The sequence below is a fragment of the Burkholderia sp. IMCC1007 genome (assembly GCF_027257875.1).
Lineage (GTDB): Bacteria > Pseudomonadota > Gammaproteobacteria > Burkholderiales > Burkholderiaceae > Burkholderia.
In genome coordinates this window covers 1-45,950 of sequence record NZ_JAPVQY010000062.1, presented here as the reverse complement: position 1 = coordinate 45,950, position 45,950 = coordinate 1, and the positions used below count along the sequence as shown (strand labels likewise).

Genomic DNA, 45,950 nt, shown 5'->3' with positions numbered 1-45,950 from the left:
CATGAGGCGGTCGTTGATCTCGGGCGGTCGCACGTGAATGCTGACCATGTCGGGAATCGCCCCCCGCCGATCGGTGCCGCGCGATCGCGGCAGGCGCTTGTTGCGGTGCTGGCGCAGGCAGGCAATCAGCTCGCGGCGCAGCTCGCCGCGGGGCTGGGCGTAGATGGCGTTGTAAATCGTTTCGTGGGACACGTGCAGGCTCGGATCGTCGGGGAAGGTGCGCTTCAGGGTAGCTGCAATCTCCTGCGGGGACCACTGTCGCTCGCGCAAGCGCTGGCAAACGACACCCCAGAGAATCGAGTCGGGAGCGAGCTTAAGCGCAGGGCGCGCGGCCTGCCGTCGAATGTTGCGGGACGCTTGGGCTACATGTGGGCAGTACAGGCCGTCGGTCTGCGTGTTGCGGGCCAGTTCGCGACTCAACGTCGAGGGTGCGCGATTGAGCTTGCGGGCGATCGCCCGCAAGCTCAATCCCTCATCCCGCCAGAAGTCGAATCTCATACGTTCTTCAGGTTGCAGTTGTTGGTACGTTCTCTTTGCCATTCACGGAATTTACCGGCTGGCGAGAGTGTTGCACTTCAGATTTGAGACCGCCTGGGCTTTGATGCGCCGCACCTAAAGTCGTCCGAAACGATATGAATTTACCGCAGCGCGAGGCTGCAATGACGCGATACAAGAAAAATGCCAGGTATAAGCATTCGCGTATTTACCCCGATTCCCCGCATGCGTCGCACCCGCGGCAGCGTGGCCGCGCGGTGAATTTCGCCGTGTGTCTCTACCCGGATATATTCAGCTCGTTTGCGTGCGCTCGAAATAATCGCGCTGGAAGATGCACATCCGATATGCATTGTGATACGCGCCGTTGCCGAAAAATTCTTCCTTCAATTCCGCCTCGTGCTGGAATCCGCATTTCTCGTACACGTGGATCGCCGCGGCATTCGACGTATCGACGATCAGGTACAGCTTGCGCATGTTCAGCACCTTGAATGCGTACTCGATCGCGAGACGCGTCGCCTGGCCCGCATAGCCGCGCCCCTGGCATTGCGGCGCGATGATGATCTGGAACTCGCCGCGACGGTGGATGTAGTCGAGTTCGATCAGTTCCACCAGGCCGACGAGTTCGTCTTGCGCATCGACGGCGACGAAGCGGCGCTCGCGCTGGTCGTGCACGTGACGGTCATACAGTTGCGACAGCTCCGAGAAGGTTTCGTACGGCTCCTCGAACCAGTAGCGCATGATTTTTGCGTCGTTGTTCAATTCGTGGACGAAGCGCAGATCTTGCCGCTCCAGCGGCCGCAATGCGAGCGTGTGGTTGTCGTTCTGGAGTTGCATGTTGTGTGTCCTTTTTGAGTCCGCGCGCGTGCGAAACGCGTCGGCGGCGCTGCCGAACGCTGCGTGTTCCGCGTTGTAAGAAGTTGACCGCGGGCCGAGTTCAGAGCCTAGAATGGGTTCAACGGTTCCCGCCACCGCAAGGAGGCTATCGTGATCGAGCAAGTGATACTCGGCGTTTTCCTCGTGCTCCCACTGATGATCGTGGCTGCGCTGTTCTCCGACGAGCTTTGGCAGGAACATCGGCGCCAGCATCCGCGCGACGAAAATGCACCGCACATCGACTGGAAGCATCCGTGGCGCCGCGCGCGGCGCGGGCACTGAACCGATTCGTCATTCCCATGCGGGGGCGCCCCGAATCGGGCCGCTCAGCATGGTGCAACGCAACGCCTTCCGTAACGAACGATGCCCGCCCAACCAGCGAGACGACGACGTGAACGACAAACCCTCAGCCCCGGCGCACGATATCCCTAACGAAACGATCGATCTGCAGATCGCCGATGTGCTCGCGGCGGTTCGCTATCCGGCAAACAAGGACGCGATCGTCGCCGCCGCGCGCGACGCCGGCGCGAGCAACGAAGTGCTGTCGATGCTCGATGGCCTGCCCGAACAGGATTACGCGGACGTCGATGCCGTCACGCACTGGGTCGCCGGCAACTTCGGGCCTGGCCTCGGTATTTGAGCGCGCGCCAATAACGCGATAGGATCGGGCCGCACCGGGTCGCGCTGCGACCGGCTGCATGCCGCCCGACGCCAAGACCGGGCGCGTTTCCGCACGAGCGCCCGGGGGAATCCATGGAAGGCATCCTGATCCAGCACACGACGCGTCAGCAGCTCTGGTTCGGCGCGTTGACGGCGCTCGCCATCGTGCTCGCGCTCGCGGTCACCGTGCCGCGCGCGAACGTCGCGCTGCCGGCCGTCGAGCCGTTCATGCCGATGTGTGCGCTGACCGTGTTCACCACCGCGAGCATCGCGGCGTTCTTCCTCGGCGCGCAGTTCACCGTGACGCGCCAGCCCGTGCTCGGTGCGCTCGGCGGCGCCTATGCGTTCACCGCACTCGCCGTCGCGCTGCAGCTGCTCACCTTTCCCGGCGTGTTCGCGCCGCATGGATTGCTCGGCGCGCGGCCGGAGAGCGCCGCATGGATGTGGGTGTTCTGGCATGCCGGCTTTCCGTGCTTCGTGATGGCGGCACTGTTCGCGCGCGAGCGGCTCGCGCATCTGCCGATCGACCCGAACCAGACCCGCTGGTGGACCTTCGCGCTGGTCGGCGGCCCGGCGCTCGCCGCCGCGCTGCTGTGCATGCTCGCGCTGAACGTGACGCTGCCGCCCGCGTTCCGTCCACCCCGCAACGGAGCCGTGCTGCCCGTCAACGGGATCGAATTCATCGTCTGGATACTCAATGCGCTCGCGCTCGTTGCCGTGCTGGCCGCGGGCCGGTTGCGCACGACCCTCGACATGTGGCTCGCGGTCGCGGTGCTCGCCTGCCTCACCGACACGACGCTGAACCTGCTGACCACGAACCGCTTCACCGTCGGCTGGTATGTCGCGCGCGTGTTCAGCATGTTTACGCCCGGCGTGCTCGTCTGCGTGCTCGCGTGGGAAGTGACGAAGCTGTATCAGCAGCTGTTCGAGGCGCACGCGACGCTGATTCGCTCTTCCGCGCGCGACGGACTGACGGGCGCATTCAACCGCAGCCACTTCAACGATCACTTCCATACGCTGTTCCTGCAGGCGCGGCGGCAGGGGGAGCCGTTGTCGCTGCTGATGGTCGACGTCGATCACTTCAAGGCATACAACGACGCGTTCGGTCACGTGAAGGGCGATGCCTGCCTGATCGCGGTCGCGAATGCGCTGGCCGGTGCGGTGAGACGGCCCACGGATATCGTCGCACGCTACGGCGGCGAGGAATTCGCGATCGTACTGCCGAATACCGGTGCGCGCGGCGCGCGGGTCGTTGCCGAGGAAGCGCGCGAAGCGGTGCTGCGGCTCGATCTCCCGATGCCTGGGTCGGCCGCGCGTTTGAGTGTGAGCGTCGGATGCGCGACCGTGTCGCAGGACGAGCTGTCGACGCCCGACGCATTGATCGAAGCCGCCGATGCCGCGTTGTATCGCGCGAAGGATGCGGGGCGAAACCGGGTCGTCGCGGGCTGAAACGTCTGCGGATTGGGATTTGTTACGGTCATTGTGACCGGAATAATCCGCCGTTACGGATTCCGGAGCAGGGATACGATCGCTTACAGCCCGTGTTGACCGCGCTCGCTATGCTGGGTCCATCTCGAATCCAAGCAGGTGAACGCGATGAAGAAGACCCTTTTGCTGATTGCCAGCGTCGCCGCGTTGTTGAGCGGCTGTATCGTGGTGCCTGACGGTGGCGGATATTACGGTGGCGGCGGGTATCACCACCATCATCATTGGGATTGATGCACGTAGGGATTCGGATGCGTCGGCGAGCCTTTCCCGATGCACGATCGACGATCCGGATCGCGATGCAGTCAAGCCGCCCTGGCCATGCCGGCGCGCACCAGAAACACCTGTAGCGCAGCGAGCGTTCGCGGGGGAGTGGCTCGCGCCGCGCATACTTTTTGCCCACTCTTGATCGGGTTCCCTCACGCATCCCGTCTGCACGGCTCGAGTTGGTGCTGTCGCCGTACGGCCGCTTGCAGTCGATATAGTTCCGCAGCCCAAACCGAAAGGTTGCCGACGCGGATCGGGCAACGATCCTTCGATTGCGTACCGAGGACAAAGGCGCGCGGCGATCCAGAATGACCTGTGACTGCACGAGCAGGGAGAGAGCGAATTCGGCAACACGCATGGTGCGTCGACGAAGCCCTCGCCGGCATCACCGGCGCATGCTAGTGATACAGAAATAGCAGCGGTCTTCCCAGACACGCCCTTACTTCGTCAACGGGTACACACTGCGGGCCTACCCGTTCGGAATATTTACTCGTCAATCGTGCAAAGCAAGACGCGTTCGCCATCGCTTGCTTGTAAATCTTCGAGTTTCGGGTTTTTGACAGATTCAGCTCTTCTACCAGCCCAAACCCTGTTTGAAATGGCGACTCCAGCTCCTCTTTCACATTCATTGCAAACAAATATTTATCCCAGCACGACTTGTATTCAGGTGTTGCGTGAGGGGAATCACTATGAATGGACAGTTTCATTCTTAAATTTATATCGCCCACTATAAAGTAGTACTCCGGCCTGGGAATCCAGTCAATAGCACTCCCATATCCACGGAAGTTGGCCTCCTCATAACGGCCATCTAGAAAGAATTTCCTCCCTTGCTCCTCCGCCCGAGCAGCACCTTCGACATTTTTCCGGATTTTGACATTGATACTATAGAGTTTAACCGTCTTCCTAAATTCCTCCCAATCAGTGATTATACCCCCATCAAGATCCGTCCAGAACGCATGAGAATACATAGGTATAGTTGAGAAGACTGCCCAGAGATAAAAATTTAAAAAAGATTTTCTGTGCATTACTTTACCCTCTCAGGTCTGCCTTTGACGATCAGCGTACCTACACTCCCTCCGTCAGGCCCTCGACGACTAACGAGCGCCTCATGAATCGCAGACCATTTTTTTAACTGCACAACAGTAACGCAGCCTTCGGATACATTTCCCACGTGAACATATCTGCTATTGTCGCCATGCGCAATCGGAAACCAAACTTGGTGATGAGAAAGCTCGGGATACTCGACCTTGTACTGATTGGTATACTCTTTAGCGTGCGGGTGGTCGGGCAGCAGTATGGTGTAGGTGCCTGGCGGGATCGGAAAGAAGTTACCGCCCCAACTTGTGTTCATCGTCGCCTCAAATCTGATGCCGCCAAGTGCCCCATTAGCTAATTGCTGCGGCAGCCTTCCCCCTCTGGCAACCGATTTCCAATCCTCATTATAAGCCCCATATGTCATGACGAGTTCGATTGCATTTTTTGCAGGGGCTATATTGCCAAGGTATTGGCTTGCGTTGGAATCTGATAGGAAAGCGATCTTCCCTTGAGACTCCCCCTCCATTACTCTAAAGTAAGTCCGCCCATCTCTATTTCCGATAAGCATGACTTTGCAGTACTTGAAAAGTGATTTCCATTGTGAGCGCGGAAGATCATCTCTTCCGACAAGTAGCCAACCGCTGTCGGCATCTACTTTATTGACGTAGCGAATAACGTCGGCTTGAACCCGTTGAGAACTATGCGGAGTAGTGTTGGTTGCAGCATTGCCAGACCAAGCGGGATTAGTCATCCGTTACACCCCTGGATTATTCTCAAAAAGTTGATCCACATCTGGCCCGATGCTTAGGCTCTTCGCCTCCACGGTAAATACGCGCTCTGTACGGCCATTTATGTCAGTTGTCCCACGATATACTGTGCCGTCTGCTGCCGTAATTTTGTAGGGCATATCGGGAATTGGATTGTCGTTCAAGTCATGCAAGATGAACTGTTCATCGCAACCGCAGCCATTCGCGAATGCCGTATGCGAGGAAACGGCATGCGCAGGAGCTGTCTGTGCTACGAGTACCGCTCCGCAGCCGGTTCTATGCCCCTCGGTTGCCATAGGCTGATCGTCACTTATCGACATCGCCAAGCCTTCCGCTATTCTGAAAATATGGGGTGGGCATTTCGGGCAGGTGACTAGATCACCCTGACGCGCAATTGGAATCCCGCGCCATGTATGAGATGGGTTGCCAGAAATGACTACCCCTCCGTGAGACGTCATGTCGCCCACTACACATTGTGCGCGACCGAACAAATTAGTCCTCATTCATTACCCCACTTTAATGACGGTTTTTAACATTTCCTCGGTTTGACTTTATGATTCGTAGCCTCTTAACAAATCTTCAACTAGCGAATAGGGAGAGAACTTCCACTGCCCGGCGTTGAGGTCATATAGAACCAGCTCGTCACACGCGCGCCCAGAACATGTCGCCGGAATTCTACGGATAGCGTTAATGGCGATTTCGTCCCTCTTGAGAGATGGAAGTGACTTGAACTCGTTAACAGATTTTTCCCAACCTTCTATACCTGAAATCTCAAGGAGACGTTTGTGTAGTTTTTGAGCAAGCCCTGGTGATGGAAAATAAATTGCACTCTCGTCGTCGTTTATTTGGCAGCATTTTGCAATGGAACATGCCGCGAGCTTTCCAGAGGGGCGCAGAAGAATCTGATTTGCGTGGGCTGCCCATGCCACTTGGAAACTCACGGCTAGTTGATTGTCGTGGTCGGCGATCAAATCGCTAAGGTCAAAGATTGCGCTTGGAATAGCTCGGTATCGACCTGTACTATTTGAGTGAAAAAAGGCGTCAATCATCGCGTCCAGTGGTGAAAAATATGCACGAACGGCTTTACCGAACTCATCGATCTCGCAGGACACCGTTGCCCACTTATCGTTATGGGGCTTCGGTTCATTCCTACACAGAAAATACAAGTCTCGATCTGAATGAAGGATTTTCGAATTCATGCCCTTCCCTTTTATATATGAGATAAATTATCTTGTCGCCTTCGCTTCTACCAATGCGTCCTATGGAAAAAGGCGTAACAGGGAAGAATTAGTCGGCCCCTCAACAATTCGGCACCGGCGTCTTCCGCCCCGTTCACACCTCGTCTGGATTTGCAGGATTCACGGGTCAATATGGCCGCTTCTTGCGGATCCAACAACACCGTCTCGGCTTCACAGCCGTACTGCATACGCCTCGTACGACTGCTCAGGTCGGACGGGTTAACCTCATTCAGGAAGATATGTAAATCAGACACATCCCAAAATTGATTGGGATAGTCCTCTTTTTTGTATTGATTGTTCTGATATTCAGCGTGATGTCCCCCACATAGACGGGACCGGCTGCCATGCTGCAAGCTACGTACTCGGGTTATTGGCCGCGGGTCCGATTGGCGGTAAATCGTGCCTAACTGTTAAATCTATCCGCTTGGCGCCCCGACTTTAGGGCTATCGTGACCGGCCGCGCGACGGCGGCCTTCATGATGAATAGCCAGAATCAGACCGGCGACATAATGAGATGTGATGCTGGAACAAGGCCGTCGATGGTGTCGGCCCACGCCTGCAGCATCTCTTTGCGTTGTCCTGCGTATTCGGCTCCGTTGTAGACGCCGCGCACGCCGCCGATGGTATCGTTGAGCGCCTTCTCAACTACAGCGGATGCCGCAGCCCTTTTCGTAGAGCAGCGTGGAAGCCGCCCGGCGTAGGTCGTGGAGTGTGAACGCCGCAATGTACTCGCCTTGGAGCGATACCTTCAGTGCTTGGTTGAGCCGTTATGAGTAAAGGCTTGGTCTGTGCGCCCTCTCCGGCAAGACCCATTCGCTAGAGCAGCGAGTACAAAAGAGTTGGCGGAACAGCGTTGCCGAGTGCTCCGATAGACTGACGATATGCGGTTTTCCGGTCTTCGAGTTCTCTTGAGGAATGTGCCACTCGGCCTCGAGTTGAAGAGGCAAGAAACGTAATATTCTCGCCGGCTTCAAGGGAGCTTATGGACCTTGATGGAATCCGATAGAAACGGGGTTATTTCCCAATACAGAACCTGCTGAAAATCACCCCCAGCAGATCATCCGACGTGAACTCCCCCGTAATCGCATTGAGTTGCTCCTGCGCGAGCCGAAGCTCCTCCGCAAACAGATCGAGCGACTGCGCGCGCTGCTCCGCATGATCGGCCGCCTGCGCCAGATGTTCCTGCGCGGCGCGCAGCGCAATGAGATGCCGCTCACGCGCCAGATAAACGCCTTCGGCGCCCGCCTGCCACCCGGCGATCCGCAGCAGTTCCGCGCGCAGCATGTCGATCCCGTCGCCGCGCTTCGCGGACAGATGCACTTCCGTCAGATCGCCTTCGGCCGCCGGATGCTCGACGCACGCCGGCACACCGGTGAGATCCGTCTTGTTCAGCACGCGCACCACCGGCACGCCGCCGGGGAACCGCGCGGCGATCGTCTCATCGTCCGCCGTCATCCCCGTGCGCGAATCCAGCAGATGCAGCACCACATCCGCGCGCTCGATCTCGCTCCACGTGCGCGCGATCCCGATCCGCTCGACCTCGTCCTCCGTCTCGCGCAGCCCGGCCGTATCGATGATGTGCAGCGGAATCCCTTCGACCTGGATCGTCTGCGCGACCTTGTCGCGCGTCGTGCCCGCGATCGGCGTGACGATCGCCAGCTCCGCGCCGGCCAGCGCATTCAGCAACGACGACTTGCCGACGTTCGGCTGCCCCGCGAGCACCACCGACAGCCCCTCGCGCAGCAGTGCGCCCTGCCGCGCATCGCCGAGCACGTGCGCGAGTTGCTCGCGAATCCTCGCGAGCTTGCCGCGCGCATCAGCCGCTTCCAGGAAGTCGATTTCCTCTTCCGGAAAATCCAGCGTCGCCTCGACCAGCATCCGCAGCGTGATCACGTCCTCGACGAGCGCATGGATCTGGCGCGAGAACACGCCGTCCAGCGAGCGCCCGGCCGAGCGCGCCGCCGCCTCGGTGCTCGCCTCGATCAGGTCGGCAACCGCCTCGGCCTGCGCAAGGTCGAGCTTGTCGTTCAGGAACGCGCGCCGCGTGAACTCGCCCGGCTCCGCAAGCCGCAGCCCGAAGCCGCGCCCCGCGTCGAGGCAGCGCTGCAGCAGCAGTTGCATCACGATCGGCCCGCCATGCCCCTGCAGTTCCAGCACATGCTCGCCGGTGTACGAATGCGGCGCGGGGAAATACAGCGCGATCCCGCGGTCGAGCGGCGCGCCGTGCTCATCGAGGAACGGCACGTAGCTCGCATGGCGCGGCGCAAGCGGCTGCCCGCACAGCGCGTCGATCAGCGGCAGCGCGGCCGCCTCGCCGCTGCGCCCGAACGACACGCGGACGACGCCGATGCCACCCCGGCCGGCAGCGGTGGCAATGGCAACGATCGGATCGGAATCGGTAGCGAGCATGGGAATCGGATGAATCGGGTAATCGGATGAATCGGGTAATCGGATGATGAACGGTGCGCCCGCGCAACAGTTCGCGCACCGGAACGCCGGCATTGTAGCGTGCCGGCCCGCGCGCCACCGGGCGCCACGTCGGTATAGGACTCGCCCGAATTTATCCCGCCGGGGCTAAGTCAAGTATCAATGGAGCGCCGTCACGAGCAGCCTGTTTCGGACGAGTATGCCGGTTGTAGGGGGCCGACGCTGGGGGCCCCAATTGCGCCGCCCGCTCCGGACTGGGTTGAGATTCGTCCGAATAAGATATGTTTATCTCATATGGTTGTCTGAGACGCGTCGGCGGAATTGCACAATCACCCCCATGCCGACACCCGAAGAAAAAGCGGCGTTCTCGGAACGCCTGAAATTTGCCTTGCGGCGCAGCCCCGACAAGGTCACCGGCGCGACGGAGCTCGCGAACCGGTTCAATCTGCGCCATCGCGGTGCGCAGCCGGTTTCGCCGCAAACCGCGCACAAATGGCTGACGGGCCGCACGATTCCGACACCCGACAAACTCGAAACGCTCGCCAGCTGGTTGCGCGTCGAACTGCACTGGCTGCATTACGGCCCGTCGCCGAGCGTGAACGAGCACGCGATGCCGCAACCGCTGCCGCGCGACGAGCGCTATCCGCCGACGCCCGAGACGATTGAACTCGCGTCGAAGATCGAGGCGCTACCGCCGCATCAGCGTTACCTCGTTCAGGAACTGATCGAGCAGTTCTACGGCGGCGAGCCGAAGCTGGACGCGAAGAAGGCCTGAACGGGCACGATCGGCGTACGCGCGCCGCCAGATACAAAAAAGCCGCATGGATCGAACCATGCGGCTTTTTTACGTGCGTCGCGGGCGGCTCGCCGCCCGCGTGTGCCACGAGCGTCAGGCCGGCTTCGCCTTGCTGCCGCCGAGCTTGCGCGTGATGTAGTACTGCTGTGCGATCGACAGCACGTTGTTCACGACGTAGTACAGCACCAGACCTGCCGGGAAGAAGAAGAACATCGCCGAGAATGCGATCGGCATGAACTTCATCATCTTTGCCTGGACCGGGTCCGGCGGCGTCGGGTTCAGGCTCGTCTGCACGAACATCGAGACGGCCATCAGCACCGGCAGGATGAAGAACGGATCGCGCTGCGACAGGTCGTGAATCCACAGAATCCACGGCGCGCCGCGCATTTCGACCGATGCGAGCAGCACCCAGTACAGCGAGATGAACACCGGGATCTGGATCACGACCGGCAGGCAGCCGCCGAACGGATTGACCTTCTCGGTCTTGTACAGCTCCATCAGCGCGGCGTTCATCTTCTGCGGATCGCCCTTGAAGCGTTCGCGCAGCGCCTGCATGCGCGGCGTGATTTCCTTCATGCGGGCCATCGACTTGTAGCTCGCCGCCGACAGCGGGAAAAACACGGCCTTGATCAACAGCGTGAGCAGCACGATCGCCCATCCCCAGTTGCCGACGAAGCCATGGATCTTCTCGAGCAGCCAGAACAGCGGCTTCGCGATGATCGTCACCCAGCCGTAGTCCTTCACGAGCTCGAGACCCGGCGCGATGCCTTCGAGCATGCGCTCTTCTTCCGGACCGGCGAACAGGCGCGCCTGCACGTCGGCCGACTGGCCCGGCGCGATCGCCGCGACCGGCTGCTTCACGCCGACGCGGTACAGCGTCGGATCGATCTTCTCAGCGTAGATGTCGCGCTTCGCGCCCTGCTGCGGAATCCAGGCCGACGCGAAGTAGTGCTGCACCATCGCGACCCAGCCGTTGTCGGCGGCCTTCTCGAAGTTCGCCTTGTTCTTGTCGAGGTCGCTGAAGTCGATCTTCTGGAAGTGCTTCGCGTCCGTGTAGACCGCCGGCCCTAGGAACGTGTGCGAGAACATCGGCGTTTCGACGGCCGTGTTGTCGCGCACCAGTTCCATGTAGACCGTCGGCGTGACAGGCGCCGTGCCGACGTTGTCGATCTTGGTGTCGACGCCGATCACGTAGCTGCCGCGCGTGAACGTGTAGGTCTTCACGACCTTCACGCCGCCCTTCACCGGCGATTCGAACGACAGCTTCAGCGTGTTCTGGTCGCCCGTCAGCGACGTCGAGCCAGGATTCAGCTGCGTATAGACGTCGTTGTGGTTCGGGAAATCGCCGCCGAGCAGGCCCGTGCGCGCGAGATACGTGTGGCCGGCCGTGTGGTCGAACAGCGTGATGTACAGGTCCGGCTGCTTGCCGTCGCCCTGCTTCTTCAGCGTGAGCTTCGCGAGCGTGCCGCCGCGCGTGTCGATTTCGCCGTCATACACGTCGGTCGAGAACTTCACGAGCTGCGCCTGCGCGGCCGGAGCCGTCGTCGACGGTGCGGTTCCGGCGGCAGCAGCCGGCACTTCACCTGCGGTCGTCGTCGTCGCGCCCGTGCCCGATGCGCCGCCGGCAGCGGCCGGGGTCGTGTGCGTGGCGCTCGGGAAGAACATCGACGGGCGTCCATGATCCCGCTGCCAGTTGTCGTACAGCATGACAGCTGACATGAAGAAGATCACCCATAGGACGGTGCGTTTGATATCCATGCGTTGTCTCAGAGTCGATGGGACCGCGCGTCGGCTTCGCCGCGAGCGCGAGTGTCGGAGTTGGGCGGCGGGACGAGGTCGATGCCGCCCGCGGAAAACGGGTGGCATCGGCACACGCGCCTGACGGCGAGATACGTGCCGCGCGCGGCGCCATGATACTGGATTGCCTCGCGCGCGTAATCCGAACAGGAAGGATAAAAACGGCAACGGTTGCCGAGCATCGGGCTCACGGCAACCTTGTAGAAGCGCAGCAAGGCGATCAATACCGTTTCCATACCTTGGGCGGCGCCGTACGACGCCGCGTCAAAACCGGCCGGGCGGGCGCGAACGCCGCACCGGGCACGGATGCGTCACTCGGACGCGGGCTTCGACGCCCTGCGCGCGATTTCCCGGGCTGCCCTGTCGAGCAGCTCGCGGATTTCGGCCGCGCACATCGCCGCGAGCGGGGCGGAAGCCGCGCTCGGCAGCGCTTTCTTGTCGAAGCGCGTGTGCTGCCGCAGCAGCAGGTCGTAACCGGCGAATTCGGCCCGGCGCAAGCGAAACGCATCGCGCGCAAGCCGCTTCACGAGGTTACGTGTGACTGCACGCGGCGCATACTTCTTGCCGACGACGAGCCCCAGACGGGCAGGCTGGCCGGTCGGCTTGCCATAGATCACGAAGTGCGCGGAACGCCGCCAGGGGCGCAAACGAAAAACGGATGAAAATTCATCCGTTTTCAGAAGTCGCGCAGCTTTCGGGAAGGCGGCTTTCGTCTGCGACGGATTCGCACCCGGCTCGACGGCACCTTCCGCAGCACTGCGGACGGCGGACACAGCGCGCAACCTGCCTTAGATGGCGAGGCGCTTGCGGCCCTTCGCGCGGCGAGCGTTGATGACCTTGCGGCCACCTGCCGTCTTCATGCGGACACGGAAGCCATGGGTGCGCTTGCGGCGCGTCACGGACGGTTGGTAAGTACGTTTCATGATGTTCTCACTTGTTCGAGAATGTCGAAATTCAGGGGACCGCGTGCCCTTAACCGGAGGCATTCGGGCGAACGCAATCGCCGGGAATACAGGATTGGTTTTCGCGGAACCCGCTATTTAAACCGTTTTTCTCTTGGCGGTCAATACTTTAGGAGTCGTCCGCCTGTGCCGGCCCGCTCCGATCCGGCCCCGCGCCCCACAACGACAGCCTGTGGATAAGTCGCGCTGTGGTCGCGTTTGGCGGTAGAATCTCGCCTTATCTCCAAGAATCCCGCACGCCGCTTCGGCGCCCGCCTGCCACGCTTCGACTGTGACGCAGGCGTCCGAAGCACGCTCGCACGACCGCTTCGGGCCTTGTTGCGCAACCGCCACAAGGGCGCCGGCGAGCCGCGCTGTGCATGCAAAAAACGACAGTTACTTGATGAACGATTTCTGGCAACACTGTTCCGCACTGCTGGAGCGCGAGCTAACGCCGCAGCAGTACGTGACGTGGATCAAACCCTTGGCCCCGGTGGCCTTCGATGCGTCGGCGAACACGCTGTCCATCGCGGCGCCGAACCGCTTCAAGCTGGACTGGGTCAAGAGCCAGTTTTCGGGCCGGATCTCCGATCTGGCCCGGGATTTCTGGAATGCGCCGATCGAAGTCCAGTTCGTCCTCGATCCGAAGGCCGGCATGCGCAGCGCCGCCACCGCGAGCGCCGCACCGGCTGCTCCGCGCGCGCCGCTGACGCCCGGCGGCCCGGCCGCGACGGTCGCCGCGATCGCCGCCAACCTGACCGCGAATGCATCCGCCGCGCCCAGCGCGCCGGCCGACGTGCCGATGACGCCGTCGGCGGCTGCCGCGCATCACCTGAACGCCGACGATGCCGACATCGACCTGCCGAGCCTGCCCGCGCACGAAGCGGCGGCCGGCCGTCGCACGTGGCGTCCGGGCCCCGGTGCAGCACCTGCGAACGGCGGCGAAGCCGATTCGATGTACGAACGTTCGAAGCTGAACCCCGTGCTCACGTTCGACAACTTCGTGACCGGCAAGGCGAACCAGCTCGCGCGCGCCGCGGCGATCCAGGTCGCGGACAACCCCGGCATTTCGTACAACCCGCTGTTCCTGTACGGCGGCGTCGGCCTCGGCAAGACCCACCTGATCCACGCGATCGGCAACCAGCTGCTGCTCGACAAGGCCGGCGCGCGGATCCGCTACATCCATGCCGAACAATACGTGTCGGACGTGGTGAAGGCGTACCAGCGCAAGGCATTCGACGACTTCAAGCGCTACTACCACTCGCTCGACCTGCTGCTGATCGACGATATTCAGTTCTTCTCCGGCAAGTCGCGCACGCAAGAGGAATTCTTCTACGCGTTCGAGGCGCTCGTCGCGAACAAGGCGCAGGTGATCATCACCAGCGACACGTATCCGAAGGAAATCTCGGGCATCGACGATCGCCTGATCTCGCGCTTCGACTCGGGCCTCACCGTCGCGATCGAGCCGCCCGAGCTCGAGATGCGCGTCGCGATCCTGATGCGCAAGGCGCAGTCGGAAGGCGTGAACCTGTCGGAGGACGTCGCGTTCTTCGTCGCGAAGCATCTGCGCTCGAACGTGCGCGAGCTCGAAGGCGCGCTGCGCAAGATCCTCGCGTATTCGAAGTTCCACGGCCGCGAGATCTCGATCGAGCTGACCAAGGAAGCGCTGAAGGATCTGCTGACCGTGCAGAACCGGCAGATTTCGGTCGAGAACATCCAGAAGACCGTCGCCGACTTCTACAACATCAAGGTCGCCGACATGTACTCGAAGAAGCGCCCTGCGAACATCGCGCGGCCGCGGCAGATCGCGATGTACCTCGCGAAGGAACTCACGCAGAAGAGCCTGCCGGAGATCGGCGAGCTGTTCGGCGGGCGCGATCACACCACCGTGCTGCACGCCGTGCGCAAGATCGCCGACGAGCGCAGCAAGGACGCGCAGCTCAACCACGAGCTGCACGTGCTGGAACAGACGCTGAAGGGCTGAGCGCGCGCACCGCGCTTGATAATTCGGCCTCCGCCCCAATTTAAGGGGGGCGGTTCGGTTTTGAGGCACAATACAGGTTTGACCGCCCCGGTGGTGGCGGGCCAAGAGCCCGGCCGGCGGGGCGCTGCGAGGCTGCTGCGCTGCAGGCCGTTACTCAACGAAGGAACTCTATGCAACTGGTCAAGACCGAACGAGACACACTCCTCAGGCCGCTGCAAACGGTCAGCGGCATCGTCGAACGCCGCCATACGTTGCCGATCCTTGCCAACCTGCTGATCACCAAGAACGGCCCGGACGTTTCGTTCCTGTCGACCGACCTGGAGCTGCAGATCACCACGCGCGCCGATTTCGGCGTTGGCGGCGACCAGGTGGCCACCACCGTCGCGGCCCGCAAGCTGCTCGACATCCTGCGCGCGATGCCTGACGGCCAGGTCACGCTGTCGCTCGCCGACAAGCGCCTCACCGTTCAGTCCGGCAAGAGCCGCTTCGCACTGCAGACGCTCGCGGCCGACGAGTTCCCGACCGTCGCGCAGGCGAAGGATTTCGGCGCAACGCTCACCGTGCCGCAGAAGTCGTTCCGCCAGCTGCTCGGCATGGTGCACTTCGCGATGGCGCAGCAGGACATCCGCTACTACCTGAACGGCATGCTGCTCGTCGTCGACGGCGACCAGCTGATGGCCGTGGCCACCGACGGCCACCGCCTCGCGTTCTCGTCGATGAAGCTCGAAGGCGGCACGTTCGGCCGCCAGGAAGTCATCGTGCCGCGCAAGACGATTCTCGAGTTGCAGCGCCTGCTCGAAGACATCGACGACACCGTCACCATCGACATCGCGCAGACCCAGGCCAAGTTCACGTTCGGCCAGGTCGAGCTCGTGTCGAAGCTGGTCGAGGGCAAGTTCCCCGACTTCCAGCGCGTGATCCCGAAGGCGCACAAGAACACGTTCGAGATCGGCCGTGAAGAGCTGCAGCGTTCGCTGCAACGCGCGGCGATTTTGACTTCGGACAAGTTCAAGGGCGTGCGCTGCATCATCGCGCCCGGCCAGCTGAAGATCATGTCGACCAACGCCGATCAGGAAGAGGCGCAGGAAGAACTCGAAATCGCTTACCAGGGCGATACCGTCGACATCGGCTTCAACGTCACGTATCTGCTCGACGTGCTCGCGAACCTGAAGGTCGACACCGTGCAGGTGAGCCTCGGCGACGCCAGCTCGAGCGCGCTGATTACCGTGCCCGAGAACGACGAGTTCAAGTATGTCGTGATGCCGATGCGCATCTGACGCGCTCGACATCGCGACACACACCAGGGGGCGACAAGCCCCTTTGGCGTTTTTATGGCGAACCGACAACCCGCCCCTTTGGTGCCTTTTCGGCGCTTTGGGCGGGCCAGGAAACTGGAGCGGCCCGGCGATTTCTCTCGCTGAAACGCACCGCGCCGCCACTAGAGTGGCCTCGCAGAACCGGAAGATATCCATGAGTGAACAGCACAATTCGCAACCCGATAACAGCAGCTACGGCGCTTCGTCGATCCAGATCCTCGAAGGTCTGGAAGCGGTGCGCAAGCGCCCCGGGATGTACATCGGCGACACGTCGGACGGCACCGGTCTGCACCACCTCGTGTTCGAGGTGCTCGACAACTCGATCGACGAAGCGTTGGCCGGGTACTGCAACGACATCCACGTGACGATTCACGCCGACAACTCGATTTCCGTGACCGACAACGGCCGCGGGATTCCGACCGACGTGAAGATGAACGACAAGCACGAGCCGAAGCGCAGCGCCGCCGAGATCGTGATGACCGAGCTGCACGCCGGCGGCAAGTTCGACCAGAACAGCTACAAGGTGTCCGGCGGCCTGCACGGCGTGGGCGTGTCGTGCGTGAACGCGCTGTCGAGCTGGCTGCGCCTCACCGTGCGCCGCAACGGCAAGAAGCATTTCATGGAGTTCCATCGCGGCATCGCGCAGGATCGTGTGCTCGAGCAGGTGGACGGCGTGGAAGTGTCGCCGATGCTCGTCACCGGCGACACCGAGAACCGCGGCACCGAAGTGCACTTCATGGCCGATCCGACCATTTTCGGCACGGTCGAATATCACTACGACATCCTCGCGAAGCGGATGCGCGAGCTTTCGTTCCTGAACAACGGCGTGCGGATCCGTCTGACCGACCTGCGCTCGGGCAAGGAAGACGATTTCGCGTTCGCCGGCGGTGTGAAGGGCTTCGTCGAGTACATCAACAAGACGAAGACCAACCTGCACCCGACGATTTTCTTCGCCAACGGCGAGAAGGACGGCGTGGGCGTGGAAGTCGCGATGCAGTGGAACGACAGCTACAACGAAAACGTGCTGTGCTTCACGAACAACATTCCGCAACGTGATGGCGGCACGCACCTGACCGGCCTGCGGGCCGCGATGACGCGCGTCATCAACAAGTACATCACCGACAACGAAATCGCGAAGAAGGCGAAGGTCGAGACGACCGGCGACGACATGCGCGAAGGGCTGTCGTGCGTGCTGTCCGTGAAGGTGCCGGAGCCGAAGTTCAGCTCGCAGACGAAGGACAAGCTGGTGTCGTCCGAGGTTCGTGCGCCGGTTGAGGAGGTTGTGGCGAAGGCGCTGGAAGAGTTCCTGCTCGAAACACCGATCGACGCGAAGATCATTTGCGGGAAGATCGTTGAGGCTGCTCGGGCGCGTGATGCTGCGCGGAAGGCGCGCGAGATGACGCGCCGCAAGGGCGTGCTCGATGGCGTTGGTCTGCCGGGCAAGCTCGCGGACTGCCAGGAGAAAGACCCGGCGAAGTGCGAAATCTACATCGTCGAGGGTGACTCGGCAGGTGGGTCGGCCAAGCAAGGGCGTGATCGCAAGTTCCAGGCGATCCTGCCGCTGCGCGGCAAGGTGCTGAACGTCGAGAAGGCACGCTACGACAAGCTGCTGTCGTCGGAGCAGATCGTCACGCTCGTGACCGCGCTCGGCTGCGGCATCGGCAAGGAAGACTACAACCTCGACAAGCTCCGCTATCACCGCATCATCATCATGACCGACGCGGACGTCGACGGTGCGCACATCCGGACGCTGCTGCTCACGTTCCTGTATCGCCAGATGCCGGACATGATCGAGCGCGGGTACGTGTATATCGCGCAGCCGCCGCTTTACAAGATCAAGGCGGGTAAGGACGAGCGGTATCTGAAGGATGATGTGGAGCTCAACGCGCATATGCTGCGGTTGGCGCTGCAAGGGTCGGAGCTGGTGCCGGGTGAGAACGCGGCGGCGATTTCTGGCGATGCGCTTGGGGAGCTGGCGCGGTCGTATCTGCTATCGAAGAGCGTGATCGAGCGGTTGAGCCGGTTGTATGACCCGGCTGCGCTGGAAGCCGTTATGGACGGCGTGGTGATTGATCTCTCCAACGAGGAGTCGACCGAGGCTTCGGCTAAGGCGCTGCACGCTGCGTTGCATGATGAGGCGCTGAAGAACGAAGTGCGTGTGGTGCCTTCGTATGACCCGGTTCGCGAACAGCGGTCGCTGCATGTCGAGCGCACGCATCACGGCAACGTGCGGGTTTCCGTCATCGATCAGGAATTCCAGCACACGGCGGATTATCAGCAGCTCGTGACCACCGCGAATACGTTCAAGGGGCTTATTGGGGAAGGTGCAGTCATCAAGCGCGGGGAGCGCAGTATGGCCGTCACGGACTTCAAGAGCGCGATGAAGTGGTTGCTGGCGGATGCTGAGCGGAACGTGTCGAAGCAACGCTATAAGGGGCTGGGGGAGATGAACCCCGAGCAGCTGTGGGAAACGACGATGGATCCGGCAGTGCGGCGTCTGCTGCGTGTGCAGATCGAAGACGCGATTGCGGCGGATGGGATCTTTACTACCCTCATGGGGGATGATGTGGAGCCGCGGCGGGCGTTTATTGAGAGCAATGCGTTGCGGGCCGGGAATATTGATGTCTAATACTGCCTGTAGACGGACGCATATCCTGAGAAAAACGGACGCATAAACTGAGAAATTTATGGATTTCGCTTTTCAATAGCCGCTGATATTTGGTGGCATAGAGAGCTCTGTACAGAGACCGCCGGGTCTGTAAGTCGAGATACTTACAGACCCATTTTTCTATAGGGGTGATATTTATTGCGGGTGAGGCCGTTATTCGGCAAGCGCCTTCAACAATGCGTCCCTTCCGTCCTGATAAAACTCAACATCCAACTTGGTTGCCATCTCGTCCGACAGGTCAAACAATTGGCGCCGGCACGACACTGGTAAGAGCAACGACTTAGCACTTTTCTCCACGGCTATCTCCGCTAGGGTAACTGCGTTGTGGATGGGTTCGACGGTGCCGCCCAAGGTCACTTCGCCCACCACTACCAGACCACCGCGAACCGACCTCTTCAACAGCGCACTAGCCAGCGCGATGAGTGCGCCCACGCTAGTCTTGGCCCCGGACTTGGCGGCATCGAATCCTCGTAACTGCACAGAAAATTCGTGTGACCGCGGGTCTCGGTCCCCCACCAGTTGCTGCGACCTCGCATAGAGATTCTGCTCGGCGCAGCGAATCGATTCCTTGAAGGCACCGGGCACCGGATTGTTAAGCACTCTCACGCCGCTACCCGGTCCCTCGGTAACCTCAAGGCGGAACAGTCCCGGGTGCTCGTCCTGACCGCCGGGGCTCAGCGTCCAAATCTGTCCGCACTCCAGCGGCTCATCGCCAATACCGCCTTGGCTTTGCAGTTCGGGCGTACTCACAAACTTTTCGACACCTTCGGCGCCCATGGTGTAGCTGAAATGAGTGTTACGGAACTCGGCCGCGCCGATGCGCTTCTGCTGTTCCTTCACGCGGCGGCGCACCTCCAGGGCCAACCGCACGGCCCATTCCATGTCTTCGTCACTAACCGGCGTTTCAGCGTTCGGGTAGAGCAGCTTGAGCAGGCCGCTGACAGTCTTGTTGACGCCGTTCAGGTCGCGGCCGGACAAAGCGCCGCCCCAATAGATGCGACCTTGCAGCGTCGAGACACGGCTTTGGTTGCGCAACTGCGTGAAGCACTCGGACAGGAAGTCGCTCACCAAGCCGAAGTGTTCGGTGAACAGGTTCGGGTTCAGCTTGGGCACATCCCAGCCCGGCAGGAAGCAGTGAATGCGGTCCATAAAGGCAGTGTCGTTCCGCATCTCAGGAGGCAGCGGGCCAAACAGATGGCCGACACGCTGCTGGTGTTCGACGTCGACATCGAAGTTACCCACTAGCACAATGGAGCCGTCGGCACGGATGCTCTCCTTGCCGCGCGAGAACTCACCGCTCTCCATGTAGCCCTTCATGATGTTCACTCCGTCCTTCTGGTCGAAAGAAACGCCAGACACCTCGTCGAAGCAAACCACGTCGTACTGACACACCAGGCCACGTTGACCATTGGCGTTGTTGACGAACATGCGCGCTACTGTCGCCTTGCCACCAGAAATCAGGTGCGCGTAGGGCGAGACTTGCTGGAACAGGTGCGACTTGCCGGTGCCACGCGGACCCAACTCAACCAGGTTGTAGTTGCGCTCGACGAAGGGCACCATGCGCAACAGCAGTGCATCCTTGGCACGCTCGGGCAAGGTCACCGGTTCAAAGCCAACGCTGCGAAGCAGCAGGTCACGCCACTCGGCCGTCGAAAAGCTCTCGCGCCCCTTGGCCAGCACGTCCAGTACTTCGCGCTTCGAGAGTTGAATCGCGCGCAGTGCGTCCACACCGAAGGGTCGGCCGCCTTTTTCCTGAGCAATTGACGCATCGTAGCCTAGCGTGACTTCGGCGTAGAAGCCGCCGGTCAACATGCGCTCATTGTCCTTCACCATCTCGGGCGTCAAGCGGACGTCGTTCAGACGCAGGCTGGGTAAACTAGCAACGTACGAGTCGGTCTTCGAATCAAGGCGGGCAGTGATGATGTCGATGATTTTCACGGAGCCGGACTCGCGCGCGCGAGCTTTAAACAGTTCCTCTTCACCCGCTTTGACCGTACGCGAAGCCAACTGCCGCTGCACGATGTCAAGTCCCTCCTGAATCTCGGCTTCATCGGTTGTTGCGCAGTACCTGCCCAGGAGGAACTCCACAACGTAGGTGGGCACCGGGAACTGGCGGCTAAAGGTGCGAACCAAATCCTTCCGCACGACATAGCCTTCGAAGGCCGTTGTGGCCTTACGGTCCAATTCGTCGAGTTGCATAACTATTGCTCTCCTACTGTAGTGGCCTGTTTCTGAAGCACTTCATCGTCGGCACCTAGCACCACCACGAGCGCCACCGAGCCCATATGCTCGTCATCGGCAACTGCAATACTAGCCTTGCCACCTTCCAGCGATTTGACGCTAGCAGCCAACGAACTGGACGCCAGTGCAGCCTTGGTACGAATATCGACACGGTGGCCTGCTGACGCCCCTTCCACGATGACGGTGCACCGCAGCCCTTTCCACGTCACCGACTGAATCGTCACAGAACCCGTCGTCCCAGCGACACTCGCAAAGTCCAGCTCTATCAAGGGAACCAGACATTCCTGCAGACTGATGCCACCGTGGGTGTACTCAACGCCGGCGGTAAAACTCGAAATTCCCGGTGCGTACGCAACTTGCACGTCCTTGCACCAATCCCAGCCAAAGGTCAGCGGAGTGGCGTGCGCACTGTCTTTCAGGACCGCACAACGCCCCCAACGTGTCTCGACCTGGTGCTTCGGCAAATCGGACTTGGGCAACCCACCGGGCATCAGAAGCCAGCCGTGGTCTGTAACGATGCGAATCCGCTTCCAGCCGGCGTCACGTAGCTCACTGACCCGCTCAACCACTTGGCTTAACTGCGTATCCAGGTCCCGCGCGAGACGCACACCGTGCTCATGTCCGTAGTGGTCAAGGTCTCCGGCTTCAGTCCAAGCTCGCCCCTGGGGGTCTCCGGTTTCATGCTGGGATAGCGGCTGCACACCATGTTCCGACAATAATTTTCGGAGATTGGACGAAGAAAGAGGCCTTTCATCTGCTGAAACGCGAGGCTCAAACTCGACATCCTCGGCAGTGCCGGTAATGTAAGCGGCCACAGGCGAGCACCACGCTTTCCCGGAAGCCGTAACTGAAGGCAAGCTCGTCCAGCGGGCCGAAAGGCTGGCAGAGCCTAAAACCGAAAGGCGCTGTTGCAGTTGTACCGCCACGTCGTATCGCAAACCGTCCACAAAGATGGCGCACGTCCCGGCGTTTATGTCCGTAGTCTGGGTAGACTGCATCGGCGGCAGGCCACCTGACGCCTTTGCCGCTTCCTGTAGTCTGCGCGCAGCCTCCTCCATCCACGGAAGATACATAGCTCGAAGCGCAGCGCCGACTGCTCCCAGGTCACTCTTGGTATGGACGCATGCCAGCGCCTGTAGCGCGGCATGGTCTACCGGCCAGCCCGTCTCCTGGTAGCTCTGTGCAAGTTCGGCCGGTGTTTGCCCGATGGGGGCGGTGGCGCTTCGACTGGCAACATCCGCTAGGTGCTGAAGTGCAGCGACCAAAGGCGACCTCCCCATTCGCGCCCACAGCCAATCCCGGCGATGGCCGTGTTCCTGCTCAGCGTCTAACACAGCGGCACGAGCCACAGATGCGTCCATGGAGGCGCATGATGACAAGGCACTGCGCAAAGCGAACTCTTCTTGCTCATTGGCCTGGGGATAGCCAGACAGATGAGCATGTTCCGGGAACAGCCCCATCTGTGGTGTCTGCAACTTGGCTAGCAGATTAAAGACGTTCGGGAAGCTGCCGAAAGAATCGCTATAGAGCACAAAAGCCGCAGCCCATTTACCTTCGCGCCTCGCCAGTCGCTCTGCTGCCACTAATGCGCCGTCCGCTACCGGGTCAAAGCCGTAGTCTGCTTTGCAGCGTTTCGCAAACACTTCCCATAACACATCGCCCCACTGCTTGCGGGTCGCCTCCGGCTCGTTCATCCACTGCAGCAGGTCTCGGGTGGGGTTGGGTGCCAGCAGGCCCAACAACCACTCCGCATTGATGGCGCGCCCCTTGAGGTCGTCCAAGCTACATTCCAGCAGTACGCCAGCCTGCAGCGCTTGCCGCAATGCCTCCTGAGTAGCCTTGTCTTGTGCCACATCCAATCCCAGGCCGCCGTTCTTCGAGGCAAGAAAGGCACTCAGAGTCCAGTCCTTGGCGTTGGCCTGACTCCAGAACACGCCACGATACTGCAGTTCAGCGAGCGGCTGCAGGTCACGCGGGCAGCTTTCAATGGCACGCAGTTCCGCACGGCTAACGCCGGGCAGATAGGCCACGGGCACACTGTCGAACTGAACCTCAGGAATCAGACCGGCAATGGCGCACTTAAGCCAAACCGAGGGGCCGGTCCGCTTGGCAGGGTCATAGGCACCGAGCGTGCACAGGCTGGGCATCAGCCTCTTAAGGTCCGGCAAGGCGGCCAGCCACTGCCCATCCTTGTCCGGCCAAAGAACCGCTGCAGCAGGTGTGGCCGTGAGAGAGTTACCCTTAGCCACAGCCTGCAGCGCAGATGCCAGCGCAGTGCCGAGTTGGACAGTAGATGAAGGTTGTTGTCGCGTTGCAGCCATCTTAAACACCGTGCAGACCGGGCTTACGTTGCTTGCTCCCTGAAGGAGTCCAGTTCAGTGAGTCTTGTTCTCTCAAACTTCGCCCCCTGACTCCAACAGGCCCATCTCAAAAAGAAACCGAGACGGTGCCTTGCGCCATCCGTTGTACCTTTCACCGTAACTCATGGTCAGCGTTTCTATCGTTCGAGTAATGGCAACAAAGCAGTTGCGGCGCTCTTCCTGCATCTCCCGACTATCATCTCCCGATTTCTTGCTTTGGAAGGACGGCAACTGGTCTTCGGACATACCGACCAGGTAAACATGCAGAAACTCCAGTCCTTTTGAGCTGTGAATAGTCAGGCAACGTACCGCGTTTGAGGGTGCCTCTGGGGTCTTGTTCGCCAGCGCAATCTCTTGGAGGAACTGTCCCAATGACAGAGAGTAAGCTTCATCCTCGCCGCCAATTTCACGAATGATGTTTTGCCAAACGTTTCGCTCGGTTGTGTACTCAGCGTACTGCTCGTCTCCTCCGTCTCGGCCAGCCCTTTCGACGGCGTCGAAGTACGCCAGAGTCTCTTGGATGAATTCGGCATATCGCCCCTGAACCAGCACCGAGACAGCGTCTTGAAGCTCTTTAGCCACAGCGGGACTGTCAGCTACTAGCGCGCCAAGCGCCTCCAATTGGTCCCCGTTGAGTGCGGCGGAAAACCTGGCGAGGTCCTCTTCACTGGAGTCTTGCTCCACGCAGTCGGACAGAGCCTTGGTTACCATCGAAGCCAACTCGTCGTCGGACCGTACCAACGCCAATTTCAGCGCCGACATTACGAACCGCATCGGCGCACTCTCGAACTGGGACTTCCGTCGTTGGACATGGCTCGGCACTGACAGCGCGCCGAGCGCCCTTTGGACCCGCTCCAAAAGCTTGGTTGCGCGTGCCAAGACAACAATATCGGAAGGACGTGCGCCGTTCTTCAGCCGAGCAGCCACGCATTCAGCAATACCCTCTGCCTCCTTTTGGTCGTCTTCAAACGACAGAAGCTGGATAGGGTTTGTGCCAGAGCCAACCTTCATCGAGAGCAACGGTTTTTTGTCCAGCGACCGCTCACCGTTGTGGACGATAAGTGCATTCGCGAGCGCCACCACTTCTGGGGGGCACCTGTAGTTTTCCGGAAGCTGAATGGTGGTCAAGTTGTAGTGCTGCTCGAGCTCCTTCACACGGGCCGGACTCGCACCGTTCCACTGATATATGGTCTGGTCGTCGTCGCCGACGATGAAGACGTTGGCGTCCCTGTCGGGAACCAAGACCCGAAGTACCCGGTACTGTGCTGCATTTGTGTCCTGAAACTCGTCCACACAGACGAACCGATACACCGTCCGAAGCTGCTTGCTAATGCGAGGCCGTTCGCGAAGCAACTCCTCGCAGAAATACAAGATGGACCCGTAGTCCAAGCAATTCTGTTGCTTTAGCAACTCTTTGTAGCGAACGAACAGCGTTTGAAGCTGCTGGCCCGCCTCTGTATCCTTCAGCAAGGATGGCACTTGGGCGTCAGGGGTCACGTTCCGGAGAAGAAAGTCGATGGCAGTCAACGCCTTGTCTGCCGAAACGAATTTGGTGAGTTCATCCGACCTCTCTGCCAGCACCGACCTTAGAAGCCCGACACGCTCAGACTCCTCAAGAATCTCGAAGTCGGGGCTCAATCCAAAGTGGCTACCATGCTGCCGCAAGATGTCGGTAGCAAACGAGTGAAATGTGGTCAACAAAACCCGGTCCTTCGCATTTGGGACGAGCGTCAGCAGGCGCTCGCGCATTTCTGCGGCAGCTTTCCTGGTAAACGTCAAACACAGAATCCGAAATGAGTCGTCTTGGCTCTGCTCAACGAGACGTGCGACTCGGGCGGTCAACGTCGCTGTCTTTCCTGAACCCGGGCCTGCCAGGACCAACAAAGGCCCCGAATCCCACTGAGCGGCGGTGAGCTGGCTGGCATTGAGCTTCTTCAAGTAGTCCATCACGACCTCCCGGCGAGAGCAATCGCCTTTATGACGGCGCTTCGCAGTGCCTTGGGCACCGATGGAGCGCCACGCTGGCGCATCGCCTCGACTACAGCGTATGCGGCACTCGGTTTGTCAGGGATGCATTTGATGATTTGGTCAGCGTACGCTGGGTCGCCCGGTGCAACAGTCAGCTTCGCCGCCTTCTTCGCAGGTACTGCGATGGCCTCATAAACATCCAGGAACCCATTCGCGGCCAAATAAGGCTCGATGGAAGCTGCACCGGCAAGAACCGAAATGTATCGCCACGGCCGCTTGGGAGTCTCGGGAATCCGGTCATCTGCCTTCTTCGCGTCGCTGGCACCCTGGGCGTCGGCATCGGTCAAGCAATGCCACGAAATTCCCAAGGCATTGGCCGCATCCAGGAAGTAATCGATGTCGCCCAAGCGGTACTCAACACATCTGACGCCAGCCTGCTCGAGGTCTAGGCCGAGCACCTGAGCCACACCGGAGAACAGGATGGCTTCGGTTTCGCCTTCTCCAAGCAACCAGCAACGGGCGAAGAACAACTCGCCACGGGTGCGGCGAACCAGGAAATCGAACTTCCTTTGGTCACGCGGGTCCAGTGCTCCCGGAGCGATGGCACCAACCTTCACTAGTCCCCGCGACTTGTAGATTCTCCGAATTGCCGTCAGGTCCACCTCCGACAGGAGGTCGCCTGAGTGCGTAGCAATCAGTTTCTGGCCGTCGATGTCTTGAATGGTCTTCCAGAGGGCCCTGACGGCGTTCGGGTGCAGATGGGCTTCTGGTTCCTCCAGCGCGACGATGGGCTTCGATTCCTTGACGCCTTGCTTTCTGGCCAGCTCTGATTTGAGGAAGGCATCGAACAGCATCAGAACGGTCAGGCTCTGGGTACCTTCTCCATGACGCCCAATGGGTAATCGCGCGCCTGTAGCCGACGCAATGCTCACTTGGGTGCGGTTCAGCATATCAAACACCCGTGCAGGAACTGCATCGACACTGACGACGTCTTGTCCACCGAGAGCCACCAGCTCTTGCACCTTAGCCAGATGGTCGCGGACGCCTTTGAACGTTCCATGAGCTTCGATGATTTGTGCGTTGATGTCCTCAAGCTGCGTCTCGATGGCAGTCTTCGTCGCCTCATCAATCTGCGAGTTCTTGACGAAGGGGGACCAAAACTGCGACGTACGAGAAAACTCCTTGCCAGCGTCACGCAAAGCCGAGAGGTAGAACAAAGGCCGAAGCTGCTGCAAGCCTGTCAGGCGACCGCGACTCTTCGCTGGCAACGGGTTTCCAACGGCGTCGAGGAACTCAAATGTGGTCTCGATTTCCTGGGTGACTGGAGAGTACTGGGCGCTGACACGCAGTTGGACACGACTTCGGTCATCAGGTGGCACAAGAACTATCACCCCGCCATCCCCGCCGAGCCGCTGCTCGACTTCGTCTGGCCACTCACCTGCTTGCGCTTCTTCGAAAGTCAGCGTGATAACAATAGGCGGTGCGGTGGTGGGGTCTGCAGCCCGGCTATCGAAATGCAGGTCGAACTCCTCGAACGGTGAAGTACGTCCGGAGGACCGCAGCGCAGACAGGCACGCACGCAAGGCATGAAGCACGGTGGTCTTGCCACAGTTGTTCTCGCCCACGAGAACAGTCGTCGGACCCAGCGAAAGCTCAAGTGCCTTGATGCCCCGGTAGTGTTCAATCTTCAGGCTGGTGAGCAGCATCACTTCTCCCCGATAGCGGCTTTCTTCTCCGCCACCGTCAAATGATGGTCATTAATGCGCTCACCCTTGAACACCGGGTACCACGGTGCACTTTCTACGTCCTTCCCGCGGTCCTTTTCCCACGAAATGTTGAGCTTGGGCTTCTTGTTGTGGCGCAGGACCTCGGCAGTCATAAAAGGACGAATGTTCAGGCGCACGCCGTCGTTGAGGTCGGGGTTCCAGCCAATGGGCTGCTCGGAGAGCTTCTTCCAGCGCACGAAAATGTCGTAGGGTCGCTCGCCTTCGAGGATGAGCTCCAAGCGCCGCTTCAAGTCTTGGGCAGCGGCCAGGCGCGTCTGGGCACCGTCCACGCCATCGCGCACGCTGGCCTCCTGTTGGCGAATCCAATCTCCCAGGTAGGTGTGGATGAGACGCTCCAAATTCTTAGCGTCGAGCCGGTGGTAGTTCACTAGCGCGGCAAAGCCGTCCTTCAGGCCGTCCCATACATGCCAGATGAAAGGGCGGTGCTGAAAGCGCTTGGTATGTTGCTCGAAGAATTTATCACGCAGCCAGACGTCTAGGCCCTTGCCTGCGCAGTCGGCGTCGGTAAGCAGCTTGTCGAGCACCGCAGGCTTCCAGCTACCGGGCTGCACCGTCTCCCACGAGGCAATCAGCAGGTTTATCAGGCGTTCGTGCGCGGGCGTCTCTCCACGTACCGAGGGCAGACAGACAATGCCATCGTCGTCGGTGTGTTCGGCCAGCTCTTCGCAGCGGGCAATCCATGTATGCGCGTCGTCCGCCAGTTCTATCGACCCATCTGTCTCGGCCGGCCAGCGATAGCCTACGAGCCGGGCGACTGCCACCTGCAGTGGGTCGATAGCGGGCTGCGGGTGGCCGTGGAACAACCATTGAGTAGGGTCATCCGAATAGGGTTTGGGCAAACCTTCCGGGAAAGACTCCGTAGCTATGCGACGCCACTGCTCCGCGTCGAAAGGAACTTTTGCAAGTGTGGCATTTGTAACGTTGACCTTCTGGTCGATGCGCCTGACCGCCTCATTAAAGTACGGAGAACTACAAAATGCCCAAATTGCAGGCAAATCATGGTCGTTCTTTGGTACGAGGACTGCACAATTATTATCGAAATGGCCACCGGAGTGTAGTGTTACCGGAAGCGACCGCATTTGGGAAACCCTAACGCCCCAACGGCCCCAAGCTTGCCACCCCTGCTTCCAAGCACCGGACGAGTATGAGTACTTGGCCAGCTCCTCGCGATAGTTTGCCAATCTCCCCCTGCCGTCTTCCCACAGTATCAATTGGGAGCAGCCCCCAAACGGGATAATTTCATCAACCGTAGTCGAAAAACGCTCCCAGCCCTCTCCCTGAATTGGGAGTTCGAAGAATTCGAGCACGAACCTGAACCCATCTCCCGTCAATTGCCCAACATAAGAATCGACGTAGTTTTCGAGCAGTGCCAAGCCAGAGCTTTCCTCGAAAGCAATGCGACAGTCTGGGTTTTGGACTTGGCCCGATTGGCTAACACGCAAAATGCGACCAGACCTCAAATGCTCGGCCTTCTCGCCAAGTGTTCTATATTCGCCAACTTCAAGCCCAGTCAGGGTTGCAGTTTCGGGAGGGACGCCATTCGTCAAGGTAATCAAAATGATGAAGGCTCCCGCTGCTTGGGGGCTATCGAAGCCACCCTCGCCCAACCTTGCCAAGAGATTCCACTGCTTCGTGTTGAGGAGCCGGGCCCGTTGCGCTTTGTAGCTGGTCAGAAACAGCCAATTCTGAGGCATTACAATTTGCGCCACGCCACCTTGGTCAGCCGCAAGCTCCAAGCAACGTTCGAGAAGCACGTTGGCAATATCATTCTTGGCATCCGCGAAGTGAGTCTCACAATAATCTCTCAAAGCCTGTACCTGCTTCCTGTTGGACAGGTAAGGGACGTTGGTGACAACAAGCTGGTACCGTTCATCCAATAGCCGAGCCGCATCCAACAGGCCGCGGGCGGTGAGGGCCTGGTCCCACGCGTCGTCTTCCAGCTCGCTGGCTGGTCCCCATAATGGGGCCGAACGCTCGGTGGCCAAGGCGCGTTCCAGCAGCTCACGCAAGGTGTCGAAGCTTGTTGTCGCCAGGTCGTTTTTTAGGCTACGCGCGGGGTCCAGCAGACTACCAAGCAACGGCGCCTGGGCAAAGCTAGCATGTAGTAGTCGCAATTCTTGCCGTAGGTATGCAGCGTTGGACGCTTCGTCTGGAACAAGCGCCATCCAGTCTTCGGGCTTTGCCGCTACTTTCAGACCACAGCATGCCACCTGTGGTGCTGGCATATCGGCACGAACCCCCAACGGGTCACCGTTCTCGTCCGGAAAGCGCCAGGCTGCGAGGGCCAAGGCAAAGACCGCGATTTCCACACAGCGAGCGTCAAGTTCTAATCCATGCAGATTGCGGGCTAGCACGGCATCCACCGCGTCCACCGCGCTCAGACGTTCGGCTGCCATACGCATAGGTACCAGCATCAGGAAGGCCGCCACGAGGAAGTGGCCCGAGCCGCAACAGGGGTCTAGGAGCTTGAAGTCTTCCAAGTGGTCGGGCCAGTCTTCGAACTTGCCCGCGGCGGGTGTGCCGCTTTCATCCACACGGAGGTAGGTCAGCGGCACCGGGCAAGTTTTTCCTGGGTGGCGGGTCACCCACCACGCTCCCAGCGAATTGTGGAGCAAGAAGTCCACCATGTACGGCTCCGTGAAGAGCTGCGTGACAGCGGGCAACTCGTCGGCGCCAATTTTCACTTCCGCGGCATTCACCTCGTCCTTGCGTTTTGCCTGCCAGAACTGGTAGACCCAGCCCAGGCTGTCGCTTGCCGTGAATACCTCGCTGGGCAATGCGGCCAGCAGGCGCTCCATCTCGCGCTGGTGTTCAGGCGCGAAAGCCAACTCGAACACGGGGCTATGGGGCTTGAATACCTGTGGCAGCATACGAGCGGCCAGCTTGCCCGCCAGTTCCCACCTGGTCTTGGCGCCCAGATTCATCGCTGGGTCAGTCTCCTGCGTCAGCGCTTCACAATCATCAAGCGACACCGCAGCACCTGGCTCCCATAAAAGCAAGCCATTTTCTGCGAGAAAGCGAGCAAACAACATGCGATGCCAGTGCTCATAGGCCACCTCCCACACCAGGTGTTGGACACCTTGGTTATCGTCGCTGGCCTTTACATCGCCCAGCGCACGGCCGTGAGCACGCAGGCGTCGGCGCAGAGCCTTGGACTCGTCGGTCAAATAGTCAGGCGCCTTGGCTTCCGCAACGGCCATCTGGGCGAGCGCAGCGCTTGCACCTTTTTCCGCTACTTCCCTGGCTGCCTTGACGGTGCTTTCCAGCTGAATACGTAGCGGTTTAGGCAACGGTTGATTGTTGATGTTATGTGTCGACATGACCTTGATGTCTTTTCTGCGACGAGGCGCGGGTATTCAAATAATTAGGTACCCGCCCCCTGGGTTATATGTCAGAGCGCCACGGGCCCTTGCTTGAGTTTTTCTGCCAACAGAGCCTCGACCTCGGCCAACCAAGTCTTCAGTTCAGCCTCGTCATTCAAGGTTCGACGTGGAATAGTCACGTGCACCACGTTAGGCTTGAGCAATTGCACCGCAGCTTGGCGAGCGGCCTCAAAGCGGCTCGTCAGCGCCTGCGTTCTGGTCACCCAATGGTCAAGGTCACATTCGTCGAGCGCATCCTGCAACTGGTCGGGCGTGCCCAGAGCAATCGTAGTCGGCGCGTTGAGATGGTGGGCCTGTGTCAACTCGCTGCGTTGTGCATCGGTGAGCTTTGCCCAATCGGCGTCGGCCTGCAATTGCGCCTGCTGTTGCGAGAAAACATGTTCAAACACATTGAGCTTTGCCCCCAGCGCCTGGCGCAGCAGGTCAACAACCTTATCGAGTAGCGGCCGCACCGGGTCGGGCTCGGCCAGCAAGCTGCGCTGTGCCTCGATTGCATCCGTTTCAGCCTTCAGCTCCGCATAGGGGCCGAGGCTTTTGGCGTGGCGCAACAGTTCGGTTAGCTGGTGCCAGACAGGCAGGCGCTTGGTAATAGCGTCTGCTGTTTGAACCCAAGACTTGGACAGACCTACGATTTCGTCAAAACCCTCAAAGAGGGCTAGCAGTTGCGCATTGCCCGATTGGCCTTCGATGGTTTCGATAAACGCTGGCTTAGGCACCTGCGGCGCGGGCGCGGAGCCGCCTGCCTTGGCAGCCTGCTCTCGGAGCTTGGCCAGTAGCGTGGGCACCTTAGCCAACTCTTCCTTCGGCTGGCATGGCACGCCCACCGTACTGAACAACGACCGAATCTTGATGAGTTGCGGCGGCGTGATGTTGACGCTTTCGCGCTGGAAAGTCGTTTGAGTCAGCTTGGCACGGTCAAGGCTTTTCGCATCGACAGCCTTGGACGATGCATCTGTCGCCTTGAGATGACCAGCGGCCAGTAATGCGTACAGGGCGCCGTCAATGGCATCACGCGGCCAGCCATACGGTGGCGCATCAAAGTTATCGCGAATCTCGGCCCCCTTCTTGCCGGGGCCAATGTAGGCAAGCAGCTTCTGGCAGACCGGGTGCTTGTCAGCTTCCTGACTGTGTCCCACGGCCTTCAGTGCTTCCAGATTACCTTTGCGAGCCTCGTCCAACACCTTGCTCCACTGGTCGTGGTCTGCCGCATCGAACTGGCTGTACAGGCGAATTGCGGAAGCTTTGGCTGCGCGGTTGATGCGGTCGGCAAGCTCGTTGCCGTCCTGCGCTTCCTGGCCACCGGCCTGGAACACGCGCACTCCGCCGAAGAGCTGGTCCAGCAGCTCACTTAGCTCCCTCTCCGCGGTACGTTGACGGCTCTCCATTGAGCGTTGCGCGTCGCGCCCCTCTTCGGTAGCGGGACTGCCCTTCTTCTGCAGCGTCGTGCGCGCAGCTTCCAGCGCCACAATGCCGTTTGCGAGTTCGGTTTTGTGCTGCGCGTGCAGGAACGCGAACAATGTAGGGTTGTCTGCCGACTTTGCCCGTGCCTCAGCGATGACAGACTTCTCCTCGGCTTGCCAGCCATCCTGTATCCACAGATAGAGGTTCTGGGCATGGTCCTTGGGCAGCGTGTCGTCATAGGTGGGCGTGAGGCGACGCTCAACGTTGTCTTTACCCTGCACAACGCGCACCTTCTTTAGCACCTCACCAAAACGCTCCTTCAATAACGTTGAACGCTTTTGCTCTACGCGCTGCGGCGCTGCTTTCAGTTCAGCCTCCTGGGCACGAAACTCGTCATACCAGGCGCTGGATTCCCGGGTCTGCAGCCGGTATTCGGTGCCACTGCTGCCCACCAGTGCCATGACAAGACGGTCCTTGTTCTGGAGTTCGTCCAGCAGAGCGGGCAATTTCTTGCGCAACTCTGCGGAACCGGCTGCGAGGTCGGTTACGAGAAGGTCGGCCAGTGCGTCTTCGGTTGCCTTGAGGCCGATGTCCAAAGCTGCGTCAGCGGGGAGCTTGTTGATGAGATAGACGAGCTTGAGCAGCCTCGCTTTGAGCTGGCTGTCGGCATCGCCAATGGCGAAGCGCTGAACGTTCTCGAACACCTCCTTGGGCAACTGAGCGGTAGAAACCAGGTTCGCGGCAATCTGGTCGTAGAGGAAGTCGCCGGAGACCACGTGACCCAGAGGCGCATCGGCAGATGCGAGCACCGCCTCGTGCACCACTCGCAATTGACTGCGCAGTTGCGACACCGTACCGGTCGTGTCGATGGTTCGGAGAACACGTTCCCAAAAGCGGCGACGCACCGGCAGCAGCGGGTAGTCGGAGGTCATGACGTCCTCGTCGTCAGTGACGTACTCGAGCTTCGTGCCGCGCAGGTGCCGCGAAATTTCACCAAGGTTGGCACGCCAGACGTTCTCCACCTCCGGCTGGGCGGTCGGCTTCTTGGCCAGAATGATTTGGCGGGTGACGTTCTCGACGTCCCAGTCGCCGAGCATCACCTGCACCGGGAAACGGCCCATCAACCGCTGTAGATTGGGCATGCTGGAGAGGGCAGACTGACCAGTACCGACGAAGAGAAGCTTGCCGTTGAAGTGCTTGGACAGGGTTTCGGTAACCTCCTGGACCTGGAAAGCCTTTTCGGCGTCGGTGCCGATGTATTGCTGCACCTCGTCCAGAACAACCAGCGTCAGCGGGAACTTGCCCTCGACAGACAGCGCGTCGGCAATCGCGGCGGTCATCTGCTCGCTGGTAACGTCAGTGACCTGAGGGAACTGTTCCTTGAGAAGCTTGCGGGCATCGGCTTCGGTGTGCGCGAGGTCAGGCCGGGCTTTGAGCAGTGCCCTGGCCAGGTGGCCGGACACGTACATGTGTGGCAGCTCCTGAGCCAGCGAGCGACCCGCCGCCTGGAGTTCTGCCTCGACGGTCGGCAATACGCCCTCGCGCTGCATCCACAAAACAAGCTGAGCTTGGTTGTATTGCTCGGGTAGCCCCTTGGATTTGAATACGACGCCAAGCAGAGCCAGTCGTACTTTGTCGCCAGCTCCGGCGCCGAGCTTGCCGGCTGCAGCGTGCAAGCTGCCGTAGCGCTTTCCTCGTGTACTAAGCTCTTTTAGTTGGTCGAACACGCCGGTGGGCAAACTGGCGAGACTGCGAGCAGTAGCGCCATCAGCGAACTGGTAGTCGGTCCAGAGCGTGCGCAGCATCTTAGCGAGATGCGATTTACCGCTACCATAAAAACCTGAAATCCAGACGCCCGGCTGTTCGGTACCAGCATCAAGATTGAGCAGAAATTTATCGAGGATGGTCTCAAGACCCTTCTCATACTGACCGTCGCAGACGAAGGTCTCCAGTTCGTAGCGCAGGATGGCCTGAGCAGCGTCTGAATGGTCTTCAGAAACTTCCGCAACACCGTTATTAACGAGGCGATTTTCCTTCGGAGGCTTATTGTAAATTTCCCGGTTCAGCATGGCGGTCCTTAATCTTGTTCTGGGTATCAGGTATCAGTCTTGAGCGAGCAACGGTACCGCGAGGTAATTCCAGCCATCGCGAGCATCCAGTAGGCGATACGTGTGGTTTTCGGGGTGGTACTCACCAGGGAAGAACACCAAAAGCCGTCCCTCAACGGCTTCCTTGATGCCTTCAACCACTGATGAAACTCGCGCCAAACCGAAAAGCGTGCCAACTCCCAGCAATGCCACGACAGTATCTGGGCCGGCTTCGCTGCTAATGCGGCCTTTCAGCTTGGCGTTGAGGTCGGCCACGAATTCGGTGAGTTCGCCAGCCTGATAGCCGGCTAAGTCTTCGGGGGCTTCGAAGTAAGCATCGCGATATTCCTGCGCCGCCATCCATTCCGGAAAGGCATTCGTCACATCCAGCAATAACCACTGCTTACCTGCTTGCTGAGACGCAAGTTCAAATTCGCCGACGTTGGCGCGCAGGCGCAGTTCGTCTGCCTTATCGTAGACGGCGAAGATGACGCGCTGGATGGCCGCGAGCCCTGCCTGCCAGGGCACGGTCAGGTGTTGGCGGTAGGCGGACACCAGCTTGGCAACCTTAGATGACATGCGAAACCTCCTGGCGAACCTGTTCTTCTTCGGGGGTGAGGTAACCCGGGAAGCGCACTTCCTTCACGCCGCCTGCGTTCATGAAAACGAGCAGCCCTCGATGAGATGCTGCGCTGACGAGCGCTTCCAGTTCATCCTGCGCTGCCCCGAACAAGGCCGTCCACTCGGATGAGAAGAGCCGCTGGCCTGTACGTCCTTCGAGATAACCCAAAAACAGCAGCAGCGCGACGGATTCTGGATGGAATTTCGGCACGACGCGTATCTTCCTAGCCTTGCCCTGCAGGTAGCCCGCTGCGGTCCAGGTTCCGCCAATGCGCTGCGCAAAGGCCTTCAGTGATTCTGGACTGAAGTGGCAAGGGTCTTTAGCATCAATGAGACTCTCGACAGCCTCGCGTCCGACCACTCCGCCTGGGGACTGCGCCAAAAGGAATGTCTGGGTGGCTCGTAGCAACGGGTCGCGTGCTAACGCGACTGCGAGGGCCAGCAGCGGCTGTGCATCGTCGTTCAGCGGCCATAGACGACGCATCGCCCGAAAAATTGGGTTACTGGCGTCCAGCGCATACAGCGCCGCCAGATGCCGGAATGCGAGCTCGCGCGCCTTGCGAGTGGGCTTGCCCAACACATTGGCATCCACCACAGCCGCGGCGTAATCCGAGCGCGTGGCTTGCGGCGAGGTATGCGACATCAACAAGCGCAGGTCGCCCAACATCATGGTCCGAGCGGCGTGCGGACCATTGGTGCCAAATCGAAATCCCAGTTTCGCAAGTAGGGCTACGCGCTGCTCAATCACTTTGCTGTTCCTTCGGCATCGTGTTGGGCAGCGTATCGCTTGGAACCCCATCTAGCGGATGGCCTTGAGAACGACAGTAGGTCACCACCATGACCTCAATCATGTTGGCTAGGCTACGCATTTCGCGCTCAGCTGCGGACTGCAGTGCCACCTTGATGTGCGGCTCCACCCTGACACTGACCACTTCTGATTTGGCGACAGCCATTGCGCAGTTCCTGTAAGTAAAAAGCTTGCGTTTCGCTAGCATACCGCAGGATGACAGCGTTTAACCAGAGCAAGACAACAACGAGTCCCATGCTTCAGAATCGCGTTCGCGGAATGGCATGGGTGCGTTGATGACTGAGCGGTCGTGACCAGCGTGAACTGGGCGGCGAGGTAGAGACAACTGTGAAGATGGAGTTCCGGGAAAGGTGGATAGCAGTACGGCGCGTTTTATACTCCGGACGTGCAGTCAACGTCCGGTGATTTAGCCTGAAGCCACGTCAAAGCATTGGTAACTGGAGCTTTTCAAAAAAAGCTCGGTTCCGTTTCTTGGCATCATCCAGCATCTTGTCGTACGAGAGAATTTCGATGTAGCAGTTCAACTGCGTGTGGAACTTGAAGTACCCGGCGCCGTCCGGCGTGACCATGAAATCTCTGGTGAGTGCTATGTCTCGTATTCTCGGGGTCAACGTACACACAACGTAAGCATAAAACGGTGTCGTTTCAGCAACTTCTATGGTCCTACCTTCGTCCGTTTTGGCTTTGCTATCACGAAGCTTTCTCGCATAGCGAATCACCTGCTCGACAGGGTCTTCCTCCGTTGCCGGGTATTCGTTGCGCTCGGGGCGCTTGAACTCAACGATTACGGCGGAGTTGAAGCTGCGCTTCGTCTCGGCGAACACCTTTGCCGAATTGAAGACGACGATGTCAGGTTCATCACTGTCGTCCGAATTAACCGCTTTGAGCCGGCTCATTGGTAGGTCGGACCCGAGATACCAATGGTAGGCCAATCGTTCGTCGATGACCCAAAGGTTCTGCCGGTCGAAATCAACGTCTTCGGAGCTTGCCCGCATCGGGAAAATGATGCTGTGAACGGCTTCTTCCTTCACATAGCGTCCGTCGTCCTGAGTTTCAAGCGCCTTGTCGAGAAGCTCGAGGATGGTTCTCCGATGCACCACATATCTGGCCAGAGCGGCTTGGCCGAGTTCGTTCTCTTCGCGAAGAAATTGTTCGCGCAGGTGCTTGTACGCTTCGTTGTTACGTTGACCGTCAAGCGGCAGACTCTCTATCTGCCGTGCCTGCTCCCTGTGCGCGAGTTCAATATCCTTCTGAACTTTATACAGCTCGATGTCCAGCTGGTCATCGGATACATTGGGAGAAATACGGTCGATGTATTGGCCATACCGTTCGCTAAGCATGAAGCGGTATTGCGGGGCCTTGCTGGCGACCAGCGTTTCGATGTTTCGTCGCTTCTCTTCGCGCAACGTGGACATGTATGGCGCCGCCGCACTTTTTACGACGTCTGTCACCGCCGTGTCCAGTTGCGGCCGACTCAGCTCATCATCGAGTTCAAGCTCATCTTCGCCAGACAGAACCAACTGCGTACGAGAAGAGTCAACGCGTGAATCGAGGTATTGACCGAACACGTATGTCTTGAACACAAACGACTTGCCAGCCTCGTCGACGAATCTTGTCTTGAAGTCGGGAACACGTGTGCCTACGCCCCACGAGATGACCTCGCGCTTATTGGCGCAGTAGGAGACGGTGTGCCGCCGATTCAGACTGGAATCGAAGCGAACAATGACCGCATTCAACTCGTGTTTGCCGACAGTGAACGCATGCTCCGTCGCACGCGTGTCCGCCTCAGTGCGAAAGTATTCGTTCAGATTGATTGGCTCATGCTCATCGTCGTGAATCCATACCTTCGGGCATCCGGGGCTCAGAAAGTAAATGACGAGATGGTCGATGACTTTCTGTGCCAGAGTATCGAGCGACTTCGGGAAATGCTTTTGATACTCCGCGCGGATGTTAAGGAGTTTTACCGTCGTCTTGACTTCGCCGACTTCGCAGAGGTCCAGCTGCTCGTTCTCAACACCCTCCTCGGATTTTCTAAATTCGAAACTGCGACGGTAACGCTCGTCACCTTGGTCGTACACGCTCTCAATCGTTGCCTTTTCAAATACCTTGAGCCAAGTGAAGCGACCGACGCCTTTGTTTCCCTTTGCCGCTTTGCGAGTCGAATCCGATACGAAGAACGCCTTTGCATTGATGTCAGAAAACCCACCACCGTTGTCGACGATGGTGACATCCCGAATAGCGCCCAGGTAGTCATCACCGCTGTCGATTAAGCGGCCTTGCCTGTCGTCTCGGTGGAAATAGACATCAATGCGCCCGTTTTTACGCTGTGACTCGTCAATTGACTCCAGAGAATTGACGATGCATTCAAAGACCGGAATGTACGGTTGCGTAATTGGAAGGGACAGGTTTTCCACCCGTCCCGCTATATCAACGTGCATGGACTTCCCCGTGTTCGAAAACCTCTGATTCTTCTCGGCGTGAGTCGCATTGGCGTGTGTTGTCGGGCTCGACCAGCTCTCAACGGCGATGCATAGCGCAGGTCAATGCGATGGCTTACAAGTCTACCTTGCAGCAGAGAAGCTCATGACATTTTCTCGCAGGGGTTGCGTAATTATTCCTGCTGCATGAATTGACCGAGCGAGGTACCGTTGGTAGCCAACACGGCTGCCGCTACTACCGGAGGACAGCGATACATAGCTGGTAGTGCAAGCTCGGAACTAGCAGGCACGCGCTTTTTCTGGGGCGACTCGACGCCATTTGGAAACCCATAGGACCGTCGGATGAGCCTGACGCTTTGTCTGTCGAGCTTGAAAATTCCCCCCGCGTTGACTACGGTAGATGGGCGCCGGTGCAATGCCGACGTGTTGTTTAGCGATTGACCTGTCTACGCACTTGCGACCCGCCTACTCGGTCGAGCCCTATTTATGAGAGGGTACGACGTAGGAGCGGGCGATGGAACAGGTTACCTTTGGTGCAGCAGAGCCGGACGCCGCGAGGCGTATGGTGAGGAGATATGCTCATTCATTTCTCACCATATGGGGCAAAGGCGCGGCCTTAGGCGTGCGCGCGAACGCCACCCGCGCACCATTGGCTCAACCGACGCATTTCACCCCGTTTTCATGCCGCAAACCACCCTTGGCGGTCAGTTGTCATGTAGAAACATGGCATGCAACCCATTGTTTTTATTCGGATAAAAACAAGGTTTGTAACGTCTCCACTACACGCTTGTCACGTCGGCGTTACGGGCCTGTAACGCTCGTCGCACAAGCCTGTAACGCGAAAAAAAATTTCGCGGGACTCTCCCTCGACGGGGCAAGACTTTGCTCGTGTAACGTCTGTCGCGCCGGCCGTTTGGCCGATAAATTTCCCAAAAATCGTGTCGTTAGCACGGCAGTTACTCACTTGTTGAACTGCATCGTGTACGACCGCCATCACCTCTCCACAACACCAGACCGGCTCCGATTGGCCGGCATGGCTGCGCGCATCACCGCCCGTCGCATTTTCTTGACCAGGTTGCATCTGACGGCAGGAGGTTCGCGATGAGCCGCGTTGCCTACACCTACGGCTGCCGCGGCCGCCTGAATTCCGCGAACAGTGGCATTCGTGAAACCGCGCCGACATACGGCAAATCGCGCAACAGCTCCTTCAGCGAGAAGGCCGGCGGGCACTTCAAGGTCGAGCTCAATAACGAGCGGCTGGTTGCGCATCTGCTCATCATCGACCCGCGTGTCAAGGCGTTCCAGCCGCAGCCGTTCACCGTCGACTTGATTGAGCAGCGCATGCTTTTCACGCGGGACGCGGTTCGGCAAGCCTGGCACAAGCATCGTGATATTCCTGGCCCAAAGTTCTACACGCCGGACTTCAGCGTCGACTGGACGGATGGCTTGCATCATGCCATTGAGGTCAAGGGTGAGGGCAATGAAGGCGACGACGTCTACTGGGACAAAATCGCGCGGGCGCGCCCGATTCTGGCGGCCAATGGCTATCCGCTGCGCAGCGTTGTCGTGCCCAAAAATGGCAGGCATCCGCTCCGGATGAACCCCGGTGTGTTGAAGCAGGCGATTCACCGGCTCGATGCCTGGCTGACCGATGAACTCGTTGCACGCGTCACGTTCCGCTGCGAAAGCGGCCCCATATCGGTCGGCGCGCTGTGTGCGGACGTTCATCTCCTGCCTGGCCTGATTCCCGTCCTCCTGGTCGGCGGCGTCATCTCGGCCGACATCGCGCATCACACCATCTGCTCAACGCTCGAAGTCAGCCTCGCGTACGGCGACCTCTCGCACCTGTATCTCCTCGAAGAAATGGAAAACGCACTGGGGGTGACCGCATGATTCCCACGCTACACCTGCGGGACCGGCTCGCGCCGCCGGGAAATCACGATGCCTACAAGGAAGTACTCGACCCGCATCCACACGGCGGATGCATCAAGGTTTTCGATTCCACGGAGCGGCAGGACCGGTACATTCCAATCGCGGAAATCCGCGACGACATTTATCACGGGAAGGTAACCGTGCTGCGCGCCGGCAAGCCGCGCTACAGCCATGCTGCTCAACCTGACGATGCTGGGCTGCATGAGAAAAATCACTTCGTCCGCGACGTCATGGGGCGAATCAAAGCTATCCAGAAGCAGCGTGGCGTCAGCTTCCTATGCGCCTATCGATTGGCGAACGACGAATATCAGAAGAACGCAACCCTGTTCTCGCGTCCGTTTCCGAAGCAGTCGACGATGTACCGGTACTACGAGCGCGACCTCGCAGGCTTGCCAATGCTGCGAGGTAAGGCAAATCAGGGAAACCGCGCGCCGCGACACTCAATCGAAGTCGTCAACCTGATTTGCATGGTTGCCGAACGGCACTATCTCGTCCCGCATTCGCGCTGGACGGCTCAGGACGTCCTGAACGAAGTCAATTTTCGAGTGTACGGCGAGCTCTATCCGAAGGTCGCTCATCCCATCAGTCTCAAGTTTGTACAGAAGACTATCCGGCGCCATCTCTCGGCGGACCCCGAGCATGACCGTATGCTTCCTGAAGATGCAATCGCGGGTAAATCCATTGCGATGAATCGTATCGTCGTCGAGTTGCCGTTCCAGCGAGTCGAGCAGGATGCACTGCATCTCCCGTTCTATGTTGAAACGCCTGACGGCGTTACGAGCGACCTCTGGCTGGTGCATGCCATCGATTGCTCTTCAAGTTATCCGCTAGGCTGGCACCTGGTCGTCGGGCCACCGACGGACGTCCATACGCTCGCGTGCATTGAAATGTACACGGCACCGCTCAAGCTGAACCGCTTCAAAGAGCTGGGCGTCGACCACGATATGAATGCATGCGGAACGCCCGGCCTTATCGTTTTCGATAACGGTGCCGAGAACAAGACGTCTCGCATCGAAAACCTCGAAAGACTGGGCATCGAAGTTCGACACTGCCGGGGCCGCGCTGGGCAGGAAAAGCCCTTTATCGAACGGCTGAATCGTTCACTCAAGGAAGCCATCGGAAAACTGGCCGGCAGCACGCGGCTGGACAATGAGGATGGAAAGCGCGACCCGGTCAAACTGGGTGACCACTTCAAGACAGTTGAGGAACTGGAACGCTGGATAGTGCGCTGGTACTACGAGAAGTGGATTCATATGCCGTTGGAACGGCTGCAATGGGGCGCCGTGCTCTCGGACACGCTCGAAGGCGACACGCCTTACGAGCGATGGAAGCATTTCGAGTCGCTGTACTACGCGATTTCTCTTCCGCCGTCGCGCTCCGAGTGGCTGGCTGTGCTCTATACGCATGACGAGCGCCGACTGAGTCGCAAAACCGGCATCACGATTGACGGATTTCATTTCAAGGGCGAGAACCTCGATGGGCTGATTGCCAAATACGGCGAGAACCAGCACGTGCATGTGCTGTACAACCCGGATGACTTCAGAGAGGTCTACGTCTACGAGGGCGATGAGTTTCCGCTGATACCTCTGCAGAACTTGCTGGCTATCGGCGACGACACCATTTCGGCGTGGTCGTTTTCCGAAGCCAAGGAAAAGTTCAAGAAGCACAAGGCCGGTTCCAAGCCTGCCCCACAAGCCCAGAAGTTCGACCACGACCTGCACCAGCAGGTTGTTGCTGATTCGCTTGCGCCGAAGAGAAAGAGGCCTGGCAGGCGCCAGCAAAATCAGGAAACACGTGCGCGCGCCAAGGAAACGACGGCTATCAAGCGTGCGGCCAGCCGGCCTACACCACCACCTGGCCCGGCACCGTCAGCACGCACGACGGAAGCTGCATCGTCAGCACCATCTTCCGCATCGCCGTCAGAAGCCATGCCTTTTGTCAGCATGCCTGCGCTCCCGATGTTGAACCGCAACAGCGGGGAGGAACTGATTTGACGCCCGCACAACAATTGCTCGTCGCCATCGAGACTTGCGAGCTTCCACATCCGCGTTTCCTGGAGCATTTGCAGCCACTCAAGCAGCGTATCGAAAATGCACTGGCCGGCCGTGCAAGTCGCATCGAGCGAATCATGGGTCCTTCGCGAGTGGGCAAGAGCATGCTTATCAACGCGCTGGTGCGCGAATTTGGTGAAACGAAGATTGATGGGCGACGTCGGGTTCCCGTACTCGTTGTTCCCGTTCCTACACCAGCCACCACGCTGGAGTTACCGAAGAGCGTGGTTGCTGCCCTGGGCATCCCTGTTCAGCGCAGTATCACTCCCGGAGCCATGCGCACCCGCATGCTCGAGCAGCTGAGGCTGGTCGGTACGCGGGTGATTATTTTCGAAGAAGCCAGCCACCTCGTAGAAGAAGGTTCGCGCTTCCCGGTACGGGCGGCCGCTGACTGGTTCAAGGCGTTGGCCGACTCACACAATCTGACGCTGTTCCTGTTTGGGGTACCGCGCCTGAAAATCCTGTTCGATAACAACGAACAGTTGCGTCTGCGCGCATCTGCCACACGTCTGCTTCTGCCTTACGACTCCCGCGTCGCCGACGACATGGGGGCATTTCACTCTTGCGTTGCCGCTTTCGCCCGTCGCTTCGCCGAACATGGTTTCCCCATTGCATTGTCACCCGCCGCGCTGACGTACCAGTGCTATTTGCTGAGCGGGGGGCTGATAGGCATCGTGAGTCGATTCATGCAAGAACTCGCCGACAGGATGGCCGCCGAGGCCCCGCACACGCTGACGTTTGCCGATTGTCAGGCGGCTCTCAAGGGAATAACGGCAACCGGTTCTCCCAATTTTCCGGCATTCGAAAGTCCAGATACGGTTGAGAACGCAGTCGCTCCCGCCGCACTGCACCAGGCATTTTTGCAGGTGATGCGCGACAACGACCTGGCTGTGCCCATCATCAATAACCAACCGGAGGCTGTGCAATGAGCCTCGCGGTCACATATGCTCCGAAAGACGACGAATCCGGACTCGGCTACTATCGCCGGCTCGTCACGGACAATATTCTGTCGAACTGGCGCGAGCTTGCCGGGCTCGCTGGCGTACAGCGCAATCGCAGCGCCCTGCTCGGTCATGCCGATTTCGTTGCTTCACGGCTCGGCCTCGAAAGCGCGTGGACGCACTTCGTCAGCCATCAGGATGCAATGTGCCGTAGCTGGGGACGCTTGCATCGCGCTCAGGCTGATGCAGTGTGCCCAGCCTGCCTGTCGGAAGACCGCTATCTGCGGCACTGCTGGGAGCATACCTACGTCACGGCTTGTCCAAAGCACGGAATCCACCTGGTCGACCAGTGCCATGAATGCGGGGAATATCTTTCGCCGCATCGGTACCACATCGACCAGTGCGATTGCGGCGCAGACTTGTGCCGGCTTCCGCGAGTTGCGTCGCCGCCGGCCCAGCACTGGCTCTCGACGCTGATTGGCAGTTCGGGAGAGCAGTCCGGTGGTGTTGCGCCTGGTGTGCGTCACGTCGACATCGCCAGTCTGGCCAGGCTGGTTCGAACACTTTGCCTGCATTCGGACCCCACGGCTCCCGCGGCACACCGCGGTGCTGCGCTCCCGAAATCCGTCGCGGAGGCAATCGAATTCCTCAAGCCTCTGGAGACGTTTTTGCAGGACTGGCCGACCGGGTTTCAGAAGCATGTAGAGCAACGCATTGCTGCGGGAAAGCAGGATGCCCGAACGTTGAACTCGCTGCTCGGTCCCTGGTACGCCAGCCTGCGCCTGCTTTGTGTTGGCACTGCGCTGGAGCCATTCATTCAGGTGGTCGTCGAAGTCGCGGCAGAGAAATTCGACGGTGTGCTTGGGATGGATGCGACGAAATCCATTGCCGAAGATGCGACGGACTATGTCCGGTTGCCGGATGCCGCCAGGGCTATCGGCGTCAGCTCATCTCGTTTGCGCAAGTCGATGGAAATCGGGGAGTGCAGTTTCCGCACTCGCCGACTGGGGACCCGAGGGCAGATTTACGAAATCCCTCGTGCGGAGGTGGCTCGTATTCAGCGGCGACGCGCAGAGTGGATTTCGGATGCGCATGCGTGCGAACTGGCCGGCGTATCTCCGTCGGTACTTGCCCACATGGTGGCAGCCAGGGTCATCGTGTCGGACGTGCGTTGGCGTGAAGACCTGCTCAAGGCGGGCCAGGTCGAACGCCAGTCCGTACTCGATTTGTATCTGCGCGTGGCCGAGGCCGCGGAGCCTTCCCCTGTGACCGACGACGCGAAGCTCACGTGGTCGGACCTGACGAGCCGGAGGATGGGCGACAAACAGGCCATCCAGTCGCTGATGCAGGCCATCGCAGGCGGTCACGTGAAAGCTGTCACGCATGGCAGAACGTTGGGCGACATGGCATTCCGACGTTCGGATGTCGCTGAATATTTCGGCACGCCGTTACTCGAATCCGGGATGTCCATTCAGCAGTTGACCAAAGTCACCGGCTGGAAATGGGAAAGCATCGCGCACTGGATTGGCGAAGGCCTGCTCGAATCCGAGTCGATTCAGCTTCGTGGGCAGCAATGTCGTGTCGTGTTGCCGAATCAACTGCTCGCGTTCCGGCAAACCTACGTGCCACTGGCTGACCTTGCTCGCGCGATGGGCACGAAGTCGTCCGCGTTGTCGCGGTTGCTGCGTGGCATTGAACTGGTTGGGGCGCAGCGTCTGCCTGACGGTGCCGCGCGAGGCGGGCTGCTTCGTATCGCAGACCTCGGCCGACTTGCCGTGCTCGGTGCGAGAGCGGGTCACGACCTGTTCGTGCCCGCAGCGTAACTTCTTTGCACAGGAGGCCATGAACCGCGCCGGGTTTGTCGGAGACCGCCGAGTTTGGCGCTACGCCGCGCGAGCGGATAGCGCCAGATTCCGTTTGTAAGCTTGCTCCGCCTCCGCCGGCGACACGTACCCGAGCGGGCCGAGCAACCGATGGTGGTTGTACCAGTGTACCCATTCCAGCGTGGCGAGTTCGACATCCTGGAGCGTACGCCATGAACGCCGGTGCACAACTTCGGCCTTGTACAGTCCGTTGATTGTCTCGGCCAGCGCATTATCGTACGAATCGCCAACGCTGCCGGCGGACGGTTGCACGCCAGCATCCACCAAACGTTCGGTGTACCGAATGCTGAGATATTGCGACCCGTGATCGGAATGATGAATGAGGCCGGGCGGCGGCTGGCGATCGTGTAACGCCTGGTTCAGCGCGTCCAGCACGAAGTCAGTCTTCATCGATGCCGACACGCGCCAACCGACGATACGGCGCGCAAACACATCAGTGACGAAGGCCACGTAGACAAAGCCCGACCATGTCCAGCAATAGGTAAAATCCGCAACCCACAGCGCGTTGGGCTGATCGGCACGGAACTGACGTTTGACCCGGTCCAGCGGGCACGGCACCGCATCGTCGCGCTGCGTCGTCTTGATCCGGCGCCCGCGCCGCACACCTTCGAGGCCCATCGCCTTCATCAGGCGCGCAACCGTGCAGCGCGCGACCTTCACACCATCACGCAGCAACTGGCGCCAGACCTTGCGCACACCATACACGCCAAAGTTCTCGTCCCAGACCGCACGGATGAGGGCCTTCAGTTCAGCATCGCGACGCGCTCGCTCTGGCCATTGCTCCGGATCGCTGCGCCGCCCGGCGTGCCGGTAATACGTCGACGGCGCGATCGGCAGCAGGCGGCAGATCGGCTCGACACCGTAGACGTCGCGATGCTCGTCGATAAACGCGATCATGGTTTCGATCGGCGGTCGAGCTCCGCCTGCGCGAAATACGCGGAGGCCTTGCGCAGGATCTCGTTGGCCGTGCGCAATTCACGATTCTCGCGCTCCAGTTCCTTGAGCCGTGAGAGCTCGGAAGTCGTCGTGCCCGGTCGCTGGCCACGGTCGCGCTCAGCCTGGATGACCCAGTTTCGCAGCGTCTCGCGCGACATCCCCATCTTCGAAGCGATCGAGCGGATCGCCGCCCCCTGCGTTTCGTACTCGTGCTGATGCTCAAACACCATCCGCACCGCCCGCTCCCGCACCTCATCTGAATATCGCGTCCCGGTGGGCTTCCTTACCTTGCTTTCGTTTTCCATACTTCAAATCTCCAATTACAGCCAAGATCCGAAGTCTCCTACATTCCCGGAGCGGTTCA

Annotated in this window: 35 protein-coding genes and 1 other annotated feature; of the genes, 13 read left to right on the top strand and 22 right to left on the bottom strand. The window is 59.6% G+C overall.

Features of this window, described 5'->3' with window-relative positions; translation table 11 throughout:
• Together O1Q03_RS33685 and speG are read right to left on the bottom strand one after the other, a co-directional pair.
• A partial coding sequence (locus O1Q03_RS33685; protein ID WP_269506794.1) for an IS30 family transposase occupies positions 1-540 on the bottom strand: 540 nt, incomplete at its 3' end.
• A gap of 246 nt (positions 541-786) precedes the next feature.
• The gene (speG, locus tag O1Q03_RS33680) at positions 787-1,329 is read right to left on the bottom strand and encodes a spermidine N1-acetyltransferase (protein ID WP_269509145.1); all 543 of its coding nucleotides are present in this window, start codon (positions 1,327-1,329) and stop codon (positions 787-789) included.
• A 150-nt stretch (positions 1,330-1,479) separates the two neighbouring features.
• Between speG and O1Q03_RS33675 the strand changes: the two genes are divergently transcribed.
• From O1Q03_RS33675 to O1Q03_RS33660, 4 genes are all read left to right on the top strand, one after another.
• Positions 1,480-1,650: a hypothetical protein gene (locus O1Q03_RS33675; protein WP_269509143.1), complete on the top strand. Its 171-nt coding sequence runs from the start codon at positions 1,480-1,482 to the stop codon at positions 1,648-1,650.
• A 109-nt stretch (positions 1,651-1,759) separates the two neighbouring features.
• Complete coding sequence (locus tag O1Q03_RS33670) at positions 1,760-2,008, top strand: DUF2795 domain-containing protein (RefSeq protein ID WP_269509147.1); 249 nt, start codon at positions 1,760-1,762, stop codon at positions 2,006-2,008.
• A gap of 113 nt (positions 2,009-2,121) precedes the next feature.
• On the top strand, positions 2,122-3,477 hold the full coding sequence (locus O1Q03_RS33665; protein WP_269509141.1) for a sensor domain-containing diguanylate cyclase: 1,356 nt from the start codon (positions 2,122-2,124) through the stop codon (positions 3,475-3,477).
• Between the two features lie 147 nt (positions 3,478-3,624).
• On the top strand, positions 3,625-3,747 hold the full coding sequence (locus O1Q03_RS33660; RefSeq protein WP_269509149.1) for a hypothetical protein: 123 nt from the start codon (positions 3,625-3,627) through the stop codon (positions 3,745-3,747).
• A gap of 431 nt (positions 3,748-4,178) precedes the next feature.
• On the opposite strand, the gene O1Q03_RS33655 is transcribed toward O1Q03_RS33660, so the two are convergent.
• The 5 genes from O1Q03_RS33655 to mnmE form a co-directional block, all read right to left on the bottom strand.
• Positions 4,179-4,805 (bottom strand): hypothetical protein, encoded by a 627-nt coding sequence (locus O1Q03_RS33655; protein ID WP_269509139.1) that lies wholly within the window; start codon positions 4,803-4,805, stop codon positions 4,179-4,181.
• A complete protein-coding gene (locus O1Q03_RS33650) occupies positions 4,805-5,566 on the bottom strand; it encodes a hypothetical protein (RefSeq protein ID WP_269509137.1) in 762 nt (253 codons plus the stop codon). Before O1Q03_RS33650 ends, O1Q03_RS33655 begins: the two co-directional genes overlap by 1 nt.
• Positions 5,567-5,569: 3 nt before the next feature.
• Positions 5,570-6,040 carry a PAAR domain-containing protein gene (locus tag O1Q03_RS33645; RefSeq protein ID WP_269509135.1) on the bottom strand — a complete coding sequence of 157 codons (471 nt, stop codon included), beginning with the start codon at positions 6,038-6,040 and terminating at the stop codon, positions 5,570-5,572.
• 93 nt (positions 6,041-6,133) lie between these two features.
• A complete protein-coding gene (locus O1Q03_RS33640) occupies positions 6,134-6,781 on the bottom strand; it encodes a hypothetical protein (RefSeq protein ID WP_269509133.1) in 648 nt (215 codons plus the stop codon).
• 1,053 nt (positions 6,782-7,834) lie between these two features.
• A complete protein-coding gene (mnmE, locus tag O1Q03_RS33635) occupies positions 7,835-9,229 on the bottom strand; it encodes a tRNA uridine-5-carboxymethylaminomethyl(34) synthesis GTPase MnmE (protein WP_269509131.1) in 1,395 nt (464 codons plus the stop codon).
• Positions 9,230-9,584: 355 nt separating this feature from the next.
• Here mnmE and O1Q03_RS33630 point away from each other — a divergent pair, with 355 nt between their 5' ends.
• Positions 9,585-10,022, top strand: coding sequence for a helix-turn-helix domain-containing protein (locus O1Q03_RS33630; protein WP_269509129.1), 438 nt, complete (start codon positions 9,585-9,587; stop codon positions 10,020-10,022).
• A gap of 114 nt (positions 10,023-10,136) precedes the next feature.
• Here O1Q03_RS33630 and yidC read toward each other — a convergent pair whose 3' ends face one another.
• The 4 genes from yidC to rpmH all read right to left on the bottom strand — a co-directional run bounded on the left by yidC (position 10,137) and on the right by rpmH (position 12,763).
• Entirely contained in the window at positions 10,137-11,801 is a 1,665-nt protein-coding gene (gene yidC / locus O1Q03_RS33625; RefSeq protein ID WP_269509127.1) for a membrane protein insertase YidC, read from the bottom strand.
• A gap of 8 nt (positions 11,802-11,809) precedes the next feature.
• Entirely contained in the window at positions 11,810-12,076 is a 267-nt protein-coding gene (gene yidD, locus O1Q03_RS33620) for a membrane protein insertion efficiency factor YidD (RefSeq protein WP_006750110.1), read from the bottom strand.
• Positions 12,077-12,151: 75 nt separating this feature from the next.
• Positions 12,152-12,613 carry a ribonuclease P protein component gene (gene rnpA, locus O1Q03_RS33615; RefSeq protein ID WP_269509125.1) on the bottom strand — a complete coding sequence of 154 codons (462 nt, stop codon included), beginning with the start codon at positions 12,611-12,613 and terminating at the stop codon, positions 12,152-12,154.
• Between the two features lie 15 nt (positions 12,614-12,628).
• Positions 12,629-12,763 carry a 50S ribosomal protein L34 gene (gene rpmH / locus O1Q03_RS33610; RefSeq protein WP_004198824.1) on the bottom strand — a complete coding sequence of 45 codons (135 nt, stop codon included), beginning with the start codon at positions 12,761-12,763 and terminating at the stop codon, positions 12,629-12,631.
• Positions 12,764-13,184: 421 nt separating this feature from the next.
• Here rpmH and dnaA point away from each other — a divergent pair, with 421 nt between their 5' ends.
• From dnaA to gyrB, 3 genes are all read left to right on the top strand, one after another.
• Positions 13,185-14,765: a chromosomal replication initiator protein DnaA gene (dnaA, locus tag O1Q03_RS33605; RefSeq protein WP_269509122.1), complete on the top strand. Its 1,581-nt coding sequence runs from the start codon at positions 13,185-13,187 to the stop codon at positions 14,763-14,765.
• Positions 14,766-14,935: 170 nt separating this feature from the next.
• The gene (gene dnaN / locus O1Q03_RS33600; protein ID WP_006756934.1) at positions 14,936-16,042 is read left to right on the top strand and encodes a DNA polymerase III subunit beta; all 1,107 of its coding nucleotides are present in this window, start codon (positions 14,936-14,938) and stop codon (positions 16,040-16,042) included.
• Positions 16,043-16,235: 193 nt separating this feature from the next.
• A complete protein-coding gene (gyrB, locus tag O1Q03_RS33595; RefSeq protein ID WP_269509120.1) occupies positions 16,236-18,710 on the top strand; it encodes a DNA topoisomerase (ATP-hydrolyzing) subunit B in 2,475 nt (824 codons plus the stop codon).
• A 192-nt stretch (positions 18,711-18,902) separates the two neighbouring features.
• On the opposite strand, the gene brxL is transcribed toward gyrB, so the two are convergent.
• The 10 genes from brxL to O1Q03_RS33545 all read right to left on the bottom strand — a co-directional run bounded on the left by brxL (position 18,903) and on the right by O1Q03_RS33545 (position 37,843).
• Positions 18,903-20,948 carry a protease Lon-related BREX system protein BrxL gene (brxL, locus tag O1Q03_RS33590; RefSeq protein ID WP_269509118.1) on the bottom strand — a complete coding sequence of 682 codons (2,046 nt, stop codon included), beginning with the start codon at positions 20,946-20,948 and terminating at the stop codon, positions 18,903-18,905.
• Positions 20,949-20,950: 2 nt separating this feature from the next.
• Positions 20,951-23,311: a BREX-1 system phosphatase PglZ type B gene (gene pglZ / locus O1Q03_RS33585; protein WP_269509116.1), complete on the bottom strand. Its 2,361-nt coding sequence runs from the start codon at positions 23,309-23,311 to the stop codon at positions 20,951-20,953.
• Between the two features lie 72 nt (positions 23,312-23,383).
• Positions 23,384-25,297 (bottom strand): ATP-dependent helicase, encoded by a 1,914-nt coding sequence (locus O1Q03_RS33580; protein ID WP_269509114.1) that lies wholly within the window; start codon positions 25,295-25,297, stop codon positions 23,384-23,386.
• The gene (locus O1Q03_RS33575) at positions 25,297-27,024 is read right to left on the bottom strand and encodes an ATP-dependent nuclease (RefSeq protein ID WP_269509112.1); all 1,728 of its coding nucleotides are present in this window, start codon (positions 27,022-27,024) and stop codon (positions 25,297-25,299) included. The genes O1Q03_RS33580 and O1Q03_RS33575 overlap by 1 nt, the downstream gene beginning before the upstream one ends.
• Positions 27,024-30,425, bottom strand: coding sequence for a DNA methyltransferase (locus O1Q03_RS33570; RefSeq protein ID WP_269509110.1), 3,402 nt, complete (start codon positions 30,423-30,425; stop codon positions 27,024-27,026). Before O1Q03_RS33570 ends, O1Q03_RS33575 begins: the two co-directional genes overlap by 1 nt.
• 71 nt (positions 30,426-30,496) lie before the next feature.
• Positions 30,497-33,958 carry a BREX system P-loop protein BrxC gene (brxC, locus tag O1Q03_RS33565; protein WP_269509108.1) on the bottom strand — a complete coding sequence of 1,154 codons (3,462 nt, stop codon included), beginning with the start codon at positions 33,956-33,958 and terminating at the stop codon, positions 30,497-30,499.
• A 33-nt stretch (positions 33,959-33,991) separates the two neighbouring features.
• A complete protein-coding gene (locus O1Q03_RS33560; protein WP_059567307.1) occupies positions 33,992-34,555 on the bottom strand; it encodes a BREX protein BrxB domain-containing protein in 564 nt (187 codons plus the stop codon).
• Positions 34,545-35,345 (bottom strand): hypothetical protein, encoded by an 801-nt coding sequence (locus tag O1Q03_RS33555; RefSeq protein ID WP_269509106.1) that lies wholly within the window; start codon positions 35,343-35,345, stop codon positions 34,545-34,547. Before O1Q03_RS33555 ends, O1Q03_RS33560 begins: the two co-directional genes overlap by 11 nt.
• Positions 35,338-35,550, bottom strand: coding sequence for a hypothetical protein (locus O1Q03_RS33550; protein ID WP_124595744.1), 213 nt, complete (start codon positions 35,548-35,550; stop codon positions 35,338-35,340). Before O1Q03_RS33550 ends, O1Q03_RS33555 begins: the two co-directional genes overlap by 8 nt.
• 277 nt (positions 35,551-35,827) lie before the next feature.
• Positions 35,828-37,843 (bottom strand): hypothetical protein, encoded by a 2,016-nt coding sequence (locus O1Q03_RS33545; RefSeq protein ID WP_269509104.1) that lies wholly within the window; start codon positions 37,841-37,843, stop codon positions 35,828-35,830.
• A 514-nt stretch (positions 37,844-38,357) separates the two neighbouring features.
• Between O1Q03_RS33545 and O1Q03_RS33540 the strand changes: the two genes are divergently transcribed.
• From O1Q03_RS33540 to O1Q03_RS33520, 5 genes are read left to right on the top strand one after another with little or no spacing between them, the layout of a single operon-like run.
• On the top strand, positions 38,358-38,948 hold the full coding sequence (locus O1Q03_RS33540) for a hypothetical protein (protein WP_269509102.1): 591 nt from the start codon (positions 38,358-38,360) through the stop codon (positions 38,946-38,948).
• Positions 38,945-39,736 carry a hypothetical protein gene (locus tag O1Q03_RS33535; protein WP_269509100.1) on the top strand — a complete coding sequence of 264 codons (792 nt, stop codon included), beginning with the start codon at positions 38,945-38,947 and terminating at the stop codon, positions 39,734-39,736. The genes O1Q03_RS33540 and O1Q03_RS33535 overlap by 4 nt, the downstream gene beginning before the upstream one ends.
• Positions 39,733-41,769 (top strand): Mu transposase C-terminal domain-containing protein, encoded by a 2,037-nt coding sequence (locus O1Q03_RS33530; protein ID WP_269509099.1) that lies wholly within the window; start codon positions 39,733-39,735, stop codon positions 41,767-41,769. The genes O1Q03_RS33535 and O1Q03_RS33530 overlap by 4 nt, the downstream gene beginning before the upstream one ends.
• Positions 41,766-42,755 carry an ATP-binding protein gene (locus O1Q03_RS33525; protein ID WP_269509097.1) on the top strand — a complete coding sequence of 330 codons (990 nt, stop codon included), beginning with the start codon at positions 41,766-41,768 and terminating at the stop codon, positions 42,753-42,755. Before O1Q03_RS33530 ends, O1Q03_RS33525 begins: the two co-directional genes overlap by 4 nt.
• On the top strand, positions 42,752-44,590 hold the full coding sequence (locus O1Q03_RS33520; protein ID WP_269509095.1) for a TniQ family protein: 1,839 nt from the start codon (positions 42,752-42,754) through the stop codon (positions 44,588-44,590). The genes O1Q03_RS33525 and O1Q03_RS33520 overlap by 4 nt, the downstream gene beginning before the upstream one ends.
• 60 nt (positions 44,591-44,650) lie before the next feature.
• On the opposite strand, the gene O1Q03_RS33515 is transcribed toward O1Q03_RS33520, so the two are convergent.
• A protein-coding gene (locus tag O1Q03_RS33515; protein ID WP_442865862.1) for an IS3 family transposase occupies positions 44,651-45,891 on the bottom strand; the annotation gives its coding sequence in 2 pieces (ribosomal slippage) (positions 44,651-45,585 and positions 45,585-45,891; 1,242 coding nt in all).
• Positions 45,473-45,589, bottom strand: a sequence feature (AL1L pseudoknot). Its footprint overlaps the gene before it by 117 nt.
• Positions 45,892-45,950 lie beyond the last annotated feature (59 nt).

What these genes read in the sequence shown, in the direction of transcription:
- speG (WP_269509145.1), bottom strand. Translation starts at nt 1,329, where the DNA reads ATGCAACTCCAGAACGACAACCACACGCTCGCATTGCGGCCGCTGGAG.
- O1Q03_RS33665 (WP_269509141.1), top strand. Translation starts at nt 2,122, where the DNA reads ATGGAAGGCATCCTGATCCAGCACACGACGCGTCAGCAGCTCTGGTTC.
- O1Q03_RS33660 (WP_269509149.1), top strand. Translation starts at nt 3,625, where the DNA reads ATGAAGAAGACCCTTTTGCTGATTGCCAGCGTCGCCGCGTTGTTGAGC.
- O1Q03_RS33655 (WP_269509139.1), bottom strand. Translation starts at nt 4,805, where the DNA reads ATGCACAGAAAATCTTTTTTAAATTTTTATCTCTGGGCAGTCTTCTCA.
- O1Q03_RS33650 (WP_269509137.1), bottom strand. Translation starts at nt 5,566, where the DNA reads ATGACTAATCCCGCTTGGTCTGGCAATGCTGCAACCAACACTACTCCG.
- O1Q03_RS33645 (WP_269509135.1), bottom strand. Translation starts at nt 6,040, where the DNA reads ATGACGTCTCACGGAGGGGTAGTCATTTCTGGCAACCCATCTCATACA.
- O1Q03_RS33640 (WP_269509133.1), bottom strand. Translation starts at nt 6,781, where the DNA reads ATGAATTCGAAAATCCTTCATTCAGATCGAGACTTGTATTTTCTGTGT.
- mnmE (WP_269509131.1), bottom strand. Translation starts at nt 9,229, where the DNA reads ATGCTCGCTACCGATTCCGATCCGATCGTTGCCATTGCCACCGCTGCC.
- O1Q03_RS33630 (WP_269509129.1), top strand. Translation starts at nt 9,585, where the DNA reads ATGCCGACACCCGAAGAAAAAGCGGCGTTCTCGGAACGCCTGAAATTT.
- yidC (WP_269509127.1), bottom strand. Translation starts at nt 11,801, where the DNA reads ATGGATATCAAACGCACCGTCCTATGGGTGATCTTCTTCATGTCAGCT.
- yidD (WP_006750110.1), bottom strand. Translation starts at nt 12,076, where the DNA reads ATGGAAACGGTATTGATCGCCTTGCTGCGCTTCTACAAGGTTGCCGTG.
- rpmH (WP_004198824.1), bottom strand. Translation starts at nt 12,763, where the DNA reads ATGAAACGTACTTACCAACCGTCCGTGACGCGCCGCAAGCGCACCCAT.
- dnaA (WP_269509122.1), top strand. Translation starts at nt 13,185, where the DNA reads ATGAACGATTTCTGGCAACACTGTTCCGCACTGCTGGAGCGCGAGCTA.
- dnaN (WP_006756934.1), top strand. Translation starts at nt 14,936, where the DNA reads ATGCAACTGGTCAAGACCGAACGAGACACACTCCTCAGGCCGCTGCAA.
- gyrB (WP_269509120.1), top strand. Translation starts at nt 16,236, where the DNA reads ATGAGTGAACAGCACAATTCGCAACCCGATAACAGCAGCTACGGCGCT.
- brxL (WP_269509118.1), bottom strand. Translation starts at nt 20,948, where the DNA reads ATGCAACTCGACGAATTGGACCGTAAGGCCACAACGGCCTTCGAAGGC.
- pglZ (WP_269509116.1), bottom strand. Translation starts at nt 23,311, where the DNA reads ATGGCTGCAACGCGACAACAACCTTCATCTACTGTCCAACTCGGCACT.
- O1Q03_RS33580 (WP_269509114.1), bottom strand. Translation starts at nt 25,297, where the DNA reads ATGGACTACTTGAAGAAGCTCAATGCCAGCCAGCTCACCGCCGCTCAG.
- O1Q03_RS33575 (WP_269509112.1), bottom strand. Translation starts at nt 27,024, where the DNA reads ATGCTGCTCACCAGCCTGAAGATTGAACACTACCGGGGCATCAAGGCA.
- O1Q03_RS33570 (WP_269509110.1), bottom strand. Translation starts at nt 30,425, where the DNA reads ATGTCGACACATAACATCAACAATCAACCGTTGCCTAAACCGCTACGT.
- brxC (WP_269509108.1), bottom strand. Translation starts at nt 33,958, where the DNA reads ATGCTGAACCGGGAAATTTACAATAAGCCTCCGAAGGAAAATCGCCTC.
- O1Q03_RS33560 (WP_059567307.1), bottom strand. Translation starts at nt 34,555, where the DNA reads ATGTCATCTAAGGTTGCCAAGCTGGTGTCCGCCTACCGCCAACACCTG.
- O1Q03_RS33550 (WP_124595744.1), bottom strand. Translation starts at nt 35,550, where the DNA reads ATGGCTGTCGCCAAATCAGAAGTGGTCAGTGTCAGGGTGGAGCCGCAC.
- O1Q03_RS33545 (WP_269509104.1), bottom strand. Translation starts at nt 37,843, where the DNA reads ATGCACGTTGATATAGCGGGACGGGTGGAAAACCTGTCCCTTCCAATT.
- O1Q03_RS33540 (WP_269509102.1), top strand. Translation starts at nt 38,358, where the DNA reads ATGGAACAGGTTACCTTTGGTGCAGCAGAGCCGGACGCCGCGAGGCGT.
- O1Q03_RS33535 (WP_269509100.1), top strand. Translation starts at nt 38,945, where the DNA reads ATGAGCCGCGTTGCCTACACCTACGGCTGCCGCGGCCGCCTGAATTCC.
- O1Q03_RS33530 (WP_269509099.1), top strand. Translation starts at nt 39,733, where the DNA reads ATGATTCCCACGCTACACCTGCGGGACCGGCTCGCGCCGCCGGGAAAT.
- O1Q03_RS33520 (WP_269509095.1), top strand. Translation starts at nt 42,752, where the DNA reads ATGAGCCTCGCGGTCACATATGCTCCGAAAGACGACGAATCCGGACTC.